This window comes from Arcicella sp. GW458-12-2-14-TSB2, assembly GCF_059423785.1.
On record NZ_JBWKYN010000006.1, the window covers coordinates 1 to 57671 of the forward strand.

Below are 57671 nucleotides of genomic sequence, written 5' to 3' on the forward strand. Positions count from 1 at the left end.
ATCTATGATAGATATTCCTCTTTTTGCTTATGCTGATATTGATTATTTTTCTACTTGAGAATAGTTCAATTCAACTGGAGTATTACGGCCAAATATTTTAACCATAACATTTAATTTTTTCTTATCATCAAATATTTCTTCCACAGAACCTTCGAATCCTGAGAATGGTCCATCGATAACTTTGATAGTTTCGCCTTTAGAGAACGACGTTGGTGCTAATTCTTCAACAGCCACAGCCTCATCCATTTTACCTAAAATACGTTTTATTTCGCCAGCACGCAATGGGATAGGTGTTTTTGATGTCTTACCATCATTCCAGCTTAAAAAGCCAATAACACCCGGCATTGATGTAATTAAGTGGGCTACTTCACCATATTTAATATCTGCTTCAACAAAAATATATCCAGCAAACAAAGTTTTCTCACGCACGGTTTTTTTACCGTTACGCATTTCAAATATTTTCTCTGTTGGAATAATAATCTGTGGAATATAATCCTGAAGACTTTGTCTCGTAATTTCATTTTCGAGATAAGTCCTTATTTTCTTTTCTTGCCCTGAAACTGCCCTCAGAACGTACCAATTAGTCTCTGCCATTGTATGAGTATAAATTTCGGTTTGCCATGATAGATTTTGAATTGATGTAACATCCCAACAGATTTATCGCTAAATCCGCATTCCGAAACTTCAATTAAAATTATTGATAGAAATACTCTAATCCAGACTTGAAAAGAAAGTCAATCATACCAACCACCAATGCAAAAATTAAAGATGCCACTAATACAAGTGTTGAACTTGCCTGTAATTCTGAAAATTTAGGCCATGTTACATTTTCTGTAACTTCTGTCCAAGACTCTTTAACAAGTTGTTGTAATTTGTTCATGGTTTCTATTGTTCGTAATTAAGCTAATAATTTACACTATTTATAAAGCAAAAATGTGGTGCTTATAAACTTTTAAGTTCCAATATTTTAGGCTTTAAATTTAGTACATTATAAACAATGTAAGTAAAATTAAAATCTAAAACTTGGAACTTAAACTAAGCACGGGAACAAGGATTCGAACCCTGATCAAGGGTGTTGGAGACCCGCATTCTACCATTGAACTATTCCCGTGTAAATCGACTGCAAAGATAGTTGTTTATCCTAAACTTGCAAAAAAAATACTGACAAATTTATTCTAAAAAAAGAGAGCGTTACATATTTGCAACGCTCTCAATCTATTTTTAGCTAAAAATTAGTCTAAAATTTCAGTTACCTGACCAGCACCTACTGTACGTCCACCCTCACGGATAGCGAAACGAAGACCTTTGTCCATCGCTACTTTGTTCAATAAAGTTACTGAGATAGTTAAGTTATCACCAGGCATACACATTTCTACTCCTTCTGGCAACATGATTTCTCCTGTTACGTCAGTTGTACGGAAATAGAATTGTGGACGATATTTGTTAAAGAATGGAGTGTGACGACCACCTTCTTCTTTAGACAAGATATAAACCTCAGCTTTGAATTTAGTGTGAGGCTTCACAGAACCTGGCTTACAAATAACCATACCACGACGGATAGATTCTTTGTCGATACCACGTAACAATAAACCTACGTTATCACCAGCTTCACCACGGTCAAGGATTTTACGGAACATCTCAACACCAGTTACAACTGATTTCAAGCCTTCAGCACCCATACCTAAGATATCTACTGCTTCACCAGAGTTGATGATACCAGTTTCGATACGACCAGTAGCAACAGTACCACGACCTGTGATCGAGAATACGTCTTCAACTGGCATCAAGAAAGGCTTATCAACATCACGCTTAGGAAGTGGAATCCAGTTATCAACTGCATCCATTAATGCATCGATAGTAGCAACCCATTTCGGCTCACCGTTCAAACCACCTAATGCAGAACCTTGGATTACTGGAATGTTATCTCCATCAAATTCATAGAATGATAACAATTCACGGATTTCCATTTCTACTAATTCTAACAATTCTGGATCGTCAACCATATCCACTTTGTTCATGAATACAACCAATTGAGGTACACCTACTTGGCGAGACAACAAGATGTGTTCACGAGTTTGTGGCATTGGACCGTCAGTTGCAGCAACTACGATGATAGCACCATCCATTTGAGCAGCACCAGTTACCATGTTTTTCACGTAATCGGCGTGACCTGGACAGTCAACGTGTGCATAGTGACGGTTAGCTGTTGAATATTCTACGTGAGCAGTATTGATAGTGATACCACGCTCTTTTTCTTCAGGAGCCGAGTCAATTGATGAGAAATCTTTTTTCTCAGCAAGTCCTTTTTCTGACAATACTTTCGTGATTGCAGCAGTCAATGTAGTTTTACCGTGGTCAACGTGACCGATTGTACCAATGTTTACGTGGGGCTTACTACGGTCAAAATTCTCTTTTGCCATGATATTTAGTTCTTAATTAGTTTTATTTAAATAATTGTTTGATACTTTTTACATTTGAAAACTTGAGGATTTGAATATTTGAAAACATTTTAACTTATTCTGTAAAAACAACAAAATAACTTTCAAATCTTCAAATTAAAACAATCTTCAAATTGATTCGAGCCTTTGAGCAGGATTGAACTGCCGACCTCTTCCTTACCAAGGAAGTGCTCTACCACTGAGCTACAAAGGCATTTTCAGAAACCTAACCCTTAGAAATTATAAGAGGTTAATTGTTAATCGTTTTTAGCTAAACTAATAACTATTAACTAATTAACAACTAACCACTTACTATTGTTCCCTATGAGCGGGAGACGGGGCTCGAACCCGCCACCTATAGCTTGGAAGGCTATCGCTCTACCAAATGAGCTACTCCCGCTTACTCTTATAATAGTGAAGATGATTGAGTATTGAATTTTAAACGTTTATTTAAATATTCACTCATTCAAATCGTGGGGGCGGATGGATTCGAACCACCGAAGGAATACTCCAGCAGAGTTACAGTCTGCCCCATTTGGCCACTCTGGTACACCCCCATTTTCTCTACTTTTGAACTGCTTACGTTTAGCGTTCTGGTGAAAGAGTGTGCAAAGGTAAGTTTATTTTTTATTTTGTCAAACGTTAAATAAAAAAAATTTCACTTTTTTTTCGCAAAAAATTCTAATTCATTGATAATTCGACAGTTACAAAATTGGCATTTATTGAATATTTTTGATTTAAAATATCCAATAAATGCCAAGCTCAATTAATTATATTCCTTAACTTATAATCTTATTCCAAAACTTACGCCACTTATGCCTGGGCCTCTGCCATCTTGATACAATTTGTTTAAATCATAGTTTACAAACAAATCAGGGAAATTTTTCAATCCTAATTCAAAAGCCAAACCATAACGAAGATTATTCAAATAGAAGCTACTATGGTTCCATTTCTTAGCACCACTATCTTCTTCTTTCGTTTTTGTATAGCTGTCTATTCTATAACCTACGTATCCACCAGCAGCAATGTAAGTAACTACACTATTCTTTCTGAAAGCCACATAGGGCATTATCGGAATATTGATATTAGCCACTGTTAATTTATTTCTTGAAAGTGGAATTACATTACCTGCAGCATCTTTATAGTTGGCAAACTCTATATTGTTCGCTCCTTTCACTAAATAGTTATTGTTTTCGAACATATAGTTGTTCCAGGATACTTCAAGGCCATAGCTTATCTTCAAAGCTGCTTTTGTTCCCTTACTAATCATTCCGCTTCTTGTCCAACCAAAGCCAAAGTATCTTGAACCGAATGGGCTTAATTCAAAATCCTTAGTATTATATATTCCAGAGATACTTCCTGTGTTAGCAAAGCTATTAAAGCCAAAGTAAATATTGAATCCTGAGCGACTACTAAAACCTTGTTCTCTTCTATTAACTTTAGCTGTATCTTTCAACATCACTTTTACTTCGTCATCACCATCTTTCACCAGTACTCCGTTCCAGCTTACATGTACTTCTTCATTACCATCTTTTACGTGTACACCACCTAACCCTATTTTTACATTAGCACCGCTATTTCCATTGGATACGTTTCTATTAGATGATTGATTAACGCTAGTATTGCTATTTCTTGCAGTATCATCCGTTTTACCATTAATCGCCACATTGATACTCTTATTGTTTTGGACAATTACCAATACTGTATCTTTACTTAATTCGCTATTTACTACTCTACGGATTCCTTTCCATGTTTCATCGTCAAGGTTCATTCCATTCTTTTGAAATAACTCTTGTAAATCTTCTTTTAAAGACCTGTTCGGATTTTTACTGTTTAATAATGTTTGATTACGCTTATCGATATTTATTACGGTTGAATCCTTTTCGTTCGAGTTAGCCAAACTTTTAAAACTTGTTATTGAGATAACAAAAAATGATACGATTATTGAAAAAGTAATTTTGCTCATCACTCTCTTCATTTGGTACGTTTCCATGGCGATTTTATTTATTGTTTTAGGTTTTTTAGAGATTTCTTTACTCTTAATTCTTATCCCCGCATGCCCTGGTTTTGAATTAAATTAGTAGTTATTCTAAAAACTTGTTGTTTGTATTTAAGATGCAATTGCTTAAGTTCTGGTTGCATCAATTATTTTTTTATTTTTCTGTTTCTTCTCCTTTTGTCAGTGCATTCTCTATTTTAGCATCTGCTCTGGCCAATAGCTTTTGGGGCTTAAATCCAACTTCTTTCCAATCTACATTCTCACCATTTTTAGCTCTTTTCAACTGTTGCCAGATTCTATTAAACTTGCTAGGTTTTCTGTTAGCACTTTCGTCCAATGGCGTTGTTTCCGCTACAGCGTCTGTTGGTGTTTCTATCAGATTCAACACAATCGTTTCTTTCTCTGCCTCTTTATTCACTTTCGGCGTATTCTCTACTACTAAAACAATTGTGCTTGGTGCTATCTCAGGTTTTGGTATTTGTATTGGTGCTATATTTTTCACCAATATTGGTTCATCCTTAGTGCTAATTAAATTTTTCTCAGCACCTGTCTTACCTGTTTTAATTGCCTTTTCTGTGCTAATATCAGGCACTATCTTTGTTCTAGACTTTTCTGTAGCATTGCTTGCTATCGAAATATTATCATGAGCAATTGGCGAAGCTATATCTTTCGCAATTTCACCCGTTTTCTTTTCAGTTGAAATTGTTTTTGTTGGGTTAGAAGCCATCTTGATAGCATCCAAATCTTTCGGAGTATTCATCCAATAAATGCCCGAAGCCAGCAATAATGCTACCGAAGCAGCCGAGGCATACCGCCACCACAATGGTATCAGTTTGCTTTCTTGTTTATCTAGCTTTGCTTGTAGTTTTTCCCATGCAACACTACGTGGCTGACGCTCGTATTGCTGTAGTCGTTCGGCAAAAAACTTATCGATATTTTCTTGACTTTTCATATAATTTTCGATTAATCAAAATCGAGTTAAATCGTTTGAACTACTGCATTTTGTAAAATTACTCTTGCCCTTGATAGTTGCGATTTTGAAGTACTCTCTGTAATCCCCAATTGTTCCGCAATTTCTGCATGAGAATACCCCTCTATCGCATACAAATTAAATACTGTTTTATAGCCTGTCGGCAACTTCTCAATCAACTTTAGTAAATCTTTTGTTTCAAGGTCTGTTCTAAATTGTTCTGGTTCGGGTTCGTAAAGAATTTGATCATAACTTACTTCAAATTGGGCTTTTTTATTACTTCTCAGATACATCAATGATTCGTTCACCATTATCCGTCGAATCCATCCTTCAAAGCTTCCCTCCAATTTAAAACTATTAATTTTATCAAATACTTTCACGAAACCTTCAATCATTATTTCTTCCGCCTCAAACTCATCGTGTACATACCTAAAGCATATCCCCAACATTTTTGGGGAATACTTCTCGTACACTCTTCGTTGGGCCTTTGGGTCGCCTTTTTGACAAGCTTTCACTAATGCCTCTTCAGTTTGAAATAAAGTAATCAGTTTCACGATATAAGGTTCTGGTTTAGCTTTTTTATAAATCTGCGGTTCAGAGCAATTTGTTTACTTAATTACTTTCAAGATGAAATATACTAATGAAAGGTTGCACGATAAATATTGAATATTCAAATTTGTAAACAATAATTGATTTTCTTTACTAGATATTATTCATAAGTAGCTTATAGCCCATAATTTTCTTTATTTTTAATCTTTTTTCTATGAATTCTTCTGCTGCGATAGGCATTTTTGATAGCGGTATTGGTGGCTTAACGGTGGCTCATGCCGTAACCAAGTTACTCCCTAACGAAAATATCATTTACTTCGGCGACACTGCACATTTACCTTATGGCGATAAATCTGCGGCAGCCATTCAGGCTTATTCTATCAAAATTTGTAATGTCTTGTTGCAACAAAAATGCAAAATCATTTTAATTGCCTGCAATTCAGCCTCTGCCGCTGCTTACGAACTTGTAAAAGAATATGTTGGTAGCAAGGCTAAGGTAATGAATGTAATTGACCCTGTCGTTAATTATTTATCAGAAAACTATGCTGGAAAAACCATTGGCTTGATTGGCACTAAACAAACCGTGAATTCTAATATTTATCGAAAAAAAACTGATGCCCTTGAAAAAGATATTATACTAAAATCATTGGCTACGCCTTTGCTAGCTCCGATGATTGAAGAAGGTTTTTTTAACAATAATATTTCTGAAAGTATTATTCAGGAATATCTTAAAAATGAAGAATTAGCTGATATCGAAGCCTTAATTTTGGGTTGTACCCACTATCCTTTAATTAAAAAACAGATTGAACATTATTATAAAGATTCTGTAACTGTGTTGGATACTTCTGAAATCGTTGCTAAATCTGTTGAAGAGTTTTTATCTACCAACCATGCGTTGAATGGCTTAAATGCATACATCAAACATTTTTATGTTTCAGATTATACACAATCGTTTGAAACATCAACTAAAATATTTTTTGGTGAGCAAATCCGCTTAGAATATTATCCTCTTTGGGAATAAAAAATGGTTTCAGAATGTGTTCTGAAACCATTTTTTATTAACTAAAAGCTTTTCTTAATCGTTGTCTCAAAATAGTTTGAGGCGACATATTCTTCTTTGAACTCTTCCACCATAAATAACCCACTACTGCCACTAATAAATAGGGGGCTATAAGCAAGTATAAAATAGCAAAGTTTAAGTTTGATGCTATTTGGCTTCTACCATTTGAAACGGTACTTTCTACGGTCATTCTGCACATAGCACATTGTGCCAAACTCATTGATACCGAAACCAAAAATATAACTGAAGTTAAAACGAATTTTTTCATAAGTTTTTTCTGTAATAACAATTACTTGTAATACGGTGAAATCATTAAGTAAACTATCACACCAGTTACTGAAACATATAACCACATTGGAAAAGTAAACTTCACAATCTTTTTATGCAATTCAATCTGATTACTCAAGGCATAATACATCGCTCTAAGAACAAACCATACTACACTAATAGATAAACCAATATGCGAAAGTAAAAAGAAATAATATATAGGTCTAATAAATCCTTCGCCTCCAAAAGGTGTAGAAGGATTAGATATGTGATATAAAATATACAAAACCAAAAACAAAGAACCTTGTATAAACGACAAAGTCATCATTTTTCGATGCCATTTTATATTATTATTTTTAATAAAAATATAGCCAATAATTAATGTAACTGATGTAGTTGTATTAAGTACACCAATCAAATGTGGTAATATTTTTGTCCATTCACCTAAATTAATTTTTGTCCTTACTCCAATAAGCAGTGCAACTGCTACGGGAATAGCAATCGACAAAATATTCACAAGCTTCTCATTCTTTTCGTTTTTTTCTATCACTAAACTCATTGTATTATAGATTTTCTAATTCAGCTATTTGTTTCGTATATTTTTAATAGTACTCTCATTTCTAAAATTAGGCGATCTACATCTTTTTTATCAGTACCATCATAGAATCCTCTGATATGCCCTTCTTTATCTACTAATATTAACTTTTCAGAATGGATAAATGTTTCATCTGGACTTTTGATTGCTTTATCATATTCTGAAGCATCCGCTACTGGAATAAAATATCCTTTTACAGCCAACGGATATATTACTTTTTTTTCACCCGTCAAAAAGTGCCATTTACCCTTGATAGCATCATACTCTTGGGCATATTTTTTCAGCTTCTCTGGTTCATCGTGTTCGGGGTCAACCGAAATAGAAACAAAATTCACTTCATCATTCTGCGAAAATGTATCTTGTACTCTAGTAAGTTGGGTTGACATTTTAGGACAAATAGAAGTACATCTAGTAAAGAAAAAATCTGCAACATATATTTTCCCTTTTAGGCTTTCGCTTGAAAAAGCTGTTCCATTTTCATCTATCAATTGCCAAGTTGGTATCGTATGAAATACAGTATCCATTTCTGGCTGGTTCCAACGTGGATTCGGATTCTTCTTCAACATTACATTGCCTGTAGTAGAATCCGTCAGAGGAATCATATAGGGCAATTCATAATGGTTTTCCCCAAAACCCTTTAAATATAAAAAAATTAAAGCTGGAACAACTAACGCAGTGATTAGGATTCCAGCTTTTATAGACTTTTGCATGATTGTTTTCTTTAATCATTCTCCATGTTTAGGGTTGAGTCAACCTAAAACATAAGTGGATAATCACTTTTTCAAGCAATTATCCACCATAATTTGTTATATCAATAAAGGTGACCACCTTCGTAAATCAACGCTGTTAATAACCAAACCACGAATACGGTAGGTATCAATATAGACCAAATAAGCGTTTTTACTTCGTGCTTTAAGTGCATAAATTCTCCAACAATGAAAAATGCTTTAACAATTGTCATTACAACGAAGATACCAACTCTAAAATGGTTAGCTGGTAAAGTAAATGCAATAACGAATTCTATCGCTGTAAGGATTAGAAGAATCCAGAACGTTCTCCAGATAGCTCCTGTTTGAGCTGGTGGAATTACTTTTTCATCTGCATGTGATGAATGATCATGTGATGCCATTATATTATTAGATTAACAGTTATCGAATTATACTAGATAGAAGAATGTAAATACAAACACCCAAACTAAATCTACAAAGTGCCAGTAAAGACCTACTTTTTCTACCATTTCGTAATGTCCACGACGTTCATATAAACCTGTTGCCGTATTAAAGAAAATCAAGATATTTAAAATAACACCTGAAAATACGTGTGTTCCGTGGAATCCAGTAATAAAGAAAAATAAATCTGCGAATGCAGGAGGGCCATAAGGGTTACGTGTTAGGTTAGCACCTTCAATAGGGTTACCTAAAGCATCTGTAGCTGCTTTAGCTAAGTCCGCAGGGCCATGGATAAAGTGAGTCCATTCCCAAGCTTGTGAACCTAAGAAAGTAAAACCTCCAAGGATTGTCCAAAGCATCCATTTTTCAACATCAGCACGGTCGCCACGGTGACCAGCTTCTACCGCTAATACCATTGTAACAGAACTGAAAATCAAAATAAATGTCATGATTCCCACAAATATCAATGGAGCTTCAACACCATGTAAGAATGGAACCGCTTCGAATACTTTGTCTGGGATTGGCCAGTGTGCAGTAGAAAAGAAGAACTTTTCATGCTCACCAGTGTATGCTGGCTGACTAAAGCGAATCATACCATAAGTTACCAATAGGGCTGAGAAAGTGAACGTATCTGAAAGTAAGAAAAACCACATCATTAGTTTTCCGTAACTAGCTTTCAAAGGTTCTGAACCACCCGACCATGTCAATTTTTCAGGAACGGCAGTAGCAGCGTGTAATGCAGACATCTTTTATAATTTGGGGTTTATTAATTATTTAAAAGTTCGCTAATTTAAACAGATTAACGATTAAAATACAAGAAAAAGAATAAATACAACCATAGGATATCCAAAAAGTGCCAATAAGTAGCACATAATTGGATTCTAGTAAGGTTTTTTGATTCAGCAGTAAACTTGAACGATGAAATCAAAGATACTAATAATACTATTAAGCCAGAAAATACGTGTAAGCCATGCAGGCCCACTAAAACATAAATCCATGAAGACGCTACATCGCTTCCAGCAAAATATAATTGATTCTTAATTAAATCAGAGAAACCAATTACTTGGGTTACTAAAAACGTCAACCCGAACACAAAAGTAATAGAAATTGCTGTTTTGAGTGTACTGAATTTATTTTTTTTTGCAGCACTGACTGCTAAAATCATCGAAATACTACTTACAAACAAAATAATTGTTGAATACCAAAAGATTTGAGGCAATTCGAACTCATGCCATCTTCCTTCTGCTTTTCTTACTAAATAACCTGATGTCCAACCTGCAAACATCATCGTTATGGAAACTATCGCTAACCAAAGCATAAATTTCTTTGGGTTCATCGAGAGCGTTTCTTCGGGCTCTCCTAGCTTTATATTGGCTAAATGTTCTTGTGTCATTATTTATTAAATGTCAATTCTAAATCAAAATTATACCTTGTCCATCAAAAAAGCTATCTGCACAATTGGCAAATATATAAATGAGCCAAACATCATCATCAAAGCGGCTTTATCCGTTGGTTTAGACATCAAATAGAATGTCTGAGATAAAAACAATACACCACACAATACGGCTACCATAGCAGAATTAATGCCCGTCATGTGCAAAAGATAAGGAACAAACCCACAAGGCACTAAAAAGATGGTGTACATCATCATTGTTAAGGCCGTTCTTAAGTCTTTGTGTCCGTTATTAGGCAACATCTTGAAGCCTGCTCTTTGATAGTCTTCATCAGCTACCCAAGCAATAGCCCAGAAGTGCGGAAACTGCCAAAAAAATTGAATAGCAAATAAAATACCTGGCTCTAAACCGAAATGATTAGTAGCAGCAACCCATCCAATCATCGGAGGAAAAGCTCCCGGAAAAGCGCCTACAAATACAGAGATTGGGCCCACTCTTTTCAAGGGAGTATACACAAATCCATATAATAGAAAACTTAGTAAGCCCAGTAAACCTGCTTTGTAATTAAATTCAATAAATAGGATATAGCATGAAATAATGAGCAAAATGATACAAAACACCGTAGCTTCATTTACCGACAGTCTTCCTGTAGGCAAAGGCCTATTTTGTGTCCTTTTCATGAGCTTATCTAGTTCCTTTTCTTTAATCTGGTTGACAATATTGGCAGAACCAGTAATAAAAAAACCACCCAAGCTAATCGCTATTACTTTTTGCCAATCAATATGGTCTACTGCCAAAGAATATCCAAAGGCTCCCGAAAAGGCTACTAAAGCAGATAATCTAAATTTTAATAACTCGTAATAAGCTTTTACTTTTAAAGCTATTCCTATTGGAATATTTTCTTCTTTTGAGATCATTTTACTAGCATGAATATCAAATATTCATTTTAATATAATTAATTCTTTACTACGCCTAGTTCAGTTCTTGCTTTGAAAACACGTTCTGAATTTGTTAACAAGTAAATGATAAATTGAATACCTAAAGACAATATCGCAAGCGTAAGGTGAATGGGCTGAATATATGCTGGTACACCAAAATAAGCCATAATAATACCCGATAGCACTTCAATAACAACGATAACTAACAATGTTATCATGAATTTGTAAATCAGTCCTTCTGCATTAATATTCTTCTTTAAATAAACAATTAAATACACATGCAACGCCAGAATAAGCAATGAATATGAGCGGTGAATCATAAAGGGTAAGCCCATTTGCTCAATCCATGTATTTCTATCATAACCAAACAAAGGATTAGCAATTACTTTATCTATTGCCTCTCGTACTTGTGTTCCTAATAATACCTGTGAGGTTGAAACGACCAACGTCAAAATCAATAGACGATTTAAGGTTGATTTGTTTTCAATTTTTTCAACTTTAATAACCTCAGACCATGCTCTGGCAATCGAATACAACAATACAAATACTACTAACACTGCTAATAACATGTGCAAAGTTACTACACCAGGCTTTAAAAATGAATCAACTACATATTTTCCTAATGCGCCGTTGGCTCCTATCAAAATAACTCCTAAAAATGATAAATAAACGATTACTCTATCTTTCTTGAAGTAATAATAAATTGATGCTATAAATGTGGCAAATACTACTAACCCTGTAAACGCTCCTACTAATCTATTAGCATATTCAATCCATGTTTTTGTTGCATTGAATTCTACTTCACCATGCAACTTTTCGGCATAAATCTCTTGGTAGTTAGGGGGTAATTGGCTTACGTCTGTTGGTGGTACTAACATGCCAAAACATTTTGGCCAATCAGGACAACCCATTCCCGAACCGGTACTTCTCACAATTCCACCTGCCAACACTAACAGATAAATAGTAATGATTGTTAATATCCCTAATTTTCTAAAAAGCATTATTAGAATATTTATGACATTGATAAAACAAATTCATTCAACATGATTATTGCATCGACTGAATGATTCTTCTAAAAAGAAAAATTGAGAATATATTAATTTAAGGCGACCTAAATTAACACATTCTCAATCTTAGAGGTTTTTTACATCTTAGTGACTGTAAGATGAATTTTGAATATCTAATAAATCTTCAATATCCTTTTCATGCGCAATTTCTTCATTTTCCTCTGGTAAGTTAGATTCAGGTGTTGCTGAATAAGGAACGTTCTGAGGAATGAAATCTACTGCTGAACCTGGCTTGCTATAGTCGTAAGCCCAACGATATACTGCTGGAATCTCACCTTCCCAGTTACCATGTCCTGGAACAACTGGAGTAGTCCACTCTAAAGTTGTTGAATTCCAAGGGTTCTGAGGAGCTGTTTTCCCTTTGAAGATAGAATATACAAAGTTGATTACAAATATCACTTGTGCTGTAAATGTTAAGATAGCAGCGATTGAGATAAACATGTTCATATCAACAAATGCTTCCATTCTACCATTACCTAATGCCGTAAATGAATAATAACGACGTGGGAAACCTGCTAAACCTACATAGTGCATTGGGAAGAATACGCAATAAACACCGATGAAAGTTGCCCAAAAGTGAGCATAACCCATGTTTTTGTTCATCATTTTTCCGAACATCTTAGGGAACCAGTGATAAACACCTGCCATTAATCCGAAGAACGATGCAGCACCCATTACTAAGTGGAAGTGAGCCACTACAAAATAAGTATCGTGTAAGTTAATATCTAAAGCAGCATTACCAAGAATGATACCTGTTAAACCTCCTGAGATAAACAATGATACTAGACCAATAGAGAACAACATCGCTGGCGTAAAGATGATATTACCTCTCCAAAGTGTTGTAATATAGTTAAATGCTTTTACTGCTGAAGGTACTGCAATAATCAATGTTAGGAACATAAATACGGACCCTAAGAATGGATTCATACCTGTTACGAACATGTGGTGAGCCCATACAATAAATGCAAGCATTGTAATACCCATCATTGAACCAATCATCGCACGGTAACCAAAGATTGGCTTACGAGAGTTAGTAGCAATAATTTCAGAAGTGATACCTAAAGCAGGAAGTAATACGATATATACTTCAGGGTGACCTAAGAACCAGAATAAGTGTTGGTATAAAATAGCCGAACCACCTACGTTTGGTAAAGCTTCACCACCGATATAGATTTCTGACAAGTAGAATGATGTACCAAAGCTACGGTCGAAAATCAATAATAACGCTGCTGATAATAATACAGGGAAAGATAAAAGACCTAAGATAGCTGTAAAGAAGAACGCCCAGATAGTCAAAGGTAATTTAGTAAATGACATTCCACGAGTACGAAGGTTAATAACAGTACAAATGTAGTTAATACCGCCCATTAACTGAGAAACGATAAAGAACGTCATACTTGTCAACCATAATGTCATCCCTAAACCAGAACCAGGCATTGCTTGTGGCAATGCACTTAGTGGTGGATAAATTACCCAACCGCCTGATGCAGGACCTGTTTCAGTAAACAATGAAGCAAACATGATAACAGATGCTAAGAAGAAGAACCAATATGATAACATATTGATAAAGCCCGAAGCCATATCTCTTGCTCCAATTTGAAGTGGAATCAAAAAGTTGGAGAATGTACCTGATAAACCTGCTGTTAATACAAAGAATACCATGATGGTTCCGTGCATTGTTACAAGTGCTAAGTAGAATTCTTTTTCTAATTTTCCATCTACAATCCACTGACCTAACACAGGCTTCAACCAAGTTAAATCCATATTAGGAAAGCCTAATTGCAAACGAAAGATGATTGACATAGCACCACCAAAGAAAGCCCAGATAATACCTGAAATTAAGTACTGCTTAGCAATCGTTTTGTGATCCTCTGAAAAAATATATTTTTGAACAAAGCCTAACTCGTGATGCTCATGTTCATGCTCGTGTGCATGAGCGTCTGTAGCGTTTAGTGTCGCAGTTGCCATAATTAATGAAAATTTATTCTTTTTGAATAAGTAGTTTAACGTAAAGATGCCGTTCCAGCTGTGGCTGTTTCTGTAGCTGTAGTACTGTCTGCTTCAGCAGCAGGAGCTTCAATGTATTTTTGAGCTTTTGCTTTGAATTTTTCAGGTACTTTAGCTAAATAATCTGGGTTTTGTGTTAAAAACGGCTTTTGTTGTTTACACCATGCAGCATAATCAGCTGGCTCATCTACAAAAACTGTAATTGACATCCCAAAGTGACCACTTCCACAAATTTCAGTACAGTTTAACTTATAGTTGAAATCAGGATTTCCTGTTTTATAACGCATCTCTTCTGTAGAAATCGTAGGTAAAAACCAGAATTTTGTAGGCATCCCAGGCACAGCATCCATTTTAACTCTTTGATAAGGTAAATACACTGAGTGTAATACATCTTGAGCTTTGATTTTCAATAATACTGGTACTCCTTTAGGAATGTGCATTTCATTGGCAGTAAAATCATCAAATGATTTCTCATCTGTAAAGTCAATCCCAATGCTATTTGTATTGTCGATTAATTTGTAATTATTATTTCCTAATTTATTATCGTCGTTACCTGCATATCTAACATACCATCCGAACTGGTGACCAGTCACTTCAATCACTACAGCATTATCTGGTGCTTGTGAAGTAATGTCTCTCCAAGTTCTCCAGCCTGTAAATACTAATACAGCCATTACGATAGCTGGAATTACAGTCCAAATAAGTTCAAGTTTATGGTTAACAGGATAGAAAGTAGCAATCTTTCCTTTTTCGTAACGATAGATAAATGGGAAGATAAACAAAAGTGCATTCGTAACAAAGAATGCGAAAGTAATTACTCCCATTGAAATCCAAAACATACTATCTGTTTTCACACCATGCTCTGATGCGGCAACTGGTAAAAAGTCTGGTCTTGCGTGGAAAAACGACCATGCAGCACCAATAGAACCTAAAACCAAGAATATAATGAACCCAATTGCATTTAGATTGTTAGCGCCATCAACTGGTACATCAGAGTCAATATCTTGTCCTTTGATACCTTTTGATAAAGCCATACTCTTGCTGACAATCATAATTGCCAAAATCAAGAATATTACTGACAAAAGTCCTATTAAATACGTCATGTTCGTAAACAAATTTTAATTATAAATTCTTAATAAAATGTTTATCAAAAATGTTTTCTGTGATAAAACATTTTTTTTTAAATCAAAAAAATTAAATATCGTGGTGAAGAGCTTCTTCCAAGAATGGGTGGTTTTTAGCAATCAAAGATGCTTTTGTTAATTCATTTGATACAATGTAAATGAATGCAGAAGCGAAGATTGTAACCATTCCAAATTCTACTAGTCCAAATCCACCGTGTGGGCCAAGTACTCCTGGCATAATCATTTGATAGAAATCTAAATAATGACCTACTAAGATGAAGCAACAACAGATTTTCAAGAAAATAGCTGTTCTTTTTGCATCACGCGTCATCATTATTAAGAATGGGAAAAGGAAGTTGAATACTACGTTCAAAATCTCTGTAGCTTTATAAAGCTTGTCGTGTCCTTCCCAACGTTCTAAGAAATAGATAGTTTCTTCAGGGAAGTTAGCATAGTAAATCAACAAGAATTGCTCGAACCAAACATAAGTCCAGAAGATAGAGAAAGCAAACATGAATTTACCCAAATCGTGTAAATGGTTAAAGTTCACATATTGCATATAACCTTTATCTTTCAATAACAATACTGTTAAAGTAATCGTAGCTAAGCCCGTAACGTGCCATGAAGAGAACATATACCAACCAAACATCGTCGAGAACCAGTGAGTGTCAATAGACATAACCCAGTCCCAAGCAGACATTGAACTTGAAATACCCATTACTACAATGAATCCAGTAGCAATTTTTACCATATCGTAAAAATTAGTAGTACCACCGTTTAAATCTTCATCAATAGATTTTTTACGCATCCAGTTCCAAAGAACTAACCAAAGCACAAAGAATACAACCATTCTTCCTAAGAAGAACCCAAAATTCAAATATCCTGATTTACCAGCGATAATTTTATCATAGTGTTCACTTGCAGGGTCAGTAATTCCATGGTGCATCCAGTGGAAAATAACGTCTCCTTTAAAAAGGAATGTTAAAATCAAGACTGGTCCTGTTACCATCAAAAAGCGTGGAAACGCCTCTGGTACTCTTTTTAATACTGATGACCAACCCGCTTTAGCAAGGTATTGAATTGAAACGAAGAACATACCGATTACAGCAATACCTGTAAAATATACTCCGTTCAACCAAAGGTTTGCCCAGATACGGTTAGTCCAATCGTAATCACCATGATGAGAAACTGCCCCACCAGAAAGGTGTTCTCCGTGTTCAGCACCGTGTTCAGTAGCATGTCCAAAAATAGCTTCAATTAGTTTTTGCCCCTGAGGTGATAACAAATAAATTCCAACTAGTAGAGCTACAACTCCAGCCACAAAAGCATAAATGATTCTATTGCGACCCTCCGCCGTGAACTCAAAAGTTTCTTCGACGTTAGCTGGGGAAAAATGTGAATGTTCCGCCATTATACTATAAAATTTGTAAGTTTGATTTTATACTTTTAAAGAGTTTACCCTGAAACTCCGAAATGATTTTTAGCAAATACTATTGCTTTTGTAATTCATGAACATACAATACAATTTTCCAACGGTCAGCAGAAGAAATCTGTGAACCATGAGCCCACATTCTACCTTTTCCATGAGTGATTGTATGATAAATATGTCCATCATTTACACCTTTCAAAGCATCAGATGAATATACAGGTACCCCTGCATACTTTTTACCTACAAGGCCATCTCCTTTTCCAGCTTCACCATGACAGTGCTGACAGAATCTTTCATATTGCTCTTTACCAGCTTCAATGTTTTTTTCTGTAGGGGCAAATGGGTTTGATAATAGAGCCTCAGAAGAAGCCATATCTCCAGATTTGATATTACGAGCAATCAAATCCATCTGAAGTAATTTAGCATTCACAGAATCGCTTTGTGCTTTACCAAAATTACTACGAGGTACAGTTCCTTTTACAGGCAAACGCATATTCATTCCATAAGGGTTGATATGGTTTGTATCTCCTTCAGACTGTGACATTGGCTCATATGCTACCGAATGATACATATTTGGAGCAAACTCAGTCCCTGGATCGTTATGTTTGTCTTTACAAGCAGTTAGTGATAATGCGATGACCCCACTTACTAAAAGACTTTTTGTTTTGTTAGTAAACATAATTTTAGAAATATTTTTTTCGTCAATCACTTAAAAATCATTTCAAGTGACATAAACTAAAATTGCTTAACGTTCACTTCGATTGCACCAGTTGCTTTCAAAATTGATTCGATTTCTGATTCTGACTTTTTATTATTTGCCATATTAACAGTCAAAATAAATCTATCATCTGTGCTTCTTAAATCGAAAGTTCTTGGTTTTTTACCTGGCCATAAGCTGTTTGATACCAAGAAAGTACCCACCATACCAAAGGCAGTAAACAATACAGTACCTTCAAATGAAACTGGAATCCAGTCTGGCAAAGCAAAGAAGTCTTTACCACCAATAATCATTGGCCAGTCGAAAACCATTGTATAGTTTATCAAAGAGAATATACATGTTAATCCTAAACAGCCGAACAAAAAGGCTGCTATTGGAATACGAGTACGAGGGTGACCAATTGCAACGTCTAGTCCGTGAATTGGAAATGGAGTATAAACTTCTTCAATCTTTACACCGCTTTGTTTTACTGTGGTTACAGCATGTAAGACCTCTTCGTCATCATCATATACTCCTACTAAATATCTTTCTGTTGAATCCATTGTTTGAATCGTTATTCTGTTATTGTGATTTGTACTTTAGTAAAATGATTAACTAATTACTAATGAACATTTTCTTTAGATTTTTCTCCGTCTGGTTTCTTCTTGAAAGGATAGTTAGTAGAAACACCTTTCATTACTGACTTAACCTCGAACATATTAATTACTGGCAAGAATTTCGCGAATAAGAAGAACAACGTAAAGAATAAACCGAATGAGAAAATATAATCACCAATATCATACATTGTTGGCGAGAACATAGCCCAAGAAGAAGGGATGTAGTCACGGTGTAATGAAGAAACGATAATTACAAAACGCTCAAACCACATACCGATATTCACAATCACAGATAAGATGAATGATACAAGAATACTTGTGCGTAATTTTTTGAACCAGAAAAGTTGTGGAGAAATTACGTTACAGCTCATCATCATCCAATATGCCCACCAGTAAGGCCCAGTAGCACGGTTAATAAAACAGTAGCTTTCGTATTCAACACCTGAATACCAAGCGATAAAGAACTCTGTTAAATAAGCAATACCTACAATAGAACCCGTTACTGTAATGATGATGTTCATCATTTCAATGTGTTCAATCGTAATATAGTCTTCTAATTTAAATACTACGCGAGTAATCAACAATAAAGACTGCACCATGGCAAAACCAGAGAAGATAGCACCCGCAACGAAGTATGGAGGGAAAATAGTAGTATGCCATCCTGGAATTACTGATGTTGCAAAGTCCATTGATACAATCGTGTGTACTGAAAGTACAAGTGGAGTAGAGATACCAGCTAAAATCAAAGAAACGTATTCATAACGTGCCCAAGTTTTTGCTGAACCATTCCAACCTAAACTAAACAAACCGTACCAGAATTTTGATGCTTTAGTTTGTGCTCTGTCACGGATAGTAGCCAAGTCAGGTACAAGCCCTAAATACCAGAATACTAAAGATACAGAAAGGTAAGTTGAGATAGCGAAAACGTCCCAAACTAATGGAGAGTTGAAGTTTACCCAAAGAGAACCAAATGTATTTGGTAGTGGTAATGCCCAGTGGAATAACCAAGGACGACCCATGTGAGCCAAGATAAATGATGCAGCACAAAGTACGGCAAAGATTGTCATTGCTTCCGCAGCACGGTTAATAGATGTTCTCCATTTTTGACGGAATAATAGTAATACAGCAGAAATCAACGTACCAGCGTGACCAATACCTACCCACCATACGAAGTTGGTAATATCCCATGCCCAGCCTACTGTTTTGTTTAAGCCCCAAACTCCGATTCCTTGCCACCATGTCCAGAATAGACAATAAGCACCGTAAGCAAAAACTACGAGAGATACTCCAAAAGCAATTTTCCATTCTTTTGTTGGAGCCCCTTCTACTTGCTTACAAATATCATTTGTAACGTCGTGATAAGATTTACCGCCTGAAACGAGGGTTTCTCTTATGGGTGATACTACGTGCGACATATTTTAATATTTGATAGTTTTAATTTCAATGATGGATCAAAAAAAATGATTGAAGAGTAAAATCTATTCGTAAAATTACTCTTCAATGTATCATTCTCTACAATATTATGCGTGTTCTTTGTGTTCAGCTTTAGCCTCTTCTTTTTTAACTACTTCCTCCTTGTTACGGATTTTCACTAAATAAGAAATACTTGGCTTAACATTAATTTCTTCGATTACACCAAATGCACGGCCTTTACGTTCTACTGCTAATAATTTAGAGATTTCTGATGTTTCATCATTCATATCTCCAAAAGTAATGGCATTTGTAGGACAAGACTGAGAACAAGCAGTTTGGATTTCTCCATCTTTTGGTCTTCTCTTTTCTTTCTTCGCTTCTAATTTACCAGCTTGGATACGTTGAACACACATTGAGCATTTTTCCATAACACCACGTGAACGAACTGTTACGTCTGGGTTAATCACCATACGACCTAAATCGTTGTTGAAGTGGAAATCATACTCGTCTGTTTGGTAGTAACGGAACCAGTTGAAACGACGAACTTTATATGGACAGTTGTTAGCACAGTAACGTGTACCAATACAACGGTTATAAGTCATTTGATTAAGCCCTTCTGTAGAGTGAGTAGTTGCCAATACTGGACAAACTGTTTCACAAGGAGCATTATTACAGTGTTGACATAACATTGGTTGGAATACAACTTCTGGATTTTCAGAAGCATGTTCTAATCCTTTTACATCTTCCACATCTGCATCAGAAGAATAATAACGGTCGATACGCATCCAGTGCATTTCACGACGGTTAATTACTTCTTCACGACCAACTACTGCAATGTTATTTTCAGCATTACATGAAACCACACAAGCAGAACAACCTGTACAAGTGTTCAAGTCAATGACCATCCCCCATGCGTGGTTATTATACTTATGGCCATTCCATAATGTAATGTCCATTGCTGTTTTCTTACCTTCAGCTGTTGAAATTTCTGGTTTGAAACGTCCAGCTTCAACATTCTTTTTATAAGCACCTAAAACTGTTTCTTGAACAACAGCTTCACGAGCCATTACAGTGTTGTGAGTCTGAGTACGAGCAATTTTAGCTGTTTTACCAGTAGGTTTTACTTGTACATCGCCTGTATTAAAGTAAGCAATGTTTCCGTTAACTACTGATGTCAATGGATAAGCATTAACACCAACACCATCAGCTGATTTACCAGCTTTAGTACGGCCATATCCAATCGCAATCGCTACAGTATCATTTGCCTGACCAGGCTGAACAATAAATGGCAACACAACTGATTTACCATTTACTAATACTTCCACTTCAAGCGTATCTAATTCTACTTCTTGTTCTAAAGCTAATTTTTTAGCAGTTGCTAAAGATACTGTTGCATAATTGCCCCAACATGCTTTAGATACTGGCTCAGGACATTCTTGAATCCAAGGGTTGTTTGCCTGTGAACCAGAACCCATGATTACTTTTTCGTAAACAGCCAATTCCATTTTATCAGAAGTAGCTTTGTAGTTCTTAGCTACTGAAGCAGCAGCTTCTGCAATATTTACAACTGGTGTTGCAGCCGATACAGGAGAACCTATTTCGTAAACGCCATCATGTAATACTTTAGACCAAGCCACTTTTCCACCTAACGTACCTAACCAGCTATTTTCAAGATAAGTAGCATAGTCTCCATTCAATCCAGCCCAAGTTAAGAAGCTTGATTGTGCCTGACGCGTCTTGAAAATTGTTGAGATAGTTGGTTGAGTGAATGAGAAGTAACCTTTTTTAGGTTCTGAATCATTCCAAGACTCTAAGTAGTGAGAGTCAGGAGTGTTATATTTACAAAGCGAACCTGTTTCGTCTGCTCTGTCGTTTGTTGAAATCGTTAATCCAATTTTTGGTAATGCTTCTGCCAATTCAGCACCACGTGGGTGGTTATATACTGGGTTAGCATTGTAGAAGATTACCGCAGCAATTTGACCAGCTTTAGCTTCAGAAATAAATGAATTCATTGCTGCATCAGAACCTGAACGGTAACTTACTGGTGAACCAGCATCAATCGTTACGCCATAAGAACCTAATAAGCTGTTAATAGCTACAACAATTGATTGAACAGCAGGGTCATTAGAACCTGATACTACCAATGAAGCACCTTTAGTGGCTACTAAATCAGCAGCAGCTTTATCTAAATGGTCAATTTTTACGGCTGAAGTAGCAATCGTTGCAGCACCCAATTTAGAAGCTACTGCATTATAAAGTGAAGCTACTACTAAACCTTCTTGCGATGGTTTGTATGTTGCACGATAGTCAGCGTTAGCACCAGTCATCGACATAATTGTTTCGAACTGATAATGACGAGACATTTCTTTGTTACCACCTTCAGCAGAGCTTACTCTACGAGTTTTAGCCCATTGCTCTGAAAACTCATCACCTGACAACCAAGTTCCTAAGAAATCAGCACCAATCGAAACGATTGTTTTTGCTTTACTGAAATCAAAACTTGGAGCAATACCACCATTAGCTTGTACTAAACCTGCCAATGAATTAGCATCGTAAGTAACTAATTGAGTAGTAGGATATTTTGCAATAAATTCAGCAATTACTTTTTTAGTAGTTGGAGATAAAATTGTATTCGATACAATTCTAATCTGGCCACCTTTAGCGGCTACTTTCGTAAGCTCAGCTATAATTTCTTTATCTGATACTTTCCAGTCTGCACTAGCACCTGCTATTAAAGCTCCTTTTAATTTCTCGTTATCATAAAGGCTCAAAACAGAAGCATGAATACGAGCAGAAATACCTTTTGTAAGAGATGACTGAGGGTTTACTTCAATTTTGATAGGACGACCTTCACGTGTTTTTACTAAAACAGAAGCATAGTCACCTCCATCAGTAAAAGTAGATGCATACCAGTTGGCAATAGTAGGTTCTACATCTTCAGGTTTGTTCAAATAAGGAATAGTTTTTTTCACTGGCGCTTCACAAGCTGCCAAAGTAACTGCTGATACTCCAAAACCAAGTACTTTTAAAAAGTCACGGCGGTTGGTATTTGTACCATCAATAATAGCTTTTCCTTTTTCATCTGTTGTAGGGGCATCTCCAAATTCACGATGAGCATATTTTACAAAATCTGCTTCATTAGTTAATTCCTCAATCCCTCTCCAATATCGTTTTGTATTATTTTCCATATATGTAATATGTATAACGAAATATCTTGATTATAAACTTAAAATGTCAGTAATGAAAAATCATTATGATTAATAATGACATTTAGAACACTCTAAACCTCCGATGTTCTGAACTTTCAAAGGCTCTTTGTTAGTTTTGTTATGTAATTCTACTAGCTTGTCGTAGTAAGCGTTGTCTTTCGTATTTACTTCTGTCTTTCTGTGACAGTCGATACACCAACCCATTGTCAATGATGAACGTTGTTCTACCACTTCCATTTTGTTGATTTCACCATGACAGCTCTTACATTCTAAACCACCAACGTTTGTGTGTTGAGAGTGGTTGAAGTATGCTAAATCTGGCAAATTGTGAACTCTAACCCATTGGATAGGCTCGTCGTTTTCTAAAGAACGATAGATTTTCTGAATTTCAGGAGATTCACGTTTGATAGTATTGTGGCAGTTCATACAAATGTTTGCAGAAGGAATGTTTGCGCCTTTTCCTTTATAAACACCTGTGTGACAGTAATTACAGTTGATTTCGTATTGACCAGCATGCAATTTGTGAGAGAATTGAATAGGTTGTTCTGGAGCATATCCTTGGTGGATACCTACGCCATAAGCAGTATCGATAGTTGCTTTACCAATCAAAAGAGTAATCAATAATGCAGCTCCTGTTTTGAATGCACTGTTACCTGCCAACTTTTTTCCGTTTTCAGCAATTTTCTGGAAAAAAGGTGCATTTTTAGCAGTATCAGATTCAGGATCAATTGTTGCTAATTTTGTAAGAGAAGAAACTACTGATAATAATGCTACTAAAACAAGAATCATTACACCTAACAATGCGATAAGGATGTATTCCATCATACCACCATTTGAAGAACCTTCCGCCGCTGGTGCGCCTGCTACTGGAGCTGCACCTGCTACTGGAGCAGCTGGAGCCGCTTGAGCATCAATGTAAGCAATAACACTTTTGATTTGAGCTTCAGAATAGTTTGGATAAGGAGTCATCTGAGCTTGATTGAACTTCTTATAAAGTTCGTTAGCATATTTATCGCCAGAAGCAATAACTGCCTGAGGGTTGTGTACCCATTTTACAATCCAGTCCAGAGGTCTTCTATCGCTAATTCCTTTCAAGCCCGGACCTACTAAGGTCTCATCGCTTGTATTGTGACAAGCAGCACAGTTGTTTTTGAAAATTTGTTCACCCTCGGCTACGTCTTGTGCGTTAACATTCACAGTTGCGGCGAAGAAGCCTAAAACTGCCGTTAGTGCAACAATTTTCAAGCGTTTCATGGTTATCATAATCGTTTTATAACAGAACATTTATATAAAAGTACAAGATTTAATTCAATTTCTTCAATTATCTAAACTCGACTACTCCTCTAGAAATAAGAGGAACAAAATTATTTTTTTCAGCAAAATTACTATTTAGACACTTTTGCGGGTCACAAAAGTACAATTGGATTATTTATGAACCAATTAATTTAATGTGCATTTTTTGCAAATTTCGTATCGCTAATACCAATTTAGAATCTTTCTAATCAAGGTATCATTTTCCCTCTTTTTCTTGATTGAAATTTACTTTGATTCGTTTGTACAATATCAAGACCGCTCTACGCTATAAATTAACCGCTCATAAAGGTACTAAAGAATTAAATTTTTGCAGTATGAAAACAATATTTAGATTGATTTTACATAACATAATATCAAGTAAATTTCCAATTATTAAAAATAAAAGACTGAACATTTGTTAAGTTTCCAGCAGAGGGAAAAAGATGTTAAGCGGGAGTAAAGTTATTAAATAATTTATTTAGTAGGAAGGCACTCTTTAAGATTTCTAACATAACGCCAATAGTCTCCTAAAACAGCTTAAACAATGTCAATCTGTTTATTAACAGTTATTAATATTGTTTAGAACGAAAGAGTCATAAACCAAAAAAGTCTTTCAACAGTTGTTGAAAGACTTTTTTGGTTTTCCCGGAGTTATCAGATGTAACTCTGAGGTCTCGAGCGGATTCGAACCGCTGTGGAAGCTTTTGCAGAGCTCTGCCTAGCCACTCGGCCACAAGACCATTTGATTGGAGTGCAAAATTAACAGAAAAATATTTAAAACAAAAGAGTATGTCATATTTATTCTTCAATCTTTTTATAAATAGGTGAGAATATGCTTAATTTCCTCAATAAAATCATGTTATATCAACAAGAAATTACTTGATATATTTCAAATAAAAAGCGTTCTGAAAATCCTAAGACTTCCAGAACGCTTTTTAAATTTATACTATCAAGAAATTGATTATTCAGCTGTATTAGCTTTTTTATCTAATTTCTTTTTTGCCTCTTCACGAGCTGAATCTTCCATTTGAGCTTTCAATGCTGAAAGAGCATCTAAATCACCTAGCGTAGATTTTTCAGTGTTATCAGCTAATTTCTGAACGTCTTTAGCTGTTTTCTTTTTCTCTTCTACTACCGCTTCTTCTTTCGCATCGTTGTAAACTCTTACGTGAGAAAGAACAATTTTACGGTCTTCTTTTTGGAATTCAATTACTTTGAAATCTAATTGCTCACCTACTTCAGCGATTGAACCATCTTCTTTAGTCAACTGCTTCAATGGAGCGAATCCTTCGATTCCGTAAGGTAACTCTAAAGTAGCTCCTTTATCATTCTTCGCAACGATTGTAGATTTGTGTACTGAACCTACTGTGAAGATTGATTCGAAAGTATCCCAAGGGTTTTCTTCCAATTGTTTGTGTCCTAAAGCAAGACGACGGTTTTCAGCGTCTAATTCAAGCACGATAACATCTAGTTTTTCGCCAACTTTAACGAATTCAGATGGGTGTTTGATTTTCTTAGTCCAAGACAAGTCAGATACGTGAACTAAACCATCAATACCTTCTTCTAACTCAAGGAATAAACCGAAGTTTGTTAAGTTACGAACAGTTCCAGTATGTTTAGAACCAATAGCATAACGAGCTAACAAATCTTGTTTAGTCCAAGGATCTTCAGTCAATTGTTTGATACCTAATGACATTTTGCGTTCAGCACGGTCAAGTGTTAACACAACTGCTTCGATATTATCACCAACTTTCAAGAAATCTTGTGGGTTACGCAAGTGCTGAGACCAAGACATTTCCGAAACGTGGATTAAGCCTTCAACTCCTTGAGTAATTTCTAAGAATGCACCGTAATCAGCAACATTTACAACTTTACCTTTTACTTTAGAACCAACTTCAGTAGTTTCTGCTAAAGCATCCCAAGGGTGAGCTTGTAATTGTTTCATACCCAATGAAATACGTTTTTTGTTTTCATCGAAGTCCAAAACAACCACTTGGATTTTTTGGTCAAGTTTAAGCATTTCTTGTGGGTGGTTGATACGACCCCATGAAATGTCTGTAATGTGAAGTAAACCATCTACACCACCTAAGTCGATGAACACACCGAAGTTAGTCATGTTTTTGATTACACCTTCAAGTACTTGTCCTTTTTCAAGGTTAGTCAAGATAGACTGGCGTTGTTGCTCAAGGTCTTTCTCGATTAATACTTTATGAGATACAACTACGTTATCGTTAGCGTGGTTGATTTTAACCACTTTCACTTCCATTTTCTTTCCAACAAAGATGTCGAAGTCACGGATTGGTTTCACATCAATTTGTGAACCTGGTAAGAATGCTTCTACACCATAGATATCCACGATCAAACCACCTTTAGTACGACGTTTCACGAAACCATCGATAACGATGTCTTGTTCAAGAGCATCTTCAATGTTTTTCCATGCTGTCATTACTTTAGCTAGTTTACGAGAAAGAATCAATTGACCTGATTTGTCTTCTTGGTTTTCTACATAAACATCTACTACATCACCTACTTTCAAATCAGGCATATCTCTGAATTCAGAGGTTGGTACAAGACCATCTGATTTGAAACCAATATTCAAGATAATTTCACGGTCAGTAATCCCTACGACTGTTCCTTTTACTACTTGTTTCTCAGTAACTAAATTTAAAGTTTCCTCGATTAGAGCCTCCATTTGAGCTCTTTGCTCAGCAGAATAACCTCCACCGATACCTTTTGTGCCGACTAAATCCCAGTCGAAATCTGCTAATTGGTTAGCCATGTGTTTGATTAAAAGCCCTTTATACATCATCGCCACGGGCAAAATGCGAAGAAATTAAGTTAAATCCCCTAAAAGTGTTACTTTACGGGGGTGCAAAGATAGAAAAAAATTGTAATGATTTGATAATGAGGAGGAAAAATATTTTTTTATACTTTAAAGTAATCCAAAAACTCAAATTTTGATTTCAAAATAGGAAATTATCATAAGTAAAGTAGACATCTATTTTATTTTCTGATTTACAACTATTTAGTAATTCTATAATTTCATATCTTGAATTCTTTCAGTTTTCTTTGCAAAATATTTTTACATAAAATTATTACCTACTCCATGAAACATTTCTACCCATCACTGATTACCCTATTACTTTGTATCAATTACACCTTATTTAGCCAACAAGTGTCCTCTAATTCTCCTATTTGTCTAGGCAATACCCTAGAACTCAAAGCAAGTGGTGGAAAAACGTTTGTCTGGAAAGGTCCAAATGGTTTTACTTCAAATTTACAGAACCCAATTATCGAAAAAACTATATTAGAGAACGGTGGTAATTATAGTGTTACTATTGATGGCACTACAACATTATCTGTTGATGTGAAAGTTGGGAAAACCTATTTTAACAAACAAGTAATATACAACTTTGTTAGCGGGACCAGTCTTGTACTTGGCACACAGCCTTCTGGTGCTAGTGATGTGGCATTTAGGTATTCTTGGATTGGCCCTGATAATTTTACTTCTCAAGAAGCCTTTCCGACCATTAACGGATTCGACAAAAGAGCTCAAGGTACATACACTGCTACAATGACTGATGGTTTTGGATGTACCTCGGAAACATCGACTATAGTAACCTTCAAAACACCAGACTGTCCCTATTCAACGAGATTGTACATAGAATCAGGAAATAATAGTAGTTATTATAGTTATATCAATGACTATGATACTTACTCTATAAAAATTTGTAAAGAAACACCTACTAATTTAAGGGTTGATACCACGTACTTGGGGAAATGTAAAGTACAATGGTATAAAAACAACCAATTGTTAATTGGAGAGAGTGGTGTAAAATTACAAATCACAGAAGATGATATTTACTATGCACAAATCACCAATACGACATGTGAATATCATAGTCCTAAATTAGAGGTAGTTAGTAAAACATCTGCCAATGTCTCTATTTCTTCAAGTTCCAATGAAAAAACAATCTCTATTTGTAAAAATCAAGGAGAAGCTTACTTGAGTGCTTCTACAGAATATTTATCACCTAATATTTATACTTATCAATGGTTAAAAAATGATAAATTTATAGACGGTGCAACCAGCTCAGGTTATTTAGCAAAAGAAGAGGGAGAATATAAAGTTATTGGAAAAACGGGCTTGTGTGTAGGGGTTTCTTCTCCTATTAAAATTATCAGTACAGATAACATATCCGCTAAACTATCATTTTGGGCGAATTCTTATAGTGACTCCTATGGAGTTACGTCGGATATGTCTGAAATAAGAGAAATGAAAGTTTGCTCAATTACTCCTATAAATTTCAACTTAATTGCTCAGTCCACTGGAAATCAAGAAATATATTTAAATGGAAAACTATATGGCTCTATAAGCGCCAATAGTAATGATAATGTGCGTATAGCTACCCAAAGTGGTACTTATAAATTAAAAGTAACACAAGGAAAATGTACTGCTGAAGACAGTCTAAAAATAACAATGGGTAAATCCTTCACTATCCCATTGTACCAAGTTGTTACACTTCCTTCTTATTATTATAGCCCAACAGTTAGTAATACTTATTATTACCCAGATTACAATTATTCAAGTTTTTTGTCAAATAATGGTTTCAAATGGTATAATGATGATAAATTGTACATACAACAATCAACGCTCACACCACTTATCTCTGGAAATTATCAGTTAAAATATACAGATAGCCAAACTGATTGTGTTGGAGAATCAAGAATTATTAAAATTGACAACCCTATCATAGCTCAAAAATTCACAATCAATAGTCCAAAAACGACAATTCTCTGTGAAGGTAGTTTACATACATTAACACCAAACATTTGCTATAACAATCAAATCGTTTGGAAAAAAGACGGAAAAAAAATACCTAACCTCCGTGGTGGTTGTGACATTACAGTGAATGAAGAAGGAAAGTACAGTTATGAATTCACTCAAGATTCTTACACTTATTATTCGGATACTATCGAAGTAAAAATTGAAAAACAGATTAATATCTCTATAAAAGATTCATGTTCTGCAAATAATACATTTACGTTAAACACAAATACCATTCTTGATGCAACATATCAGTGGTATCGAGATAAGCAACTAATAAAGGATGCTACATCCAATAGCCTCAATACAACTCAATATGGAAATTACTATTTACAGGTAATTAAAAATAATTGTGTTTATTCGTCTAAGGAATTTACACTAGGTATTTCCATTCCTGCTACACAAAATATTTGCAAGGGTGATTCTATTATTTTCTCAACTCAAGGGAACCTTAAAAATGTAGAATGGACTGGTCCAAATAATTTTAATGCTAAGATTCTAAATCCTAAAATACCAAAGTCGACAACAGCAATGTCTGGTCTTTATACGTTAAAAGGAGAAACCAGTAGTGGTTGTAATATTTCTACACAAAGTAGTGTGATAGTAAATGAGTTACCCACAATGAATCTACCAAAAACAATAATTGCTTGTGAAGGTTCAGACTTTGAGTTTCCTCGCCCAATATCAATTTTAACTGATAGTACCGAAACAGCCGATTATTTTACCATTACTTTTATAAATGGCACACAATCAAGTATGATATCAGGCACTTCAACTTCTATGCCTCAATTTAAAAACATTTCTTCCAAAAATGCGGGGACTTATAAAGTTGAAGGCTTTGCAGATAAGGGTGGATGTTCTGTAACAAGCACTACACAATTATCGGTAGTAAATTCCGCAGAATGCAGAAGTATTTCATTAGGTAATCTTAATCCAAGTTATTTAACAACTGGTGTATGTATAAATAGTGAAATTGAGATTCCATTTAACACAACAGGAGTTTTCCCTATTGGAACAAAATTTAAAGTAATTACTGTTGAAAATTATGTATTGGGTGAAGGTACTACAAGTCCAATCAAAATCAAAGTGCCACAGTCTTTTAGTAATTTTGAAATTAGGATTATTACAGAAGATAAGACCGTAAGTTCTATTTCATCCAGAATTAAACTAAAAATGAGCTTACCTGATGATAGTTATGTAAGCAGCACGCTATATTCTGGAGATTATAACACTCAGGATATTATTGCATGTGATAGTGCCCATATTTACATTTTCAATCATGTTTACTATTCTCAAAAATTCAAAAACTATCAATGGTTTAAAGACAAAATAAGAATAGAGAACTCTAATAAACCCGACTTACAAGCTAATCAAAGTGGGAGTTATACACTAAAATATGAAACATCCCTTGGGTGTACTTGGGAAACAAAACCAATTAAAGTAACGCTTGGACAATTACCCAAACCAATAATAAGTGGGAATAATCAATTTTTATGTGGACAAGAAACAATTGATATTAATGCCTATTTCTCTGATGGGAATATTATATGGAAAAGAGATGGAATATTACTTGCAAGTAAAAACAGTAGTACACTTACAACAAATCAAGAAGGGAAATATGTAGCCACCATTCAAAAAAACCAATGTTTAGCCATTTCGGATACCTTTGAAATTACAAAAAGTCCTATTAAAGATAAGTTAAAGGCAAAAGTTTCATATAGTTACTGGACGGTTGGATGCTCTAAATTCAAAGCTGATTTATACGCCTCAACAGATTATTCAAGTAAAAAACTAAAGTATCAATGGTTCAAAAATGGTATTGAAATTCCGAATGTAAATGACTCCTTTTTTAGTACAACTGAAAGCGGGAAATACTCGGTCAAAATAAGTAATGGTATATGTGAAGGTTTTTCAGAAGAAGTTATTATCAATAATCCTGTTATACAAAAAGCAAGCTATGCAAAATCGTATTATGGTGATATAGAAACAGATTACTGTGAAGGGTCAACTATAAGATTAAATATTAACAATTTTTTACCGACCTCAATATCAAATGAATTTACCAGTGACTCTTCTCAAACTAATTTCCCCCTTATTAAAAATACAATCTATTGGTATCGAGACGGTAAGCAAATCAACGAGATAGAATATCCATCAAAATCAGGTAGTGTCTATACGGAAAAGGGTGATGATTATATTTCTTTTTATTCTGAAAATGGTAAACGTATTAACTATGCTAATTTCTCAAGCAAAACCTCAGGAAAATATTATACAGTTATCAAAGCTCTTTACGAAAATGGAGAAGAATGTCAATCATCAACCGACACTGTTTACATTAAGTTTAGTAAGCGAGTACAACTAGTAAATGACTATGCTTATGATAAAAATTTGAAATATATACCTATTGTAAGTTGTCAAGATTCTGTAACGATTCTGGGGAATTCAACCTCAACTTCTATAAATAGTTATGATGGAGCTATGAACAGCCAAAGAGCCATTGGGTATACTTGGAAAAAAGATGGACAAATATTTAAGCCATCGAATAATCAAGAAACTACACAATCTATTACCACTAACCAAGAAGGTACTTATGTATTAGAAACCCAATACAAAGGTGGCTGTGTTTCTCTTTCACAACCTTATAAAGTCTCCTTAGGGAAACTGGTAGTGTCGATGGATAGGCAAACTTCTTATGACAATAACATTTGTGAGGGTAACAAAATCACTTTCTATGGCATGGCTTCAACTAGTGTTATTGACACGAATAAAATAGTGTACAAATGGCTCAAAGATGGCGTTAGTCTTAGCAATTTATCCTACATAACTACAAGTAAAGCTGGATCATACCAATTAAAAGTGAGTCAGGGCAAATGTGAAGGAATTTCTGAAACTGTCAAAGTGAATTTCGTTAAAATCCCAACCAGTATTACCCCAAAAGATTCTATTACTTTCTGCGATAACACTACCGTTAATCTGATTGCTAGTAACGAAAGTGACTTAAAATATCAATGGGAATTAAATAATGTCGGAATCAAAGACGCTAATACATCCACCTTAAAAACTAATAGCTCAGGGATTTACAGGGCTCTGCTCAGAAAAGGTGAATGTTGGGATTATTCAGAGAAAGTAAAAACAATTTCCCTACCTACTATTTTACCTAAAGCAACGCTATCGGGTAATCAAAACATTGATTATGACAAGGAAGCTAAAATAGCTGTCAATTTCAACTCTTATGCTCCGTGGACTTTTAAATTATCGGATGGACAAGCATTTACGGCTACTACCTCGCCTTTTGAAATCACCGTAAAACCGCAATTTACTACTACTTATACCATTAGCGAAGTGAAAAATCTTTGTGGAATTGGTACAACAGAAGGCTCTGCTAAAATAGAAGTGCTTGTTTTGGCTAACGATATTGAGAAAAATATCAATGTAGAGGTGTATCCTATTCCTACTGCCGAAATTTGTAACTGGAAAGTAAATACTGATAAACCAGAAAAAGTATATCTAACCCTTTATGATATAAGCGGTCAGATATTATTAGAACAAGTTTCTGATAAAAATACTCAAAGCCATTCTGGAGCAATTGACTTTTCTAAAATTAATACTGGTACTTATTTCTTAAAAATTGATGTTGGTAACAAAAACATTACTCGAAAAATCATTAAGTATTAATCTTATCCTTAACAATACAAAAGCCATCCAGAAATCTGGATGGCTTTTGTATTAATTAAAACTTCAAGTTAGCTGGTAAATATTTTTTTACTAACTCTTTGTAATATGGTTTCAAGGCTTCTGTATCTGGAGGTACAGGAAGTTTTGAATACAAATCATAAGGATTGAATTTCTTTACCCATTCAAACATTTCATGGTCATGTTCATCCATCAAATGCTCATAAGCGTTTTCACGGTGTTGTGAATAAAATGAGTGATAGCGAATCATGTACAAGGCTGGCTCTGGCAAATTATCTTTTACCATTTGGTATAGATATTCATCATGTCCCCACGACATATCGACATTTCTTAAACCGCAGTTTGGTGAATAAACACCATATTTAGTATTAAAACGTTCGTCGTGAGCATCTGGATTAGCCTCAAAATATTCTGAATAAACAATTTTGTCTGAATGTTTGCAACCAACTGGGAAAGTATCCCCTACTACTGCCCATTGTGGTTCACCAAATAGGCAAAGTACTTTACCCATATCGTGCAGTAAGCCCGTCAATACAAACCAATCTGGATGACCGTCTGCACGGATAGCCTCAGAGGTTTGTAATAAATGTTGCCATTGGTCTAATGAAGTATCAGGGTCAGAATCATCTACCAACGAGTTTAAGAAATCAAAGGCATCCCAAATAGGCATTTCTTTTTTATCGAATTTCAAGAACTCAGCCTGTTTTTGCTTGACAAAGTCATAAGTTTGGTACTTATGATTCAAACGATAGAACTCCCGAACGGTATCTCTCTCGGGGTTGTCGTAGTTACGATACTCTTCTTTTGTCTTTGTAAAGGTAGTATCTTCTTCGGGATAACGCTGTAAAACATCGTCTTCCCATACATCCAAGCTCGCTAAGGGAGCGATTTCTTTTTCTGAAAATTCCATGAGACCAAAACAGATTAAATTGTATAAATTAATGATATTGAATATTAGATAATTGTACTTAAAAATTGTATTATCAAAAGTATAAATTTTATTGCATACTTTTGATACAATAGGTTTTGATTTTACCAAAACACGGTATAAAGTGCTGCTAAAACGCCACAAATCAGCATTGAAATAACTACAAAAGAACTAGATACCTTAAACATACTCGTATCTACTTCAAACCCTTTTGTTTCCTTCTTCTTTCTGTCTTCTATCAACGAAATGGTTATCATCAAAATTACTAAAATCAGATATACCCATAATGTTCTATCTAGAAAAGGAATAGGGTCTGTATGCATCCAATCAGGTAATATTTTGAATAACAGCGAGAGCGGTAAAGTCAATACTGCGGCAATAATGGCTGCATTTGAAGTAGTCTTTTTCCAGAACAAGCCCAGCGAAAATAAAGCAAAAGCACCAGGGGTAATATAGTTTGAATATTCCTGAATAAACTGATATGCTTGTTCGAGGTGGCGAAGCTGTGGCGTAACAATCAAGGCTATCGCAAAGGAAACCCAAACGGCGTATCTACCTATTAAAACGGTTTGTCTTTCGGTCGCATTTTTATTTAGTATCTTTTTATAAATATCTAAACTAAAAATCGTAGCGATACTATTACACTTGCTAGCCAAAGATGCTACAATGGCAGCCGTAAGGGCTGCGAAAGCCAAGCCTTTTAAACCTTGTGGCAATAAGTTCATCAATGACGGGTAGGCATGGTCGGGCTTTACGACACCGTGTAAATCTACCATTTCCTGTTGTAAAGAACCATTATTGTATAATACGTAGGCTGCTATTCCCGGAATAACGCAAATTAATGGAATCAATAACTTTAAGAAAGCCGCAAAGATAATTCCACTTCTTGCCGTTTTTAAGTCTGCCCCCAAGGCTCTTTGAACAATGTATTGATTACATCCCCAATAATTAAGGTTGTTAATCCACATCCCTCCTATCAGAATAGACAATCCGGGTAATTCGTAATAATGCTTGTCACCTTTTGAAAAAATCATGTGAAAATGATCATCAGCTTTTGTTTTTAGCAAAGACAATCCATCAAAAACACCTTCTCCGCCAAACTTATCCGAGACCATATTGAGTGCTAAATACGTCGTGGCTAATCCTCCCAAAATCAATACTACTACTTGGATTACGTCTGTATAGCCAATCACCTTCATCCCTCCCAACGTAATGAGAATAGCAAAAATAGATAAAGCACCCATGCAGTATTCAAATCTTACTCCTGTAATGGTTTCTAAAGCCAATGAGCCTAAGTATAATATAGAAGTAAGGTTAATAAACACATACAGCAAAAGCCAAAACACTGCCATGATTGTCGCTACGGTATCATTATATCGTAAAGACAATAATTGAGGCATGGTGTAAATCTTATTCTTTAGATAGATTGGTATAAAAAACACTGCTACAATGATGAGCGTAGCGGCTGACATCCATTCATACGAAGAAATAGCCAAGCCAATAGCAAAGCCCGAACCCGACATACCGATAAAATGCTCTGCCGAAATATTAGAGGCAATCAATGATGCTCCGATAGCCCACCAAGTGAGCGACCCTTCGGCTAAGAAAAACCCTTGGGTAGTGGTGTTTTTAGTTTTGTCTCGTTGAAATACCCAATAGCCATACGAAGCAACAAGGATTAAATAAAGTAAAAATACGACGTAGTCGAGCTGTTGAAGGCTATTCATATTAAATGGATAAAATCTAATAAATTCTAAGATATATCTAAAAGTATATATTGTTATTTTTTACTCATTTTACTGAATATTTATATAAATCGGTTTGTATCCTGAATAGGATTCCCTCATAAATACTTTCTAATTGAATAAGTCGTTTACTAGCATATTAACATTGCTCCATGATGCTTTATAAAAACGCTTCCATATTTTTTCTAGCTTTTGTAGTTGGCTTATGCTCAAAAAGTGTTGCTCAAACGCCGTCTTTGAGTCAACTGTTTTACCCAAATATTACTTTACGCGCAGAGTTCATGCCTGAAACTTCTTTGTCTAACGGACAAAGGTTTGGGTTTAATAGAACAACAGCAGTAGGAGTTATGCCATTGAGTACAGAAATTCAGGCAGGAATTGGTTTTGGGAAAAAAGCAGATATTCAAGCAAAGCATTCTTTGTTAATTGCGAACCTTGCACAAATAAATACAACGATTGACGGCAAAGACCAGCCCGATGGTGGTTACAAAACTTTAGGGGTAACTTATGTACAATTGAAAGCTAGTTTACGTGAAAAACTGTGGGTATATGCTGTTGGTGGAGGTATCACACAAACGAATGAAACTTTCTTGAATCCGCAACCTTATTTTTATGGTGGTGCTGCCCGACTACGGATTTTGGGTTTACGAACTCAGATACTTTATGGAACTGCCATTATCTATAATCAAAAGTTTAGAATTATTCCTGTATTTGGTTTTACAAAAGCACTAGGCGATGACTGGAAGGTTTCGGGTATATTACCCTTCAGAGCCAGCCTTGGATATAAAGCAAAACCTTGGCTCCATCTGGATTTCAATAGCGTGTATGATGGCTACAGTGCTGGTTATCAAGAATATGCTGTTCCCGAAAAGATGATTCGTCGCCAAAACTATCAACAGGTTAGGTTTACATTATCGGCCAATGCCCATGTATTAAATGTTTTCAACGTTGGAGTGGAGGGCGGATTAACTGCTTTCCGAAAAGTAAAGACGTTTAATTCAGCCAACGAAAATTTAAGCACTTCTAGTTTGCCTGTAGCCCCTTATCTTGGCTTAAGTATAAGATATATTACCAGTAAATCTAAGGTTTCATCAAAATTTTTGAAAAGTACTGGCATAGATTTTTAATACTATTCTGTAACATTCTGATAGACAATACTATCAATTAATCCTAACAAATAAATACTTTATAGTATTTAAATTGCGATTTAAAGGGCTGAATAATATTTCTAAAAATTCAATAATATTTCTTAGTTATTGAGCTAAAACCTTTCTAAATTTGAAAAAGATAGCTCGGCACTCATATCGGCTTGAAGCTTCTAGTGAATTGTATTTTGTACCTGCCTAATAGCCCACTAAAATTTTATCTGATTAATTTTACACATTAAGCGTTCGTCTTGCAAAAAGGAGTGCTTATCAAAAACAGCAGATTTTTTTCCTGAAAATATAACTTCCTAACTACTTTTGATGTTGCGGTAAGTAGAGATTAGCAGAATTAAAGCTTAAAGCTTTGGGTTAATAAGTGTGAAAGACACTAAGTACCTGACGTCCAATAATTTTAAATATTACAATAGAAAAACAAAGATTTTTATATAAAAGAATTGTTCAGATACTGAATTGCTGAACAGAAAATTCCCTTAAAAACCATGACAAACATTACGCAAATAGAGCCCCTTTTAGTTGAAGATCCAAACCGCTTTGTGTTGTTTCCTATTAAGCAAAATGATATTTGGCAATTCTATAAAAAAGCGGAAGCTTCTTTTTGGACTGCCGAGGAAATAGACCTTCAACAAGATTTAGCAGACTGGGAACATCGTTTAAATGATGGAGAAAGACACTTCATATCACACGTATTGGCATTTTTTGCTGCTTCAGACGGTATCGTAAACGAAAATCTTGCAGTAAACTTCCTTTCTGAAGTACAATACGCAGAGGCTAAATGTTTCTATGGATTTCAGATTATGATGGAAAATATTCACTCTGAAACGTACTCATTGTTGATTGATACATATATTAAAAATCCTGCAGAGAAAGATAAAATGTTGCGTGCTGTCGATACAATTCCATGCGTTAAGAAAAAAGCAGACTGGGCATTGCGTTGGATTAACGATGGCAACTTTGCTGAGCGTTTAATTGCTTTTGCTGCGGTAGAAGGTATTTTCTTCTCGGGTTCTTTCTGTTCAATTTTCTGGTTGAAAAAACGCGGTTTAATGCCTGGCTTATCGTTCTCGAACGAATTGATTTCAAGAGACGAAGGTCTTCACTGCGACTTTGCTTGTTTACTTTATACCGAACATATCAAAAATCAATTAGAGCCAGATTCAGTATATAAAATCATCATGGATGCGGTTGCTATTGAAAAAGAATTTGTGACGGATGCTTTACCTGTTTCATTAATCGGAATGAACGCTGAATTGATGTGTCAATACATCGAATTCGTAGCCGACCGTTTATTATTGGCTTTGGGCTTACAAAAACAATATAATGCAACCAATCCATTTGACTTTATGGAGATGATTTCATTGCAAGGAAAAACTAACTTCTTTGAAAAACGAGTGGCAGAATACCAAAAATCAGGCGTCATGTCTGAGAAAGAATCAATGTCATTCTCTTTGGATGAGGACTTTTAGTCAATTATAGCTAGCATTAACGACAAAGCCCTCAGACATTCATTGTTTTGAGGGCTTTTTGTTTGTTACTCATGGCATGACTTAATAGTACTTTAGAAGAATATGACCAATTTCAGGAAGCTTGTCATTGATTCTCTTTAATATCTCCTTCCGTTCAATTGAGTCCTTTCCTTCAAAATCCGTATCTTTGCAACAAATTTCCGTCAGGGTAGAAAGGCTGACTCTCAATTCTTATAAAATGATTTCAAAAACATACGCTCCACAAGACATTGAAGCCAAATGGTACAAGTATTGGCTCGATAATAAATTCTTTGCTTCAAAACCAAATCCAGACAAAGAACCTTATTCTATTGTAATTCCACCGCCAAACGTAACAGGTGTACTCCACATGGGGCACATGCTGAACAATACTATTCAAGACGTATTGATTCGTAAGGCAAGAATGGAAGGCAAGGAAGCTTGTTGGGTGCCAGGTACAGACCATGCGTCTATCGCAACGGAGGCAAAAGTAGTGGCGATGTTGAAAGAAAGAGGTATCGAGAAAAAAGATTTAACGCGTGATGAATTCTTGGCTTATGCCATGGAATGGAAAGATAAGTACGGCGGAATTATTTTGGAACAATTGAAAAAGCTAGGTGCTTCTTGCGATTGGGATAGAACTCGTTTTACGATGGAGCCATCATTGTATCAAGCTGTAATTGATACTTTCGTGCGTCTGTATGAAAAAGGGAAAATTTACCGTGGCGTAAGAATGGTAAACTGGGATCCACAAGGGAAAACTGCGTTATCTGACGAAGAGGTAATTGACAAAGATATTCAAGCAAAATTATATTACATTACTTATAATGTTGTTGGAGAAGAAGGAAGCTTAACGATTGCAACTTCTCGCCCTGAAACTATCATGGCGGATTCGGCTGTTTGTATTAACCCGAACGACGAGCGCTATACTCATCTTCATGGCAAAACAGTAACGATTCCATTATTAGGTCGTGCTATTCCTGTCATTTTAGATGAATACGTAACAATGGATTTTGGAACGGGTTGTTTAAAAGTAACGCCTGCTCATGATTTAAATGACTACGAATTAGGCTTAAAACATAAATTACCAGTAATCGACATCTTGGATGATGCAGGTTTCTTGAATGAAAAAGCTGTATTATTTGTAGGTCAAGACCGTTTTGCAGCGCGTAGAAATATTGTTAAAGAGTTAGAAGAAGCGGGACATTTAGTAAAAGTAGAAGAATACAAATCTATCGTTAAAACTTCTGAGCGTACTGGAGCTGTTATTGAGCCTAAGTTGTCGCTACAGTGGTTTTTAGAGATGAAGGAGGTTTCTCAACCAGCGTTAGAAAATGTGATGAATGATAACATCAAATTGTATCCACCGAAATTCAAGAATATGTATTCGTCTTGGATGGAAAATGTGAGAGATTGGTGTATTTCAAGACAACTTTGGTGGGGGCAACAGATTCCTGCTTATTACTTGCAAGACGGCACTGTTATCGTGGCAAAAAGTAAGCGTGAAGCTTTGCGTAAAGCACAACACGAATTACAATTATTTGCTTTGACTGAAGAAGATTTGACACAAGACCCAGACGTTTTGGATACTTGGTTCTCATCTTGGTTATGGCCAATTTCTGTATTTGATGGCATCGAAAATCCTGACAACGAGGATATTAAATATTATTATCCAACCAACGATTTAGTAACAGCACCAGAAATTTTATTCTTCTGGGTAGCTCGTATGATTATTGCTGGATACGAATGGAGAGGCGAATTGCCTTTCAGAAATGTGTATTTAACAGGTATCGTTCGGGATAAATTAGGTCGTAAAATGTCTAAATCACTTGGTAATTCACCAGACCCATTAGACTTGATTGCTCAATACGGAGCTGATGGCGTTCGTACAGGGATGCTTTTTAGTTCTCCTGCTGGAAACGACTTGATGTTTGATGAAAAACTTGTAGAACAAGGGCGTAATTTCTGTAATAAAGTTTGGAACGCTTATCGTTTGGTAGAAGGTTGGAATGCAACAGATATTTCACAACCACAGGAAAATTCATTAGCCATTCAATGGCTTGAATCTCGTTTGAATCAGACGATTATTGATGTTCAAGAGCATTTTGTGAAATTCCGTATTTCTGATGCTCTTTTGTCAATTTATAATTTGATTTGGGATGATTTCTGTGGTAAATACCTTGAAATGATTAAGCCTCCTTACGAACAGCCTATTGATAAAGCGACGTTTGAAGCTACAATTACGCTCTTTGAAAAATTGATGTGTTTGGCTCATCCATATATGCCATTTATTACGGAGGAAATCTGGCAGGCGATTAGTCAACGTGGAGAAACTGAAAGTATTTGTAGAGCAGCTTATCCAATTGCGGGCGAAGTAAACGCCCAGCTTTTAGGTGATTTTGAGGTAATGTTTACCATTGTTACCAAAATCCGTGAAACGCGTAATGCTAAGCAACTTTCGCCTAAAACAGCGTTGCCATTATCTATCAAAACTGATGATAAATCACGTTATCAAACGTTAGAAGGTATTATTCAAAAGTTGGCAAATACCGAAACGATTGAATATGTAAGTGATAAGGTAGAGGGAGCTCTTTCGTTTGTCGTAAAAGCTGATGAGTTCTTTATTAATCTTGCTGGGGAAATAGACGTTGAGGCTGAATTAGCCAACGCACAAAAAGAATTGGAGTATAATTTAGGTTTCAAAAAATCAACCGAAGCTAAATTGGCAAACGAACGCTTTGTAGCCAATGCCAAACCAGAATTAGTAGAAAGAGAACGCCAAAAATTGGCTGATGCTGAATCGAAAATCAAGGCTTTGGAAGAAATGATTGCTAGTTTGAGTAAGTAATTCGCTGTGAGCAATGAGCTGTTAGCTTTGAAATTTATTTATTAAATAAAAAGACTCGGGATTTGTCCTGAGTCTTTTTGTTTTATTGGCATTGAATGATGTGTGAAAGCTTTATTTCACCCGCAGATTTACGGCGATTTAATACGCAGATTCACACAGATTTTTTTAAAAAGGCAAAAAAAGCTGACAACCGAAATCCGATGTCTGAAAGCTTGATTTTACCCGCTGATTTACGCTGATTTGATACGCAGATTCACACTGATTAAAAAAAAGCCAAAGTAAAAAGCCTATAACCGAAGCCCGATATCTGAAAGCTGACAGCTTAAAAAATCTCAAAGCTGACGGCTCATCGCTCACAGCTAAAGAGCTAAAACCCAACTCCTGTAGTCAAGGTCTTCACTCTACATAGATACATATCTGCTGTAATATAAAGTGTTGAGCCATCGTCTCCCCAAGCACAATTGGATGTAGGGATACCACCTCCCAGTTCTATTCTTCCCAACAGTTTTCCTGCTGGAGATATAATCAATACTCCCCCAGGGCCAGTAGCAAACAAATTACCTTTTTTGTCTATTTTCATGCCATCTGGCAGACCTGTTAATTGCTCATTTTTCACCATAGAGGTTGCATCAAAAAAGATGCTCCCTTTGCCCAAACTTCCATCTGCATTTACTGGATAAGCCATATAAATGGCACTGTCTTCATGTGACTGTGCAACATATAAAATCTTTTCGTCTGGCGAAAATGCTAAACCATTTGGTCTAATCAAATCATTAGCGACCAATGTTACTTCACCGTCTGTACCAATACGATAGACGCCAAATTCAAGTTCTCTACTTGGGTCTTTATCTTTTTTAGCCAATCCATAAGGGGGATCTGTAAAATAATAAGCTCCGCCTGAATGCTGTACTACATCGTTAGGACTATTAAACCTTTTCCCTTGATAATTATCAGCCAATGTTCTTTTACCACCTTTAGTTAGCGACATTGATGATACCCTGCGGTCACCGTGCTCACAGGCTACTAATTCTCCTTTTTTATTAATCGTCAATCCATTACTCCCAGGTTCGTCACTATATTCTCCTAAGCCTGTATAGCCCGAAGGCGATAAAAAAACTGTCGCTCCTTCTGATTCATCCCATTTAAAAATAGTATTGGCAGGAACATCTGAAAATAGTAAATACTTACCTTTTTTATTCCAGATAGGTCCTTCAGACCAAACATAGCCTGATGACAAAATTTCAATTCTTGAATCCACTGGAAGTAAACTTCCAAGTGTGGCATCAAACTGAGTGATTTTTCCTAGTGTTGGATAAACTTTTTGGGCATGAATTGTTGACATTGTAACAACGGTAAGCAATGTGGTTAATTTTTTTTTCATTAAAATAGTATATTATTTATAAACAGTTAGTTGTGCAAATATACAAAAAACACAATGCTATCTATAAAAAATATTATTCCAAATTATAGCCTGCCAACAGGATTAGCGAACTTTGCTCCGTTTCTTTCTACGATATCTACAATTTTATAATTAATTTCTTCGCGAGTAGTGTTTAAAATAACCACGTTATTACTATCAACATTGTAAGCCACCTGAATGTCTAATGAACCATCACCAATACCATCAAAACGAGTAACGCCAGGGTCTGGAGTATAGATATTTTTATGAGCCATTACTGTTTCCTGAATCTCAGATACAATTTTTTGAATGGTATCAGCAGAAGTATCTTGTTGAAGTCGGATTAATGATTTTGCTCTACGGAATTGGCGAGTACTCATGTTTTCTAACGCTTGTGCAGTAAGTAGGCGGTTAGGAATCGTAACGACACTACCATCTACCGTTTTTACACGTGTACTTCTAAAACCAATTTTTTCAACATCGCCTGATACTTTATCTATCTGAATATTGTCGCCAACCACAAAAGGCAAATCCATAAAAAGCATTAATGACGCAAACAAGTTTTCCAAGGTTTCTTTGGCTGCCAAGGCAATAGCTAACCCCCCAATACCAAGCCCTGTAACCAAAGCCACTACATCTATCTTGAAGACAATCCCGAGCATGGTAAAGAAGGTAGTAACAGATAACGTCACAATGGCCAAATCTTTGAAGAAAGGCACAAACTGGTCGTCTAGCTTAGTTTCTGTCAGTGCGGCACGTTCTTGAAAAATCAAGGCAATGAATTTTATCAATCTAATCAGAATCCAAGAAATAGAGAAAATCAGGATACATTGATAACATTTCAATACTACCATTCTCAGTCCAAATGTTTCTCTAGCAACCAAATTCCAAGAAGTAGGAAAGTGTAGGTATTGAAAAGCAATATAAACCATCAATAGAATGATAAAAAGCTCGACGGGCTTTCTGAGCATCTCAATACAAGTATGAAAAGATACTTTATCGTGCCTAATAAAACGATAAAGTATTTTACTTAACGATATGGACAACAAACGCTTTATTAATAGGCCAACAATTATAATTCCAATAAACCAGAGAATATCATTAACTTTATTTTCAAGAATTTCAGACTCTAAGAATTCCATAATATTTATTTTTTTTTCTGCAAAGATGGTAATCATCTTTTGGAGTGAACACAAGAATTTTAAAAACTCGTTCCCAAAATTGTAAAATTTGCTTTTATTTTAAACGATGTACTTTCACTTTTATGTGAAAAAATTATTCCTAAGGCAATTTTTTACCTTCTATTTTATATGAATTTAGCTATAGATTTAGGAAACACTTTTGCTAAAATTGGTCTTTTTGAACAAGGAAAACTGATAGAAACAAAAGGCTCTTTTACATATCAGGCATTATTGGAATATGTAACACACTTGAAGCCAAGCAATATTATTATTTCAACAGTTAGTTATTCAGAAGAGCAATTAAGGCAGGATTTTGATAATACTAAGGCTAAATTGTTATTTTTAAAAAATACCACGCCTGTTCCCATCACTAAATTGTATGATACGCCCGAAACCCTTGGAGCCGACCGCATTGCTGCGGCGATTGGTGCCAGAGTGGTTTTTCCTGAAAACAATGCCATGATTATCGACATGGGGACTTGTATTACTTACGATTTGGTTGATATTGAAGAAAACTTTCATGGCGGCATTATCTCCCCTGGCGTACGTATGCGTTTTACTGCTATGAATACTTTTACGAAACGTTTGCCGTTATTAGAACCAGCAGAAGCCCCTATTATTTTGGGGAAAAGTACAGCCCATGCCATGCAAAGTGGCGTAATGAACGGCATAACTGCTGAGATTAATGGATTTATTGAAGAATATAACAAGCTTTTAACAAAAATTAACGTCATTTTATGTGGCGGAGATGCTACATTCTTTGCAAACCGCATAAAATACCCGAACTTTGTAATTCCAGAGTTGGTGCTGATTGGACTTAACAGAATTTTAGAATATAATGTCGAACAAAATAAATAGTATTTCAAATTTTATGCGAGCAACAATCCCTTCAAGGGTTGTAAATAGAAAAAGTTACAATCAAGCATTTTCTGCTAAGTTCCTATTCAAGTCTTTCTCTCGTTTATTTTTGGCTGTTTCTTGCCTTTTGGCATTTCATTCAATACAAGCTCAACAAACAAATTCTCCATTTTCATTCTTAGGAATTGGTGAGGTTTACAATGGTGGAACAGCAGTAAGTTCAATGTCGGGTGGCTTAGGTGTTGCTAGTTCTAATGGTATTTATGTAAATACATTGAACCCAGCCATGTTAGCACGAAACCGCTATACTGTTTTTGAAATGGGTGTAAATACCGAATTCAAAGCGATGCAAGATGGCAAACAACGTTCTAATACCTATAACGGAACTTTAGGCCCTGTAATGTTATCTTTACCTGCCTCACCACGTTGGACATTAGCATTGGGTTTAACACCTTATTCTAACGTAGAGTATAAAACTGTTACTTCTAGAAAACTTAACGTAATTGGAACAGACAGCTCGACAACTACTTACAATGGTGATGGTGGTCTTAATAAAGCGATTGTTAGCAATGGTGTAAGGATTACTAAAAATATGTATGTGGGGCTTGAAACCTCTTATTTATTCGGTGTAATCAACCGAGATATTACTACACAAAATCTTACTGACGGACAAAATTATCAGGTAAAATATTTTAACCGTTCTAATTACTCAAGTGTCCACTTTAAATTAGGCTACCTGTGGAGACCAAAAATCAGCAAAGAGTATTTTTTGAATGTGGGAGCAACGGCTGAATTTGCCCAAAAGATTGGTTTAAAGAATCTTGGCGGATTCGATATTTATGATGCCACGGGCATTACCCTTATTAATGCTGATACCCTATCAAACCCGAATGCAAGTATAACACTTCCTGCCAATTATAAATTTGGTGTTAGCCTTGAAAAACCAGGAAAATTAGTGGTTTCATTAGATTACTCTACTACAAAATGGACTGGCTATAAAAACTTAAATGGCTCATCGGAAGGTCTTAGAGATGCTTATACTGTAGCAGTTGGTGCTGAGTATATTCCAAAGTTTGATGCTATTTCTGGTTATTTCAATCATGTAATGTATCGTGTAGGAGCTAACTATACGCAATCTCCTTATAGCTATAATGGTAATGAAGCGGCCAAAGACATGAGCTTTTCTGTAGGAGTATCGTTGCCTTTGCGTACTATTTCTTACGTAAACATTGCTTTTGTTAGAGGGAAAAGAGGAGTACTTTCGAGTAACGGCTTAGAAGAGCAATATAGCAAAGTAGTTGTTGGCTTCTCATTAGGTGACTTTTACTGGTTCCGTAAACCAAAAATTGATTAATTATTCTAATTGTATGAATCAATTAAAAATATACATGAAGCTATTTCCAGATTTGACAACTCAGACAAGGGTTGTCAAATCTGTTTTACGCCCATTTTTATTCGTCTTTATTGGTTTATTGAGTATTTGTCTAACAGCTTGCTATGAAGAGAAAAAAGAAATCGTCAAAAAGCTGTATAATGGCCCTCTGTCTGAAATATATGGTGTAAACATGGTTTATTCAGATTCTGCCAGATTAGTTGTTAGAATGTCAACAGAAAGTCAATTGACAATGCCGAATGAAGATAAGGTGTATCCTAATGAAGTAAGGGTTTTCTTTTTTGATAAACTGGGGAATAATAGTACTACTTTGAGGAGTGATTCAGCAAGGTATATTCGTATTAGGAATGTGTACCACATCATGGGAAGGGTACTAATCAACAACCAGATAAAACACGAGACCTTAGCTACCGACGAACTATACTGGAACCCAGATACCAAGAGGATTTATACAGATAAGCCCGTTGATGTAAAAACCCCTGAAAATATATTACATGGCATAGGAATGGATTCAAATCAGGATTTTACAGAATATACTATTAGAAAAGTAACTGGTACAGTTAAGGTGAATAGTTTGCCATAAACAAAAGAGGCGATGTATTGAACATCGCCTCTTTTGTTTATTCTACCTTATTTTTACAGGTCTTTAATATCTTCTCTACATCTTTTACATTAGTTATCGTTTTTTCGCCACCCCATTCATTATAAATAAACGTTGCTATTTCGGCTACATCTAGTGCTTGTAATTGCGTATTAGCAGGCATTGGTTGATGATAAGTTTTGCCATTTACTACAATGGTATCCATTAAACCATTTCGCATCGAACACAGTACTAATTCTTTATTCTTGGTCAAAAAGTCAGAACCTGCAATCGGCGGATACAATCCTGCCAAGCCTTCTCCTTTTTCTTGGTGACAATTCGCACAGTGCATTTTATACAAAGCCTGTCCATCAACAAAATACTGTTTTCGTTTAATCTCCACTTTGCTATCACAAGCAGTCATGGCAAACAAGGTAATTAAGCACAAAGCAAAACCTAATTTATGGGTAATATATCGGGTTGACATCAAAATGTGTTTCAATAATGTAATTATTTATTTGAACTTGTTTCTTTTAAAAGTATCTCCATATCCTCCATCAAATTATCTACTTTTGCAGCGACAGTTCCATCATAAAGGCCACGAATATGGCGATTTTTATCTACTAAAATGAAGGCTCCGCTATGTACTACGCCACCGGGCTGTGTAGGGTCATCGGCGGCTGATACCATATAGCTTTTTTGTCCGATTTCGTATATCTTAGCTTTATCGCCCGTAACCATTTGCCAACTATTGCCTTTGATGCCTAAATTACTTCTAAACTCTTTTAAAACAGCAGGGGTATCATGACGTGGGTCAATAGAATGCGACAATAATACTACGTTAGGATTATCCTTATACTTTTCATAAATCCTTAACATCTGCGTTTTCATTTTTGGGCAAATGGTAGGGCAAGTCGTAAAAAAGAAATCTGCTATATAAATTTTGCCTGCAACAAACTCTTGTGTAATTTTCACAGAGTCTTGATTGATAAATTCAAAATCTGGAATGGTATGATAAAGCGTATCAACTACTTCTTTACCACCATCAACCACTTTTTTAATAGGTTCCTTATTACCTAAATAAGGTAATTCTTTAGGCGCTTTACTACAACTCGCTAAAGCCACAATTAAAAAGATTACTGACAAAGACTGAACAACATTTACCTTCATAATAATTTGCAAGCACGAGTGCTATTTTTTCAAAAAAGCTTTTGCTTCTTCTATACTAGCATTAGTTAACTCTTTTACTTTTATAATTTTGTTTTTCTCTTCCTCGTAATATTTTACTACCACTTCCTCCGATTTACCTTTTACTTCTTCTGGATTATATTTCTCCATCCAATTCATCATCTGTACATCCGCAGAATCCAAGGCTACATACAGGTCTTTTGCTTTTAGGGAATCAGGTGATACTTTAGCGACAGAATCTAGCTGTCCTTTTAAAGTCATAATTTCATCCATTTTGGGCATTACTTCATCATGAACAGCCATTACTTCATCAATCATCTTTTTTTGTTTGTCTTCTGACTTCGAGCAGGCAAAAACAAACGGTAGCATTAAAATTGGCAACAGTATTTTCTTCATATTGATGGTTTTCAGTTTAGTATGAAATGCGATATTTTTATAACAAACTTTTAAGTCTTAACGTTTAGTTGTGTCAATATTTTTAGCTGACAAGGTGTTTACCTAGTATTTCACGAGCATTTTCAACAATTGCTCTGGATGGATTTTCGCCTCCAATCATTTGGGCTATTTCCATTACTCGCTCCTCGCTAGTCAATTTTCTAATTCTTGAAACGGTTCTGTCTGAAGAATTATCTTTATACACAAAATAGTGTGCTGACCCTTGTGCTGCAATTTGGTGAAGATGGGTAATGGCTATTAATTGGTGATTTCGGCTCATTTCCCGCATCATATTCCCCACTTTTATCGATACCTCACCAGATATTCCTGTATCAATTTCATCAAAAATAATCGTTGGTAATGCTCGTTTATTAGCCAATATATATTTTATCGCCAACATCAAACGGCTAAATTCCCCACCAGAGGCTACATTTTTGATAGGTTGTGGCTTAACGCCTTTATTGGCTGAGAATAATAGATTAATCACATTAATCCCCATTGGCGAAGGCTTGATGATTTCATTTTCTATTTTCAAGCTAGCATTAGGCATTCCTAGGTCTTTCAACAAATCAGCTATTTGTTTTTCGATGATAGGCAAAGCCGAAAGTCTTGATGCTGACAAAGCCTCAGCACTTTTTAATACTTGTTTTTCCGTTTTCTCTACCTCGCCTTTTGCCGTTTCAAGGGCTTCGTCGATATTCAGTACCTTATTTACTTTTTGCTCTAACTCTTTCTGAATAATCAACAATTCAACATCTGTTTTTACTTGATGCTTTTGTAAAAGGTTGTAGATAATATCAAGGCGTTGCTGAATAGTAGCAATTTTTTCGTTGTCTAATTCTACCTCTTCTGCCTCATTTTCTACTTCTACTGCTATGTCCTTTAGCTCAATCAAGCAACTTTGCAGACGTTGCTTTAATTGTAAATATTGTTCCCCAAAAGCACTGATGCTATTCAAATTCGCTAACGTTGAAGTCAACAATGGAATGATTGATTGTTCAGTTGCATTAAGGTATTCGGCTGATAATAGTAATTTTGACTTTACCTCCTCCGCATTCTCTAGCTTATTTAACTCTTGTTCTAATACTTCTAATTCGCCAGCTTTTAGTTTTATTTTTTGCAATTCATCTAACAGGAATGCATTATAGTCAAACTCTTTTTTACTTTCTTTCGCTTCTACCTTGAGCTGGTCATATACTCTTTGTGCCTTATAAAAAGCCTGATAATCCTTTTTGTAGGTATCTAGCAATTCATGATTTTGTGCAAAAGTATCTACAATTTCTAGCTGATAGTCGTTGGCACCCAATAGTAAATTATCATGTTGTGAATGCACATCCATCAATTGGGTGGCTACTCTGCGAAGTGTCTCCAAATTTACAGGCGTATCATTGACAAAAGCGCGAGTTTTGCCTTGTGGGGAAATCTCACGGCGAATCACGCAATGTTCATCATAATCCAACTCTTCTTCTTCAAAAATATTCTTGATAATATAGCCAGAAACATCAAATTCGCCCTCGATGATACATTTTTCGTTAGGATTAAAAAGTGTACGAGTATCAGCACGATTGCCCAATAACAATCCTATGGCACCCAACATAATAGACTTTCCCGCACCTGTTTCGCCTGTAACAATGTTCAAGGCAACATCAGGGGTTAGTACGAGATGCTCAATTAAAGCATAGTTTTTTATTTGTAACTTCGTTAGCATAAGTTGTTGGCATAAAAGCCTTGTCTGTCAATTCTTCACAAATATACTAAGGTATATGGAGTACATTATTATTCAATTTTCAAATTTCGTCGCTCTTTTTGTCATTTTAGCCTCAAAAGCTTCTTGTAAATCGGCTGAAAGTAACATTCCTGCATTCCAAGTAGCCATATAATTTAGTCCATCGGCTACTGAATGGTCACGCGTATGTAATAAAATATGCTTAGTTCCTCTGATAGCAACAGGAGATTTCTGTGCTATCGTTTCTGCCAATTTCATTACTTCCCCCAACATCGTTTCTTTATCACTAAAGGTGCGGTTTACTATCCCAATTTCTTTAGCCTCTTTGCCGTCTACATTTCTACCTGTGTATGCCATTTCTCGTACTAAGCCATCACTAATGAGTTTGGGCAATCTTTGCAAAGTACCTAAATCTGCTACCATCCCCATGTCAATTTCTTTAATACTGAAATATGCATCATCTGTACAATAGCGCATATCGCACGCACAAATCAAATCTACTCCTCCGCCAATACAACCTCCGTGAATAGCTGCTAAGACAGGTTTTGAGCAATTTTCAATGGCATTGATAGGTGCTTGTAGGCTTAAAATATCTTTACGTATTTTTTCTCTTCGCCGACTATCACAAGGTATTTGTGTTTGCGTAACTGACATTAGCAAGCTCAAATCAATTCCTGCACAAAAATGCTTGCTTGTACCTCCTTCCAAGACAATCACCCTTACTTCTGGGTTTTCGTCGAGTTCAGTAAATACATTCAAAATTTCATTCCACGCCGTTTGATTGAGTGCATTGGCTTTATCTGGACGATTGATAACAAGATGAGCAATATGATGCTGGATGGTTAATTGAAGAGTTTCCATAGCTTTGAGTATAAAAAAATTCACAGAGAAAAAACTGAAAATCAGCAATTTCTCTGTGAATGTTGAAGTTAGAAGATATAGATTGGGAACGCAAGATTAAAGCAAAATATTTCGATTAATTTCTGCCTCTAGACCCACCCCCATCATTACCATTATCGCTTGGGCGCTGATTGACTTTTACATTGGTATTACCAAAATTATACGTAAAATTGATTCTTAGTCTACGGTTATCCCAACGGTACTCCCCTGCAGAAGTCAACTCGGTCGTGCGGGCTACATTTTTATAACGGTTCAAGTCAGCAGGGTCTTGGATAGAAATCTTCAAGGTACCTTTTTTATCCCACAGGAATTTCTTGATACCTAAATCGAAAGCACCTTGAGCTTTGCTGGTTTCAAAACCCCATGTTTCACCTGAATTGATATAACCTGAAATCTCAGCAGAGAGGGTTTTATTAAGCGTAAATGTTTGTTGAAGATAAAGCCCGCTATAAAACTGGTTGACATCTACTACAGCCTTTTCTCTTTGATAATTATACACATTAATACCACTCCAAATGTTGATATTAACATTCCACCATTTGGTCAAATTAAATGGTAAAGATGTACTGAAACTCCACCATGATATTTTCCCATTTACGTTTTCAACAGATTCGCGGATATACCTGCGTCCTGTAATAAAAGTAGTGTCGAGGTCGTAAACATCTGAAAAAAACTGGTCTATCTTTACATAATCAAAACTAAAGCTAAAAGCATCTTTAATAGTGTGTGTCAAAGAAACTTTGTTTTGGATAGATGGTAACAAATTTGGATTACCTCTTGAATATTGTTGTGGCGAAAAGAAACGATTGAATGTATTATAATTGTTAGCATCTGGTCTGTTGATTCTTCTAGAAAACCCAAAAGAAATGGCATAGTCTTTCGTTACTTTTTTATTTAATGAAAGAGTAGGAAACAGGTTAAAATAATTTTGTGCTGAAAGCCCTACCCCATCTCTATCTTTTCCTGAATTATCAGTTTGTTCTCCTCTTAAACCTAGTTGTAAGTTCAGGGTTTTACTTAGTTCAGCGTTTAGCATAAAATACCCTGCATAGATATTTTGTCTAAAACGGAAATAAGAGTTTACTAATGTGCCATTGTCTCTAAAATTGTCGTTAAAGTCTTTTTCATTATCCGAAAAACTTGTTTTAAGCCCAGTCTCTAGCTTTACTTTTTTAGTAAGGTTTTTAACAAAATCTGCTTTAAAAACATAAGTCAATGCGTTATCAGGAGCAATAATTTGGTTTTTCACCAAATCTGTTTGACTTTCAAATACCGTAGATGTTTGAAAGCGATCATTGGATTTTGTCCTGTTTACAATTATATCAAAATCAACATTCAGCACTGTTCCTGATGTATCAAAATTTTGTTTCCAATGGGTATTAATCAAGAAGTTTTTATTAGTATAATCTCTGTTACGAATCATTTCTATCAACTGAGTTACATTCTCTTGCTTATTAACTTGGTTGGTCGTTCTGTCTAGGGGGTTATCAGAAATAGCTCCTTGTAACGATACGCCAAGGCTTGTACTCTTGCTAAAGTCATAATCAAAGGCAAATTTAGATGACCACGATTCGCCACTTCCTAAAGATTTACCAACGTTTTTACGTGTTTCAACAACTTGGTCTCCTTTAAATAATTCTTGGTATTCATTGGCGGCATTTAGCCAAGTCATATAATTTCGGCTAAGATTGGCATAAACAGTGTATTTTCCTTTTTTAGCATTCATCGTAATTCCCTGACTGTTTTTAGGGAAACTACCATATTCTTTATAATTACTATAGCCAACACCCATATCAATGATGTAATTAGTCCCAAAATTCTTTCCTTTTTTGGTTTTGATGTTGATAATGGCCGTAGTACCTGAAGCATCGTAACGGGCTGATGGGTTTGTGATTACTTCTATTTTATCGATGTCGTCACTTTTTAATGTTTTCAAGAAATTGGCCAATTGCTCTTCGCTTAGATAGGTTTTTCTATCATCAATCATCACCATGACCCCCGCTTTTCCATTTACTTTAATCGTCTCCGCATTTCTATCTACCGTAACGCCTGGCACTTTTTCCATCAGCTCTAAACCGTTCAAACCAGAAGTAACAGGGCTAGCATCCACATTCATAATCATTTTATCGCCCGTTCGTTCTATTAATTGTTTCTTAACAGTTACTTCTACTTCTGCAAGGTTTTTAGACTCTAACGCCAGTTGAATACTTCCAACATTCAGATTAGCACGTACATCAATTTTTTGATAATATTTTTTGTATCCGATTGCCGTAATGGATAACAAATAGGAATTATGAGGGATTTGTGAAACGGTAAAATTGCCATCGACGTCTGCCACAGCTCCCTTTAGCATCGTAGAATCTTTTTCGTTCAAAATTAATATATTGGCAAAAGAAGCAGCTTGCTTTTTTTCGTCAACTACTATTCCTGAGATAGTTGACTGTCCGAAGGTCTGAATGGTAATAAGTAGGAATAATACAAATAACGTAGGTTTAAAGATCATAGCGTTTAGTGTTTTGATGATTTTTTTAAGAAGATGCAAAGTTTATGCAGAATGTTGCATTCAAAAAGTTAAAAACTCTTAACAAAGATTGAACCTCAGGACAGGACATTGCAAAAAATGCGTCATAGTGATGCAATTTTTCTGCCTAAATACTATTGAAATACCAAAAGAAATGTATAAATTTTTGCTATGATTAGAGTCCCTTCCCTTATACATGCTGGTGAATTTCAGTCCTTGAAAATTCAGGATATGACCTTCGTTGCTTATCGCGATCAAGACCCACCGCTAAAAAACGAAGTGTTTTTTGAAGAACACGCCATGATTTTTGTACTAGATGGCGAAAAGCGTTTTACTTTACCTAGCCAAACTATCCTTGTCCGCAAAGGCAGTGTTGTTTTTATTCCGAGGGGGTATTATCTGATGCAAGAAACGATTGACGCAAGCTATAGGAGCTTAGTGTTTTTCTTTAATGAAAAACTTCTGAAGGAATTTGTTAGTCAACACTTAGACCTCTTTGAAGAATATCAGCGTAGCCAAACTTTGCAAGGAATGTGGAACAACACTAATGAACTATTGGTCTTAGAAATCACAGAGAGTTTGGATAAATTTACGGAATCCATCTTTCCTTACTTTCATCATGAAACCCAGTATTTGAATCATTTCTTACGGCTAAAACTTCAAGAGTTGCTTTTGCACATCCTAGAAATAGACCATTCCAAACAGTTTAAATCTATTCTATTCAGCTTGTATAAAGGGGAAAAGCCTGATTTGGCGTTTTTGATGAATTCATATTATCTAAAACCGCTGTCGTTAGAGGAACTATCAAGGCTTTCAGGAAGAAGTTTATCTGCTTTTAAAAGAGATTTTCAACAAGAGTTCAATACGACTCCTGCTTTGTGGATAAAAAATAAACGACTAGAATACGCTTGTTTGCAGATTGAAAAAACAGAGAAGAATGTGTCGGAAATCAGTATGGAAATAGGCTACGAAAGTGTGTCTCACTTTATCAAAGCTTTCAAAGAGAAATATGGTTATACGCCTTCGGCTTTGAAGAAATGATATTATATACCAAAATTAAAGGGATTCACCGTAGGAAATCCCTTTATTCATTACTTTACTTCAAAGAAGCCATCCCCTATTTTATAGCCTTCAGCGTATAGTTCTATGATGTGTCTGCCTTCTTTATAGGCTTGTCCACGGCTATATACAAACTCAACAGATTGGTGACTATTATCGTAAACAATTTTCTGTTTAGCAGTATAGGTAACCTCTTTATTCTTATAAGTAAAGCTCCCCGAACCAGTGCTCATATCAGCAATTGACTGTCCTTGTGGGTCGATAATTCTTAAAAAGATTACTTTTGCTTCACGATTTGTCAAAGGATTTTCTTGCAAATAAAAGGTGATTCTTACTTTATCAACCTTTTTTGATTTATATACACCCCCGTCGCTTTCTTTTCCTTTGGTAGAAATCGCATACACATTAATGCTTTCAGCATGCAAAGCAGATGCTTGCGAAACCTTCTCGGATAACTCTCTATTCCTTTCTGATAATTCTTTTTGGCGAAGCGTATAATTGATGGCAGAATCGTTCAGCGCTTTTTGGGCATAAGTAACGTCTTGAAGTAATGCCTGAGCCTCTTTGCTGAGCGAATCGTTCATGGCTGCTAAAATACCATTCTCTTTCCTTAGGTTGATTAGCTCATTATCTTTTTCGCCGAGTAAAGTAAGATACTTCTTGATTTTAGACTCATACCTTTTCATCGAAAATCCTTCTGATTTTTGTAAGGCTATTTTGTCTTTTTGCAATTGTTCTTTAGCACGAACTAGCTCGCTTACGTCACCTCCTAACCGTTTAATCTCAATTATTTTGGTATTTAATTGGTTTTCAATAGAGTCTAATTTAGTAGTGGCGACTAATAAGTCCTTTGCGTGTAAAATACCTAGTTCTTCATTTCTTTTATTAAACTGTCGTTCTCTGAAATATAAAAACCCTAGTGCTGTTACTAAAATAATCAATACAGCAACGGCGATTTTAAGTTTCTGTTCACTTTGTCTATTTGGATTATACTCCTCCATTGGCTAGTATTTGATAATTTATGGTTGTATTAACTTTAAACGTTATAAGTTTGGTTTAATTTTGTAAAACTAAGTGTTTACCCCCGATAACACAAAAATACAAGTATTTACCAAAATTTTTGAAGAATGAGCATTGCAAAAAATTTAGATAATATCAAGTTTCAGTTACAAGGCACATCTGCCCGTTTGATAGCTGTTACTAAAACCAAACCTATTGCTGATTTGGAAGAAGCCTATCAAGCTGGCTGTAAAATCTTTGGTGAGAACAAAGTCCAAGAAATGGTTGAAAAATGGGAAATACTGCCTAAAGATATTGAATGGCATCTGATTGGTCATTTACAAAGCAATAAAGTAAAGTATATGGCTTCCTTTGTAACAATGATACATTCTGTTGATTCTTTAAAACTACTTCAGGAAATTAATAAACAAGCTACTAAAAATAATAGAATAATTGACTGTTTATTGCAAATTTATATTGCTGAGGAGGAAACAAAATTTGGATTATCACAAGATGAAGCCAAAGAACTCTTAAATTCCGATGAATTCCACAGCATGAACAACATCAGAATTGTGGGTGTAATGGGCATGGCTACCAACACCGATGACGAAAATCAAATCAGGTTAGAATTCAGAAGTTTAAAGACTTTTTTTGACGAACTAAAACAACAAACTCCTGAAACAGAGAACTTTCAGTTAAAAGAAATTTCTATGGGAATGTCAGGTGATTTTCTGATTGCGGCGGAAGAAGGAGCTACTTTAGTAAGAGTAGGCTCTGCTATTTTCGGGCATAGATAATAATTTCATGTGGATTAGTTGTTGACGACTAATCCACTATTTTTTTAACCCAATTCTCTTTTTTTATCTTTCATCGAATATTTCAAAATCACCTTTTTTTTCGATACTGTTTCCAAAAATGGTTTTAAAATCTGTTCTGCCGATTTTTTTGTTTGGTCTAAAATCCCCATTTCTCTGGCTGATTGTGCTACTTGTACCTCTGCTTTTTTAAAAGCATCATCTACTAGCTTTGCTTCGTCCATAAAAGCATATTCAGTATTATAAACCCTTGACTTGGAATGGTCGATTTTATAATTACAAATCTCTGGTTCTGGCAGATGAACTACTAGCACACTATCCTCTTCGGTAATATCAGCTACTCTAATCTTAGTTAAATCCAAACACCCTGTGGCCTCGCCCGTTACAATTAGTAATACTTTGGCATCTGGTAAAAAATTCTTTTTAATACGACTTTCAACCACATCTCTAAAGTTATATTTTACCAACTCCAATTTACCCATCGAGGTTATTTTTTGTAGCAATACGCTATGCGATACCTCGGGCTCAGTATCACCAAAAGGATTCTTTAAACTTTTAAATTTCTCCCAAGCCCATATCGCTAATAATATCAGCAATACAAAAGGAAGAATACGAACAAATCTGCGAATTATAAGCATAGTGTTGAAATGTATATTTACCTAAAAACAAAAAACCTGCGAAATAATTCGCAGGTTCTCAAAGTATTATATCTCTCCTATTAGTGACTGTGACTATAAGTTGAAGTATCTGATTGTTTTTCCAAATCAAATAATTCATTGATGACATCTACTAATTGGTCTGCGTCTCCACGTTTACAAGCTGCCTTTAATTGAAGTACAGGTAGCTTCATGATTTTCTGAACAATTCCCATCGTGATTTTCTCGATTTTCTCAGACTCTTCTGGTGAAAGATTCTTTAAATGGCGAGCCATCTCTTCTTTACGAATTTGCTCTAAAGCATTTTTCAATTTATTAATCGTTGGCGAAACGACCATTTCTTTCGACCAATCATCAAATCCTACGATGGCTTCTGCAATAATACGTTGTACGTGAGGAATTGATGCTAAACGACTTTTCAATGCCTCATCAGCACGTACACGAAGGCTATCGATGTTATATACTAATGCTCCTGGAATATCCTCTACGTTGTCTTCTACACTTCTAGGAACTGATAAATCTATAAAATATTTAAACGTAAGGATACCTATTTTTTCAATCAATTCTTTGGTAACGATTGGTTTATCAATCATTACAGAAGAAATAATTACATCGGCTCTTTTAATTTCTCTTTCTAACGTTGCAAAATCAGCAATTCTGAAATTACGACCAGCCGCAATTTTTTCTGCTTTTGCAAGCGTACGATTCATTACCGTAATCTCTGCAAATTCTTGGTCCGCCATGTTTTTACAAACATCAATACCTATTTCGCCTAACCCTAAAATTAATACTTTGGGATTATTGATATTCCTAGTTACTTCTTCTGTTAAAGCTACTGCAGCATACGATGTTGAAGCTGCCCCGTCGCGGAAAGATGTTTCTTGTGCAACACGTTTGTTTGCAAAAAAGATAGTGTGCATCAAACGGTGAAGGAATGGGCCAGCCATATTCAAATCAGCAGCGATTTGATAAGATTGTTTAACTTGGTTAGGTATTTGTAAATCACCAACTACTTTTGAATGCAAACCTGTTGCTAC

The 57671-nt window shown here is 35.5% G+C and carries 46 protein-coding genes and 5 tRNA genes (1 of these 51 running past the window's edge); 10 read left to right on the plus strand and 41 right to left on the minus strand.

The annotated features are described in order from the left end of the window. Nucleotides 1-42: 42 nt before the first annotated feature. The 10 genes from nusG to AC07XN_RS01445 form a co-directional block, all read right to left on the minus strand. Complete coding sequence (nusG, locus tag AC07XN_RS01400; RefSeq protein WP_309915013.1) at nucleotides 43-594, minus strand: transcription termination/antitermination protein NusG; 552 nt, start codon at nucleotides 592-594, stop codon at nucleotides 43-45. A 100-nt stretch (nucleotides 595-694) separates the two neighbouring features. After that, a complete protein-coding gene (secE, locus tag AC07XN_RS01405) occupies nucleotides 695-880 on the minus strand; it encodes a preprotein translocase subunit SecE (RefSeq protein WP_309915010.1) in 186 nt (61 codons plus the stop codon). A gap of 160 nt (nucleotides 881-1040) precedes the next feature. After that, nucleotides 1041-1111: transfer RNA gene (locus tag AC07XN_RS01410), tRNA-Trp, on the minus strand. Between the two features lie 121 nt (nucleotides 1112-1232). Beyond that, nucleotides 1233-2420: an elongation factor Tu gene (gene tuf / locus AC07XN_RS01415; RefSeq protein WP_309915007.1), complete on the minus strand. Its 1188-nt coding sequence runs from the start codon at nucleotides 2418-2420 to the stop codon at nucleotides 1233-1235. A 160-nt stretch (nucleotides 2421-2580) separates the two neighbouring features. Further along, nucleotides 2581-2652 (minus strand) — tRNA-Thr (locus AC07XN_RS01420). 113 nt (nucleotides 2653-2765) lie between these two features. Continuing rightward, nucleotides 2766-2838, minus strand: a tRNA-Gly gene (locus AC07XN_RS01425). Nucleotides 2839-2912: 74 nt separating this feature from the next. Then, nucleotides 2913-2995, minus strand: a tRNA-Tyr gene (locus AC07XN_RS01430). Between the two features lie 227 nt (nucleotides 2996-3222). Further along, nucleotides 3223-4431: an outer membrane beta-barrel protein gene (locus AC07XN_RS01435; protein ID WP_494741783.1), complete on the minus strand. Its 1209-nt coding sequence runs from the start codon at nucleotides 4429-4431 to the stop codon at nucleotides 3223-3225. A gap of 160 nt (nucleotides 4432-4591) precedes the next feature. Then, nucleotides 4592-5389 (minus strand): hypothetical protein, encoded by a 798-nt coding sequence (locus AC07XN_RS01440; protein WP_494741784.1) that lies wholly within the window; start codon nucleotides 5387-5389, stop codon nucleotides 4592-4594. A gap of 26 nt (nucleotides 5390-5415) precedes the next feature. After that, nucleotides 5416-5964 carry an RNA polymerase sigma factor gene (locus AC07XN_RS01445; RefSeq protein WP_407654651.1) on the minus strand — a complete coding sequence of 183 codons (549 nt, stop codon included), beginning with the start codon at nucleotides 5962-5964 and terminating at the stop codon, nucleotides 5416-5418. A gap of 206 nt (nucleotides 5965-6170) precedes the next feature. On the opposite strand from AC07XN_RS01445, the gene murI reads away from it, so the two are divergent. Continuing rightward, the gene (gene murI, locus AC07XN_RS01450) at nucleotides 6171-6977 is read left to right on the plus strand and encodes a glutamate racemase (protein WP_494741785.1); all 807 of its coding nucleotides are present in this window, start codon (nucleotides 6171-6173) and stop codon (nucleotides 6975-6977) included. A 37-nt stretch (nucleotides 6978-7014) separates the two neighbouring features. Here murI and AC07XN_RS01455 read toward each other — a convergent pair whose 3' ends face one another. From AC07XN_RS01455 to rpsA, 18 genes are all read right to left on the minus strand, one after another. Then, nucleotides 7015-7284 carry a hypothetical protein gene (locus AC07XN_RS01455; RefSeq protein ID WP_309914993.1) on the minus strand — a complete coding sequence of 90 codons (270 nt, stop codon included), beginning with the start codon at nucleotides 7282-7284 and terminating at the stop codon, nucleotides 7015-7017. A 21-nt stretch (nucleotides 7285-7305) separates the two neighbouring features. Continuing rightward, nucleotides 7306-7842, minus strand: coding sequence for a DUF420 domain-containing protein (locus AC07XN_RS01460; RefSeq protein ID WP_494741786.1), 537 nt, complete (start codon nucleotides 7840-7842; stop codon nucleotides 7306-7308). Between the two features lie 20 nt (nucleotides 7843-7862). Continuing rightward, complete coding sequence (locus AC07XN_RS01465) at nucleotides 7863-8588, minus strand: SCO family protein (protein WP_309914987.1); 726 nt, start codon at nucleotides 8586-8588, stop codon at nucleotides 7863-7865. 101 nt (nucleotides 8589-8689) lie between these two features. Then, entirely contained in the window at nucleotides 8690-9007 is a 318-nt protein-coding gene (locus AC07XN_RS01470) for a cytochrome C oxidase subunit IV family protein (RefSeq protein ID WP_309914983.1), read from the minus strand. 27 nt (nucleotides 9008-9034) lie between these two features. Then, nucleotides 9035-9793 (minus strand): cytochrome c oxidase subunit 3, encoded by a 759-nt coding sequence (locus AC07XN_RS01475; protein WP_494741787.1) that lies wholly within the window; start codon nucleotides 9791-9793, stop codon nucleotides 9035-9037. 53 nt (nucleotides 9794-9846) lie between these two features. Further along, nucleotides 9847-10440: a cytochrome c oxidase subunit 3 gene (locus tag AC07XN_RS01480; protein ID WP_309914978.1), complete on the minus strand. Its 594-nt coding sequence runs from the start codon at nucleotides 10438-10440 to the stop codon at nucleotides 9847-9849. A 30-nt stretch (nucleotides 10441-10470) separates the two neighbouring features. Then, nucleotides 10471-11358, minus strand: coding sequence for a heme o synthase (gene cyoE, locus AC07XN_RS01485; protein ID WP_309914974.1), 888 nt, complete (start codon nucleotides 11356-11358; stop codon nucleotides 10471-10473). Nucleotides 11359-11396: 38 nt separating this feature from the next. Continuing rightward, nucleotides 11397-12380, minus strand: a complete 984-nt coding sequence (locus AC07XN_RS01490; protein ID WP_494741788.1) for a COX15/CtaA family protein — start codon at nucleotides 12378-12380, stop codon at nucleotides 11397-11399. A gap of 150 nt (nucleotides 12381-12530) precedes the next feature. Next, the gene (locus tag AC07XN_RS01495; protein WP_309914968.1) at nucleotides 12531-14414 is read right to left on the minus strand and encodes a cytochrome c oxidase subunit I; all 1884 of its coding nucleotides are present in this window, start codon (nucleotides 14412-14414) and stop codon (nucleotides 12531-12533) included. A 35-nt stretch (nucleotides 14415-14449) separates the two neighbouring features. After that, entirely contained in the window at nucleotides 14450-15556 is a 1107-nt protein-coding gene (locus AC07XN_RS01500) for a cytochrome c oxidase subunit II (protein ID WP_494741789.1), read from the minus strand. 91 nt (nucleotides 15557-15647) lie between these two features. Beyond that, a complete protein-coding gene (locus AC07XN_RS01505) occupies nucleotides 15648-16988 on the minus strand; it encodes a quinol:cytochrome C oxidoreductase (RefSeq protein WP_494741790.1) in 1341 nt (446 codons plus the stop codon). A 79-nt stretch (nucleotides 16989-17067) separates the two neighbouring features. Continuing rightward, nucleotides 17068-17685 carry a c-type cytochrome gene (locus AC07XN_RS01510; RefSeq protein WP_309914961.1) on the minus strand — a complete coding sequence of 206 codons (618 nt, stop codon included), beginning with the start codon at nucleotides 17683-17685 and terminating at the stop codon, nucleotides 17068-17070. A 56-nt stretch (nucleotides 17686-17741) separates the two neighbouring features. Then, nucleotides 17742-18266: a DUF3341 domain-containing protein gene (locus AC07XN_RS01515; RefSeq protein ID WP_309914958.1), complete on the minus strand. Its 525-nt coding sequence runs from the start codon at nucleotides 18264-18266 to the stop codon at nucleotides 17742-17744. Between the two features lie 59 nt (nucleotides 18267-18325). Beyond that, nucleotides 18326-19735 (minus strand): NrfD/PsrC family molybdoenzyme membrane anchor subunit, encoded by a 1410-nt coding sequence (nrfD, locus tag AC07XN_RS01520; protein ID WP_309914956.1) that lies wholly within the window; start codon nucleotides 19733-19735, stop codon nucleotides 18326-18328. A 105-nt stretch (nucleotides 19736-19840) separates the two neighbouring features. Next, a complete protein-coding gene (locus tag AC07XN_RS01525) occupies nucleotides 19841-22921 on the minus strand; it encodes a TAT-variant-translocated molybdopterin oxidoreductase (RefSeq protein WP_494741791.1) in 3081 nt (1026 codons plus the stop codon). Nucleotides 22922-22990: 69 nt separating this feature from the next. Beyond that, nucleotides 22991-24196, minus strand: coding sequence for a cytochrome c3 family protein (locus AC07XN_RS01530; protein WP_309914951.1), 1206 nt, complete (start codon nucleotides 24194-24196; stop codon nucleotides 22991-22993). A 708-nt stretch (nucleotides 24197-24904) separates the two neighbouring features. After that, nucleotides 24905-24975: transfer RNA gene (locus AC07XN_RS01535), tRNA-Cys, on the minus strand. Between the two features lie 221 nt (nucleotides 24976-25196). After that, nucleotides 25197-27014 (minus strand): 30S ribosomal protein S1, encoded by a 1818-nt coding sequence (rpsA, locus tag AC07XN_RS01540; RefSeq protein WP_309914950.1) that lies wholly within the window; start codon nucleotides 27012-27014, stop codon nucleotides 25197-25199. 327 nt (nucleotides 27015-27341) lie between these two features. Between rpsA and AC07XN_RS01545 the strand changes: the two genes are divergently transcribed. Continuing rightward, nucleotides 27342-32738: a T9SS type A sorting domain-containing protein gene (locus AC07XN_RS01545; protein WP_494741792.1), complete on the plus strand. Its 5397-nt coding sequence runs from the start codon at nucleotides 27342-27344 to the stop codon at nucleotides 32736-32738. 55 nt (nucleotides 32739-32793) lie between these two features. On the opposite strand, the gene AC07XN_RS01550 is transcribed toward AC07XN_RS01545, so the two are convergent. Beyond that, nucleotides 32794-33666, minus strand: a complete 873-nt coding sequence (locus tag AC07XN_RS01550) for an inositol oxygenase family protein (protein ID WP_309914944.1) — start codon at nucleotides 33664-33666, stop codon at nucleotides 32794-32796. 122 nt (nucleotides 33667-33788) lie between these two features. Next, entirely contained in the window at nucleotides 33789-35411 is a 1623-nt protein-coding gene (locus AC07XN_RS01555) for a sodium/sugar symporter (protein ID WP_494741793.1), read from the minus strand. Nucleotides 35412-35581: 170 nt separating this feature from the next. Here AC07XN_RS01555 and AC07XN_RS01560 point away from each other — a divergent pair, with 170 nt between their 5' ends. From AC07XN_RS01560 to AC07XN_RS01570, 3 genes are all read left to right on the plus strand, one after another. Continuing rightward, a complete protein-coding gene (locus AC07XN_RS01560) occupies nucleotides 35582-36556 on the plus strand; it encodes a hypothetical protein (RefSeq protein ID WP_494741794.1) in 975 nt (324 codons plus the stop codon). A 518-nt stretch (nucleotides 36557-37074) separates the two neighbouring features. Continuing rightward, nucleotides 37075-38058, plus strand: a complete 984-nt coding sequence (locus AC07XN_RS01565; RefSeq protein ID WP_494741795.1) for a ribonucleoside-diphosphate reductase small subunit — start codon at nucleotides 37075-37077, stop codon at nucleotides 38056-38058. 238 nt (nucleotides 38059-38296) lie between these two features. Further along, on the plus strand, nucleotides 38297-40924 hold the full coding sequence (locus tag AC07XN_RS01570) for a valine--tRNA ligase (protein WP_494741796.1): 2628 nt from the start codon (nucleotides 38297-38299) through the stop codon (nucleotides 40922-40924). A 367-nt stretch (nucleotides 40925-41291) separates the two neighbouring features. Here AC07XN_RS01570 and AC07XN_RS01575 read toward each other — a convergent pair whose 3' ends face one another. Both AC07XN_RS01575 and AC07XN_RS01580 read right to left on the minus strand, forming a co-directional pair. Further along, on the minus strand, nucleotides 41292-42305 hold the full coding sequence (locus AC07XN_RS01575; protein WP_494741797.1) for an SMP-30/gluconolactonase/LRE family protein: 1014 nt from the start codon (nucleotides 42303-42305) through the stop codon (nucleotides 41292-41294). Between the two features lie 83 nt (nucleotides 42306-42388). Then, entirely contained in the window at nucleotides 42389-43465 is a 1077-nt protein-coding gene (locus tag AC07XN_RS01580) for a mechanosensitive ion channel family protein (protein ID WP_494741798.1), read from the minus strand. A gap of 168 nt (nucleotides 43466-43633) precedes the next feature. Here AC07XN_RS01580 and AC07XN_RS01585 point away from each other — a divergent pair, with 168 nt between their 5' ends. From AC07XN_RS01585 to lptC, 3 genes are read left to right on the plus strand one after another with little or no spacing between them, the layout of a single operon-like run. Next, the gene (locus AC07XN_RS01585; RefSeq protein ID WP_494741799.1) at nucleotides 43634-44362 is read left to right on the plus strand and encodes a type III pantothenate kinase; all 729 of its coding nucleotides are present in this window, start codon (nucleotides 43634-43636) and stop codon (nucleotides 44360-44362) included. Nucleotides 44363-44375: 13 nt separating this feature from the next. Then, nucleotides 44376-45716 carry a BamG family beta-barrel-assembly machinery protein gene (gene bamG, locus AC07XN_RS01590; protein ID WP_309914924.1) on the plus strand — a complete coding sequence of 447 codons (1341 nt, stop codon included), beginning with the start codon at nucleotides 44376-44378 and terminating at the stop codon, nucleotides 45714-45716. Between the two features lie 13 nt (nucleotides 45717-45729). Then, nucleotides 45730-46338 (plus strand): LPS export ABC transporter periplasmic protein LptC, encoded by a 609-nt coding sequence (lptC, locus tag AC07XN_RS01595; RefSeq protein ID WP_494741800.1) that lies wholly within the window; start codon nucleotides 45730-45732, stop codon nucleotides 46336-46338. A gap of 37 nt (nucleotides 46339-46375) precedes the next feature. Here the strand turns inward: lptC and AC07XN_RS01600 are convergent, their stop codons facing one another. From AC07XN_RS01600 to AC07XN_RS01625, 6 genes are all read right to left on the minus strand, one after another. After that, nucleotides 46376-46822, minus strand: a complete 447-nt coding sequence (locus AC07XN_RS01600) for a c-type cytochrome (RefSeq protein WP_494741801.1) — start codon at nucleotides 46820-46822, stop codon at nucleotides 46376-46378. A gap of 23 nt (nucleotides 46823-46845) precedes the next feature. Further along, nucleotides 46846-47505 carry an SCO family protein gene (locus tag AC07XN_RS01605; protein WP_309914914.1) on the minus strand — a complete coding sequence of 220 codons (660 nt, stop codon included), beginning with the start codon at nucleotides 47503-47505 and terminating at the stop codon, nucleotides 46846-46848. Between the two features lie 21 nt (nucleotides 47506-47526). Next, entirely contained in the window at nucleotides 47527-47919 is a 393-nt protein-coding gene (locus AC07XN_RS01610) for a hypothetical protein (RefSeq protein WP_309914911.1), read from the minus strand. A gap of 82 nt (nucleotides 47920-48001) precedes the next feature. After that, nucleotides 48002-49666 (minus strand): DNA repair protein RecN, encoded by a 1665-nt coding sequence (gene recN / locus AC07XN_RS01615; protein ID WP_494741802.1) that lies wholly within the window; start codon nucleotides 49664-49666, stop codon nucleotides 48002-48004. Between the two features lie 72 nt (nucleotides 49667-49738). Next, nucleotides 49739-50545 (minus strand): crotonase/enoyl-CoA hydratase family protein, encoded by an 807-nt coding sequence (locus tag AC07XN_RS01620; protein WP_494741803.1) that lies wholly within the window; start codon nucleotides 50543-50545, stop codon nucleotides 49739-49741. A gap of 115 nt (nucleotides 50546-50660) precedes the next feature. Further along, on the minus strand, nucleotides 50661-53087 hold the full coding sequence (locus tag AC07XN_RS01625) for a TonB-dependent receptor domain-containing protein (RefSeq protein WP_494741804.1): 2427 nt from the start codon (nucleotides 53085-53087) through the stop codon (nucleotides 50661-50663). A 189-nt stretch (nucleotides 53088-53276) separates the two neighbouring features. Between AC07XN_RS01625 and AC07XN_RS01630 the strand changes: the two genes are divergently transcribed. Then, entirely contained in the window at nucleotides 53277-54146 is an 870-nt protein-coding gene (locus AC07XN_RS01630; protein WP_309914901.1) for an AraC family transcriptional regulator, read from the plus strand. 50 nt (nucleotides 54147-54196) lie between these two features. On the opposite strand, the gene AC07XN_RS01635 is transcribed toward AC07XN_RS01630, so the two are convergent. Further along, nucleotides 54197-55165, minus strand: coding sequence for a DUF8428 domain-containing protein (locus AC07XN_RS01635; RefSeq protein ID WP_309914899.1), 969 nt, complete (start codon nucleotides 55163-55165; stop codon nucleotides 54197-54199). Between the two features lie 126 nt (nucleotides 55166-55291). On the opposite strand from AC07XN_RS01635, the gene AC07XN_RS01640 reads away from it, so the two are divergent. Beyond that, nucleotides 55292-55960 (plus strand): YggS family pyridoxal phosphate-dependent enzyme, encoded by a 669-nt coding sequence (locus tag AC07XN_RS01640; protein ID WP_309914897.1) that lies wholly within the window; start codon nucleotides 55292-55294, stop codon nucleotides 55958-55960. Nucleotides 55961-56004: 44 nt separating this feature from the next. On the opposite strand, the gene AC07XN_RS01645 is transcribed toward AC07XN_RS01640, so the two are convergent. Both AC07XN_RS01645 and hemA read right to left on the minus strand, forming a co-directional pair. Then, nucleotides 56005-56616 carry a DUF4230 domain-containing protein gene (locus AC07XN_RS01645; RefSeq protein WP_309914895.1) on the minus strand — a complete coding sequence of 204 codons (612 nt, stop codon included), beginning with the start codon at nucleotides 56614-56616 and terminating at the stop codon, nucleotides 56005-56007. A gap of 80 nt (nucleotides 56617-56696) precedes the next feature. Then, on the minus strand, nucleotides 56697-57671 hold the 3' portion of the coding sequence (gene hemA / locus AC07XN_RS01650) for a glutamyl-tRNA reductase (protein WP_494741805.1). 312 nt of this gene lie beyond the right edge of the window; only the last 975 of its 1287 coding nucleotides appear in the window; its start codon lies off the right edge, out of view — the gene reads right to left on this strand; its stop codon occupies nucleotides 56697-56699.

What these genes read in the sequence shown, in the direction of transcription:
- nusG (WP_309915013.1), bottom strand. Translation starts at nt 594, where the DNA reads ATGGCAGAGACTAATTGGTACGTTCTGAGGGCAGTTTCAGGGCAAGAA.
- secE (WP_309915010.1), bottom strand. Translation starts at nt 880, where the DNA reads ATGAACAAATTACAACAACTTGTTAAAGAGTCTTGGACAGAAGTTACA.
- tuf (WP_309915007.1), bottom strand. Translation starts at nt 2,420, where the DNA reads ATGGCAAAAGAGAATTTTGACCGTAGTAAGCCCCACGTAAACATTGGT.
- AC07XN_RS01435 (WP_494741783.1), bottom strand. Translation starts at nt 4,431, where the DNA reads ATGGAAACGTACCAAATGAAGAGAGTGATGAGCAAAATTACTTTTTCA.
- AC07XN_RS01440 (WP_494741784.1), bottom strand. Translation starts at nt 5,389, where the DNA reads ATGAAAAGTCAAGAAAATATCGATAAGTTTTTTGCCGAACGACTACAG.
- murI (WP_494741785.1), top strand. Translation starts at nt 6,171, where the DNA reads ATGAATTCTTCTGCTGCGATAGGCATTTTTGATAGCGGTATTGGTGGC.
- AC07XN_RS01455 (WP_309914993.1), bottom strand. Translation starts at nt 7,284, where the DNA reads ATGAAAAAATTCGTTTTAACTTCAGTTATATTTTTGGTTTCGGTATCA.
- AC07XN_RS01460 (WP_494741786.1), bottom strand. Translation starts at nt 7,842, where the DNA reads ATGAGTTTAGTGATAGAAAAAAACGAAAAGAATGAGAAGCTTGTGAAT.
- AC07XN_RS01465 (WP_309914987.1), bottom strand. Translation starts at nt 8,588, where the DNA reads ATGCAAAAGTCTATAAAAGCTGGAATCCTAATCACTGCGTTAGTTGTT.
- AC07XN_RS01470 (WP_309914983.1), bottom strand. Translation starts at nt 9,007, where the DNA reads ATGGCATCACATGATCATTCATCACATGCAGATGAAAAAGTAATTCCA.
- AC07XN_RS01475 (WP_494741787.1), bottom strand. Translation starts at nt 9,793, where the DNA reads ATGTCTGCATTACACGCTGCTACTGCCGTTCCTGAAAAATTGACATGG.
- AC07XN_RS01480 (WP_309914978.1), bottom strand. Translation starts at nt 10,440, where the DNA reads ATGACACAAGAACATTTAGCCAATATAAAGCTAGGAGAGCCCGAAGAA.
- cyoE (WP_309914974.1), bottom strand. Translation starts at nt 11,358, where the DNA reads ATGATCTCAAAAGAAGAAAATATTCCAATAGGAATAGCTTTAAAAGTA.
- AC07XN_RS01490 (WP_494741788.1), bottom strand. Translation starts at nt 12,380, where the DNA reads ATGCTTTTTAGAAAATTAGGGATATTAACAATCATTACTATTTATCTG.
- AC07XN_RS01495 (WP_309914968.1), bottom strand. Translation starts at nt 14,414, where the DNA reads ATGGCAACTGCGACACTAAACGCTACAGACGCTCATGCACACGAGCAT.
- AC07XN_RS01500 (WP_494741789.1), bottom strand. Translation starts at nt 15,556, where the DNA reads ATGACGTATTTAATAGGACTTTTGTCAGTAATATTCTTGATTTTGGCA.
- AC07XN_RS01505 (WP_494741790.1), bottom strand. Translation starts at nt 16,988, where the DNA reads ATGGCGGAACATTCACATTTTTCCCCAGCTAACGTCGAAGAAACTTTT.
- AC07XN_RS01510 (WP_309914961.1), bottom strand. Translation starts at nt 17,685, where the DNA reads ATGTTTACTAACAAAACAAAAAGTCTTTTAGTAAGTGGGGTCATCGCA.
- AC07XN_RS01515 (WP_309914958.1), bottom strand. Translation starts at nt 18,266, where the DNA reads ATGGATTCAACAGAAAGATATTTAGTAGGAGTATATGATGATGACGAA.
- nrfD (WP_309914956.1), bottom strand. Translation starts at nt 19,735, where the DNA reads ATGTCGCACGTAGTATCACCCATAAGAGAAACCCTCGTTTCAGGCGGT.
- AC07XN_RS01525 (WP_494741791.1), bottom strand. Translation starts at nt 22,921, where the DNA reads ATGGAAAATAATACAAAACGATATTGGAGAGGGATTGAGGAATTAACT.
- AC07XN_RS01530 (WP_309914951.1), bottom strand. Translation starts at nt 24,196, where the DNA reads ATGAAACGCTTGAAAATTGTTGCACTAACGGCAGTTTTAGGCTTCTTC.
- rpsA (WP_309914950.1), bottom strand. Translation starts at nt 27,014, where the DNA reads ATGGCTAACCAATTAGCAGATTTCGACTGGGATTTAGTCGGCACAAAA.
- AC07XN_RS01545 (WP_494741792.1), top strand. Translation starts at nt 27,342, where the DNA reads ATGAAACATTTCTACCCATCACTGATTACCCTATTACTTTGTATCAAT.
- AC07XN_RS01550 (WP_309914944.1), bottom strand. Translation starts at nt 33,666, where the DNA reads ATGGAATTTTCAGAAAAAGAAATCGCTCCCTTAGCGAGCTTGGATGTA.
- AC07XN_RS01555 (WP_494741793.1), bottom strand. Translation starts at nt 35,411, where the DNA reads ATGAATAGCCTTCAACAGCTCGACTACGTCGTATTTTTACTTTATTTA.
- AC07XN_RS01560 (WP_494741794.1), top strand. Translation starts at nt 35,582, where the DNA reads ATGATGCTTTATAAAAACGCTTCCATATTTTTTCTAGCTTTTGTAGTT.
- AC07XN_RS01565 (WP_494741795.1), top strand. Translation starts at nt 37,075, where the DNA reads ATGACAAACATTACGCAAATAGAGCCCCTTTTAGTTGAAGATCCAAAC.
- AC07XN_RS01570 (WP_494741796.1), top strand. Translation starts at nt 38,297, where the DNA reads ATGATTTCAAAAACATACGCTCCACAAGACATTGAAGCCAAATGGTAC.
- AC07XN_RS01575 (WP_494741797.1), bottom strand. Translation starts at nt 42,305, where the DNA reads ATGAAAAAAAAATTAACCACATTGCTTACCGTTGTTACAATGTCAACA.
- AC07XN_RS01580 (WP_494741798.1), bottom strand. Translation starts at nt 43,465, where the DNA reads ATGGAATTCTTAGAGTCTGAAATTCTTGAAAATAAAGTTAATGATATT.
- AC07XN_RS01585 (WP_494741799.1), top strand. Translation starts at nt 43,634, where the DNA reads ATGAATTTAGCTATAGATTTAGGAAACACTTTTGCTAAAATTGGTCTT.
- bamG (WP_309914924.1), top strand. Translation starts at nt 44,376, where the DNA reads ATGCGAGCAACAATCCCTTCAAGGGTTGTAAATAGAAAAAGTTACAAT.
- lptC (WP_494741800.1), top strand. Translation starts at nt 45,730, where the DNA reads ATGAATCAATTAAAAATATACATGAAGCTATTTCCAGATTTGACAACT.
- AC07XN_RS01600 (WP_494741801.1), bottom strand. Translation starts at nt 46,822, where the DNA reads ATGTCAACCCGATATATTACCCATAAATTAGGTTTTGCTTTGTGCTTA.
- AC07XN_RS01605 (WP_309914914.1), bottom strand. Translation starts at nt 47,505, where the DNA reads ATGAAGGTAAATGTTGTTCAGTCTTTGTCAGTAATCTTTTTAATTGTG.
- AC07XN_RS01610 (WP_309914911.1), bottom strand. Translation starts at nt 47,919, where the DNA reads ATGAAGAAAATACTGTTGCCAATTTTAATGCTACCGTTTGTTTTTGCC.
- recN (WP_494741802.1), bottom strand. Translation starts at nt 49,666, where the DNA reads ATGCTAACGAAGTTACAAATAAAAAACTATGCTTTAATTGAGCATCTC.
- AC07XN_RS01620 (WP_494741803.1), bottom strand. Translation starts at nt 50,545, where the DNA reads ATGGAAACTCTTCAATTAACCATCCAGCATCATATTGCTCATCTTGTT.
- AC07XN_RS01625 (WP_494741804.1), bottom strand. Translation starts at nt 53,087, where the DNA reads ATGATCTTTAAACCTACGTTATTTGTATTATTCCTACTTATTACCATT.
- AC07XN_RS01630 (WP_309914901.1), top strand. Translation starts at nt 53,277, where the DNA reads ATGATTAGAGTCCCTTCCCTTATACATGCTGGTGAATTTCAGTCCTTG.
- AC07XN_RS01635 (WP_309914899.1), bottom strand. Translation starts at nt 55,165, where the DNA reads ATGGAGGAGTATAATCCAAATAGACAAAGTGAACAGAAACTTAAAATC.
- AC07XN_RS01640 (WP_309914897.1), top strand. Translation starts at nt 55,292, where the DNA reads ATGAGCATTGCAAAAAATTTAGATAATATCAAGTTTCAGTTACAAGGC.
- AC07XN_RS01645 (WP_309914895.1), bottom strand. Translation starts at nt 56,616, where the DNA reads ATGCTTATAATTCGCAGATTTGTTCGTATTCTTCCTTTTGTATTGCTG.